At 59.6% G+C, this 41,074-nt stretch carries 36 protein-coding genes and 1 tRNA gene; 14 read left to right on the top strand and 23 right to left on the bottom strand.

Features of this window, described 5'->3' with window-relative positions; all coding sequences use genetic code 11:
* Positions 1–534: 534 nt before the first annotated feature.
* The 7 genes from NW849_RS04570 to NW849_RS04600 all read right to left on the bottom strand — a co-directional run bounded on the left by NW849_RS04570 (position 535) and on the right by NW849_RS04600 (position 9,249).
* Positions 535–1,311: a gamma-glutamyl-gamma-aminobutyrate hydrolase family protein gene (locus tag NW849_RS04570; protein WP_414356167.1), complete on the bottom strand. Its 777-nt coding sequence runs from the start codon at positions 1,309–1,311 to the stop codon at positions 535–537.
* A gap of 167 nt (positions 1,312–1,478) precedes the next feature.
* Positions 1,479–2,543 carry an ABC transporter permease gene (locus NW849_RS04575; protein WP_011431976.1) on the bottom strand — a complete coding sequence of 355 codons (1,065 nt, stop codon included), beginning with the start codon at positions 2,541–2,543 and terminating at the stop codon, positions 1,479–1,481.
* Positions 2,544–2,586: 43 nt separating this feature from the next.
* Positions 2,587–4,362 carry an ArnT family glycosyltransferase gene (locus tag NW849_RS04580; protein WP_414356169.1) on the bottom strand — a complete coding sequence of 592 codons (1,776 nt, stop codon included), beginning with the start codon at positions 4,360–4,362 and terminating at the stop codon, positions 2,587–2,589.
* A 75-nt stretch (positions 4,363–4,437) separates the two neighbouring features.
* Entirely contained in the window at positions 4,438–6,249 is a 1,812-nt protein-coding gene (locus tag NW849_RS04585; RefSeq protein ID WP_414356171.1) for a DUF2254 family protein, read from the bottom strand.
* A 27-nt stretch (positions 6,250–6,276) separates the two neighbouring features.
* Complete coding sequence (gene ftsY / locus NW849_RS04590) at positions 6,277–7,773, bottom strand: signal recognition particle-docking protein FtsY (protein ID WP_414356173.1); 1,497 nt, start codon at positions 7,771–7,773, stop codon at positions 6,277–6,279.
* 112 nt (positions 7,774–7,885) lie between these two features.
* Complete coding sequence (locus tag NW849_RS04595; RefSeq protein ID WP_414356175.1) at positions 7,886–8,713, bottom strand: DUF2993 domain-containing protein; 828 nt, start codon at positions 8,711–8,713, stop codon at positions 7,886–7,888.
* 68 nt (positions 8,714–8,781) lie between these two features.
* On the bottom strand, positions 8,782–9,249 hold the full coding sequence (locus NW849_RS04600) for a hypothetical protein (RefSeq protein ID WP_414356176.1): 468 nt from the start codon (positions 9,247–9,249) through the stop codon (positions 8,782–8,784).
* Between the two features lie 236 nt (positions 9,250–9,485).
* On the opposite strand from NW849_RS04600, the gene NW849_RS04605 reads away from it, so the two are divergent.
* Positions 9,486–9,851 (top strand): hypothetical protein, encoded by a 366-nt coding sequence (locus NW849_RS04605; RefSeq protein WP_414329642.1) that lies wholly within the window; start codon positions 9,486–9,488, stop codon positions 9,849–9,851.
* A gap of 119 nt (positions 9,852–9,970) precedes the next feature.
* Here the strand turns inward: NW849_RS04605 and NW849_RS04610 are convergent, their stop codons facing one another.
* Positions 9,971–10,924: a M48 family metallopeptidase gene (locus tag NW849_RS04610; protein ID WP_011431982.1), complete on the bottom strand. Its 954-nt coding sequence runs from the start codon at positions 10,922–10,924 to the stop codon at positions 9,971–9,973.
* Between the two features lie 172 nt (positions 10,925–11,096).
* On the opposite strand from NW849_RS04610, the gene minC reads away from it, so the two are divergent.
* The 4 genes from minC to NW849_RS04630 all read left to right on the top strand — a co-directional run bounded on the left by minC (position 11,097) and on the right by NW849_RS04630 (position 15,690).
* Positions 11,097–11,831 carry a septum site-determining protein MinC gene (gene minC, locus NW849_RS04615; protein WP_414356177.1) on the top strand — a complete coding sequence of 245 codons (735 nt, stop codon included), beginning with the start codon at positions 11,097–11,099 and terminating at the stop codon, positions 11,829–11,831.
* Positions 11,828–12,634 carry a septum site-determining protein MinD gene (minD, locus tag NW849_RS04620; protein ID WP_414356180.1) on the top strand — a complete coding sequence of 269 codons (807 nt, stop codon included), beginning with the start codon at positions 11,828–11,830 and terminating at the stop codon, positions 12,632–12,634. The genes minC and minD overlap by 4 nt, the downstream gene beginning before the upstream one ends.
* Before the next feature lie 98 nt (positions 12,635–12,732).
* Positions 12,733–13,035, top strand: coding sequence for a cell division topological specificity factor MinE (gene minE, locus NW849_RS04625; RefSeq protein WP_414356181.1), 303 nt, complete (start codon positions 12,733–12,735; stop codon positions 13,033–13,035).
* Positions 13,036–13,410: 375 nt separating this feature from the next.
* Positions 13,411–15,690, top strand: a complete 2,280-nt coding sequence (locus NW849_RS04630) for a cation:proton antiporter (RefSeq protein WP_414356182.1) — start codon at positions 13,411–13,413, stop codon at positions 15,688–15,690.
* Here NW849_RS04630 and NW849_RS04635 read toward each other — a convergent pair.
* The 5 genes from NW849_RS04635 to NW849_RS04655 form a co-directional block, all read right to left on the bottom strand.
* Positions 15,668–16,036, bottom strand: a complete 369-nt coding sequence (locus NW849_RS04635; protein ID WP_011431987.1) for a gamma-glutamylcyclotransferase — start codon at positions 16,034–16,036, stop codon at positions 15,668–15,670. The genes NW849_RS04630 and NW849_RS04635 overlap by 23 nt on opposite strands.
* A gap of 42 nt (positions 16,037–16,078) precedes the next feature.
* Positions 16,079–16,690 carry a glycerol-3-phosphate 1-O-acyltransferase PlsY gene (gene plsY, locus NW849_RS04640; RefSeq protein WP_414356184.1) on the bottom strand — a complete coding sequence of 204 codons (612 nt, stop codon included), beginning with the start codon at positions 16,688–16,690 and terminating at the stop codon, positions 16,079–16,081.
* 219 nt (positions 16,691–16,909) lie between these two features.
* The gene (gyrB, locus tag NW849_RS04645) at positions 16,910–18,838 is read right to left on the bottom strand and encodes a DNA topoisomerase (ATP-hydrolyzing) subunit B (RefSeq protein WP_414356185.1); all 1,929 of its coding nucleotides are present in this window, start codon (positions 18,836–18,838) and stop codon (positions 16,910–16,912) included.
* Positions 18,839–19,039: 201 nt separating this feature from the next.
* Positions 19,040–19,579 (bottom strand): ribosome maturation factor RimM, encoded by a 540-nt coding sequence (gene rimM, locus NW849_RS04650; RefSeq protein WP_414356187.1) that lies wholly within the window; start codon positions 19,577–19,579, stop codon positions 19,040–19,042.
* A gap of 11 nt (positions 19,580–19,590) precedes the next feature.
* Complete coding sequence (locus tag NW849_RS04655) at positions 19,591–20,556, bottom strand: SPFH domain-containing protein (RefSeq protein ID WP_414356189.1); 966 nt, start codon at positions 20,554–20,556, stop codon at positions 19,591–19,593.
* Positions 20,557–20,773: 217 nt separating this feature from the next.
* Here NW849_RS04655 and NW849_RS04660 point away from each other — a divergent pair, with 217 nt between their 5' ends.
* The 3 genes from NW849_RS04660 to leuC all read left to right on the top strand — a co-directional run bounded on the left by NW849_RS04660 (position 20,774) and on the right by leuC (position 24,562).
* Positions 20,774–21,805 (top strand): NAD(P)/FAD-dependent oxidoreductase, encoded by a 1,032-nt coding sequence (locus tag NW849_RS04660; protein WP_414356191.1) that lies wholly within the window; start codon positions 20,774–20,776, stop codon positions 21,803–21,805.
* A 63-nt stretch (positions 21,806–21,868) separates the two neighbouring features.
* Entirely contained in the window at positions 21,869–22,969 is a 1,101-nt protein-coding gene (locus NW849_RS04665) for a polysaccharide deacetylase family protein (protein ID WP_414356193.1), read from the top strand.
* 189 nt (positions 22,970–23,158) lie between these two features.
* Complete coding sequence (gene leuC, locus NW849_RS04670; protein WP_414356195.1) at positions 23,159–24,562, top strand: 3-isopropylmalate dehydratase large subunit; 1,404 nt, start codon at positions 23,159–23,161, stop codon at positions 24,560–24,562.
* An 18-nt stretch (positions 24,563–24,580) separates the two neighbouring features.
* On the opposite strand, the gene NW849_RS04675 is transcribed toward leuC, so the two are convergent.
* The 3 genes from NW849_RS04675 to NW849_RS04685 all read right to left on the bottom strand — a co-directional run bounded on the left by NW849_RS04675 (position 24,581) and on the right by NW849_RS04685 (position 26,930).
* Positions 24,581–24,654, bottom strand: a tRNA-Met gene (locus tag NW849_RS04675).
* Between the two features lie 13 nt (positions 24,655–24,667).
* Positions 24,668–25,723, bottom strand: coding sequence for an XdhC family protein (locus NW849_RS04680; RefSeq protein WP_414356197.1), 1,056 nt, complete (start codon positions 25,721–25,723; stop codon positions 24,668–24,670).
* Between the two features lie 55 nt (positions 25,724–25,778).
* Positions 25,779–26,930 carry a serine hydrolase domain-containing protein gene (locus NW849_RS04685; RefSeq protein ID WP_414356199.1) on the bottom strand — a complete coding sequence of 384 codons (1,152 nt, stop codon included), beginning with the start codon at positions 26,928–26,930 and terminating at the stop codon, positions 25,779–25,781.
* A gap of 124 nt (positions 26,931–27,054) precedes the next feature.
* Here NW849_RS04685 and NW849_RS04690 point away from each other — a divergent pair, with 124 nt between their 5' ends.
* Together NW849_RS04690 and NW849_RS04695 are read left to right on the top strand one after the other, a co-directional pair.
* Positions 27,055–28,020 (top strand): LysR family transcriptional regulator, encoded by a 966-nt coding sequence (locus tag NW849_RS04690; RefSeq protein WP_414356201.1) that lies wholly within the window; start codon positions 27,055–27,057, stop codon positions 28,018–28,020.
* A gap of 113 nt (positions 28,021–28,133) precedes the next feature.
* Positions 28,134–29,165: an anthranilate phosphoribosyltransferase family protein gene (locus NW849_RS04695; protein WP_414356203.1), complete on the top strand. Its 1,032-nt coding sequence runs from the start codon at positions 28,134–28,136 to the stop codon at positions 29,163–29,165.
* A gap of 102 nt (positions 29,166–29,267) precedes the next feature.
* Here NW849_RS04695 and NW849_RS04700 read toward each other — a convergent pair whose 3' ends face one another.
* Positions 29,268–30,551 (bottom strand): DUF4912 domain-containing protein, encoded by a 1,284-nt coding sequence (locus NW849_RS04700; protein WP_414356205.1) that lies wholly within the window; start codon positions 30,549–30,551, stop codon positions 29,268–29,270.
* A gap of 458 nt (positions 30,552–31,009) precedes the next feature.
* Here NW849_RS04700 and NW849_RS04705 point away from each other — a divergent pair, with 458 nt between their 5' ends.
* From NW849_RS04705 to NW849_RS04715, 3 genes are all read left to right on the top strand, one after another.
* The gene (locus NW849_RS04705) at positions 31,010–31,816 is read left to right on the top strand and encodes a hypothetical protein (protein WP_414356207.1); all 807 of its coding nucleotides are present in this window, start codon (positions 31,010–31,012) and stop codon (positions 31,814–31,816) included.
* 127 nt (positions 31,817–31,943) lie between these two features.
* Positions 31,944–33,065, top strand: coding sequence for a glycosyltransferase family 9 protein (locus NW849_RS04710; RefSeq protein WP_414356209.1), 1,122 nt, complete (start codon positions 31,944–31,946; stop codon positions 33,063–33,065).
* A 248-nt stretch (positions 33,066–33,313) separates the two neighbouring features.
* Complete coding sequence (locus tag NW849_RS04715; RefSeq protein WP_238376852.1) at positions 33,314–34,255, top strand: DMT family transporter; 942 nt, start codon at positions 33,314–33,316, stop codon at positions 34,253–34,255.
* A 24-nt stretch (positions 34,256–34,279) separates the two neighbouring features.
* On the opposite strand, the gene NW849_RS04720 is transcribed toward NW849_RS04715, so the two are convergent.
* On the bottom strand, positions 34,280–35,407 hold the full coding sequence (locus tag NW849_RS04720; RefSeq protein ID WP_414356212.1) for an iron-containing alcohol dehydrogenase family protein: 1,128 nt from the start codon (positions 35,405–35,407) through the stop codon (positions 34,280–34,282).
* A gap of 249 nt (positions 35,408–35,656) precedes the next feature.
* Between NW849_RS04720 and NW849_RS04725 the strand changes: the two genes are divergently transcribed.
* Positions 35,657–36,076, top strand: coding sequence for a TerB family tellurite resistance protein (locus tag NW849_RS04725; protein WP_414356214.1), 420 nt, complete (start codon positions 35,657–35,659; stop codon positions 36,074–36,076).
* Between the two features lie 23 nt (positions 36,077–36,099).
* Here NW849_RS04725 and NW849_RS04730 read toward each other — a convergent pair whose 3' ends face one another.
* The 5 genes from NW849_RS04730 to NW849_RS04750 all read right to left on the bottom strand — a co-directional run bounded on the left by NW849_RS04730 (position 36,100) and on the right by NW849_RS04750 (position 40,582).
* Positions 36,100–37,389: a PLP-dependent aminotransferase family protein gene (locus tag NW849_RS04730; protein ID WP_414356217.1), complete on the bottom strand. Its 1,290-nt coding sequence runs from the start codon at positions 37,387–37,389 to the stop codon at positions 36,100–36,102.
* A gap of 22 nt (positions 37,390–37,411) precedes the next feature.
* On the bottom strand, positions 37,412–38,533 hold the full coding sequence (locus NW849_RS04735; protein WP_414356219.1) for a hypothetical protein: 1,122 nt from the start codon (positions 38,531–38,533) through the stop codon (positions 37,412–37,414).
* A 200-nt stretch (positions 38,534–38,733) separates the two neighbouring features.
* Complete coding sequence (locus NW849_RS04740) at positions 38,734–39,318, bottom strand: hypothetical protein (protein ID WP_414329542.1); 585 nt, start codon at positions 39,316–39,318, stop codon at positions 38,734–38,736.
* 131 nt (positions 39,319–39,449) lie between these two features.
* On the bottom strand, positions 39,450–40,157 hold the full coding sequence (gene pyrF, locus NW849_RS04745; RefSeq protein WP_414356221.1) for an orotidine-5'-phosphate decarboxylase: 708 nt from the start codon (positions 40,155–40,157) through the stop codon (positions 39,450–39,452).
* Positions 40,154–40,582: a DUF6464 family protein gene (locus NW849_RS04750; RefSeq protein ID WP_369791761.1), complete on the bottom strand. Its 429-nt coding sequence runs from the start codon at positions 40,580–40,582 to the stop codon at positions 40,154–40,156. The genes pyrF and NW849_RS04750 overlap by 4 nt, the downstream gene beginning before the upstream one ends.
* Positions 40,583–41,074: the final 492 nt, after the last annotated feature.

A 41,074-nucleotide genomic window follows, 5' to 3' on the forward strand; every position in this document is an offset into this window, starting at 1 on the left:
CATCTAAAAAAACCAACTTCATCCTCTTTCCTCTATAAATTACTCTCTCTATCCTAACATAAGATCAACACGACCTAAGACAGACTATAGCGCTCTGCGCCGCCGCAGGCGTCCGCGAAAGCGTCACGTAGCGATGAAGTAAAAGCCGCCCTTAAGGGCAGGGCTTGCAACCCAGTTTTCTTGGTCAGGGGTTCTAAACTGGTGGCTCCAGAGTTCATTGCCGATGGCATCGTAAAGGCGCACAAAGGCATCGCTAGGCAACTGACCCGGTCTGCTCGGGAAGAGTTCCACTCGCCGCAGGCACCCAAAAGAGCCGAGCTGGCAAAAGCCAGCCCTAGAGAGACAACCCTCTCCAGCGGTCGCTTCCTGTTCATATGCGTACGGCACCCTGACGGGAAAGGACTCCGTCCCGCTACCGCGATCGGCGCTTCTTGACAAGGGGGCACCGCCTAGAAGTTAGCACGGGATAACTGACGGGATAACTGTTGGATGATTCTCCAACGGCAGGACTGTCCTCTGGCTGGGAACCTTCCTTTAGGCGACTTGGGGTACGGGCTCAGGGTTGGGCAGCAGGCCAGCTAGGCGCGGGGAAAAACGCAGTGCTGCCTGCACAAAGGCTTGAAACAGACGGAAGTGCTCGGCTTCTTCAAAGGTGAACTCGGGGTGCCACTGCACGGCAACAGCCCAGGGGTGGGTTTCGTGTTCAATGGCCTCGATCAGCTCATCTCGAGAACGGGCAGCCAAACGCCAACCTGAGGGCACATCGCGGATGGCCTGATGGTGCCAAGAGACCACAGAGATTTCTTCTGCGCCGACGATTTGGTGTAGCCGTGTGGAGCGGATCAGGCTGACATTGTGGCGAATGGGCTTGCGATCAGCGGGGTTGAAGTGATCCAGCTCGTCGTACACATCAGGCACATGGGGGATCAGCTTGCCGCCACTGACCACATTTAACAATTGCATCCCCCGGCAAATGCCTAAAACAGGGATCCCCTGGGCCAGCACGGCCTGAGCCAAGGCCACCTCAAATCGATCCCGCTCCGCGTTCACATAGCGCACCTGGGGATGTTGCGGATCTTCTCCGTAGGTGCTGGGGCAGAGGTCGCCGCCACCGGTCAACACCAGGCCATCCACCCAAGACAGCAAATCCTGAGGCTCACTTTCGCCTGGGGGAAAAAGAACGGGGATCCCTCCGGCAGCGCGAATGGCGTCCACATAGCGTCCCGGCGCTACGAAGTCTCCTTCGTCATTGCGGTTGCGAGTGGTAACGCCGATGAGCGGTCGATTTGAAAAAGGGGATGTCCGATTCATCCTTCTACGATAGCCTCATTTCCCAATGTTGATGGTGCTATGCCTACGGCAGAGGAACCGCACCACTGTCCTGAGCAGAAAAATCCAAAGTTTTCCCCCGCGATAGGAGTTGAATCTCGCTGTTGCGCAACGCTAACGCAAAGGGATCCCAGAAATCGCCGAAGCCATTAACCTTTCCCAAGGAAGTAGCGGCGGCTGATCCCTTGGGCCAGCAAGACGAACAACACCAGGGATCCCTGAATCACACCGGCCAAAGAAGACTCCAATTGCAAAGAGAGAGGCAGTTGCAAGCTGCCGATGTTAAGACTGCTGAAGAAAAAGGCAATCGGCAAAATCAGCAGGGGGTTAAAGCCTGCCAGCATCACCACCAACAAGGCCAGAAAGCCCAAATTGCTGGAGATATTGGGGATGAGGCGATGGAACAGAGCCAACACCTGCAAGGCGCCCGCCAGCCCTGCTAAGCCCCCACAGCAGGCAAATGCCATGAGCAACCTGCGGGTAGCCGGGATCCCCAACCGGAAAGCAGCTACAGGGTTTTTCCCCACCGCCCGCAACTGCAGGCCGAAGCGAGTGTTGCCCACCACCAGCACCGTCAGGGCCAAAGCCAACAGGGCCAGCAGCAACGCCACCGGACTGGCCTCTGACCGCCCCCAGGTGGGCAACCACAGACGGGGATCCAACACTTCCGTCCCGCTCATGGAAGCCACCCCCGGCCTTTTCCAAGGGCCGAAGATCAGGTAGAGCACCCAACCTTGGGCAACAAAATTCAGCCCCAGCCCAGCGAAGATCTCGTTGACCCGCCCCCACACATTCAGGATCCCAGCCAACAGGCCCCAGCCCGCCCCCCCCAGGATCCCGGCCAAAAGCGCCAAGGTAATGGCCAGTGGCGGCGGCAACCATCCCGCTTCCAGACGCACCAGAAACGTGGCCGCAATTGCCCCGACCACCATTTGCCCTTCGATGCCCAAGTTGTAGAGACCGGCAACAAACGTAAACACCAGCCCACAGCAGCAGAGGACAAGGGGAGCCAGCGTTGCCAAAACCCGGCCAAACTGAGCTTCAGTGCCGAAGGCCCCCTGCCACATGCTGGCCGCTACCTGGAGAGGGGAAGCCCCCGCCAGCAGGATCACCCCCGCCACAAATAGCAGCGCTGCCAGCCAAGCCAATCCCTGGATTACCCAGGTACGCTCTAGAGACACCCACGACCGGCCCGATTCCGCTATTCCCGCCATGCTTTAACACTTCCTAGGATTCTTAAACTTAAGATTTTTAAACTCAAAGAGGCTCCCCGCTGCCCTGCTCCAAGAGGGGATCCAAACGGCGCACCAGTTGCCAGCCCTCCACCTCCGCCAGAGGTTGTAACCCCAAATCCCGGATCTCCACCTGTTCTGCCTGCACCGGAGATACCCAAAGGTAGTCTCCATGCTCCCCTCGTCGCAGAGCCTGATCATCCACCCATCTCCCCGGATTAGGGGTATAAAAAGCGATGGCCTGGGCCTGACAGACATCCGGCAAGCCGCTGCGGCCAATATCCACCACCGTCTCCCCAGCCTCTGTCGAGGACTCCGTCCCGCTAACGCGAACGGACGGGGGCAGCATCTGGCTCCAATCCATGCGGGCAAAAGCAGGGCTGAAGTTGCCGAAATCAGGCCGCAAGACGATGGTGATCATAGCGAGGATCCCGGCCAACAAGAGGGTTCCCACCCACAGACTGCCGGCACAGCGCAACACCCGCCACCAACTGCAGATCCCCGGCAGCAAGAGGTACAAAAGACCCATCGCCACCAGCGGCCAAGCGTGGGATTGCAGAAGCTCCAGACCGTCTACGCCCAGCCGGACGGCCACCCCCAAACCCAACAGCAGCAGCCCCACCGCTGCCAGGCCCCAAGAGATCACCTGAGCCAGACGGGGCTTTAAGTGCTCCGCACCGCTGACGCGACCCCGCATAGCCAACGCTTGATCCAAGGCTACCCCGGCCAAGAGAGCCAGCCAGGGGTAAAGCTGCACGGTGTAGTAGGGGGTTTTGGTGGGATAAAGCTGCAACAACAACAACAGCAGCAGGGGGAAAGACCAGATCAGCAGCGTGGATCCCGGCTGTTGGCGCACCAGGAGAAAGCCTCCCACCGGGGCCAAAACCGTCCACGGGAAGCCATGAACGGGAATGTGCCAAAAGTAGTACCAGCCGGTGGCATCGGCATGGAAGGGCTCCTGCCCCAGATCCCACACCTTCCCCACCAGGGTGGTCAGCACCTGTGGGCCATACACCTGCATGGCCAGACCCAGCCAGAGGCCGAACATCCCCAAGCCCAGCCCAAGCGCCAGCCAGAATTGAGCCGATCCCAGCCACTGTCGCCGGTGCTGTGCCAGGTAGGGGATCAAAGCCGCCCCCGGCAGCAGGATCATGGCGCTTTTCATCAACAGGCCCAGCCCAAAGGCTACCCCGGTCAGCCAAAACCAAACCTTGTGGCCGTGGATGCCGTTAATCAGCCCCAGGATCCCCAGCAGCTCCAGAAAGGTGAGAGGTACATCCTGCCCCACCAGCCGCCCCTGCTGCACCCAGAGGTAGCACAAGGGCAAAATTGCCATCCCCAAAAGGACCGCCCGCATTGGCAAAAAAGGTCGCCCAATCCAGCCCACCAGGGGAATGGAGAGCAGAGCAGCGAGGATCCCCGGCAGCCGCGCCGCCCACTCATTCACCCCGTATAGGGCAAAACTGAAGGCCACGCTCCAGGTGAGCAGAGGGGGTTTCTCGAAAAAGGGCTCTCCCAAAAAAGTGGGCCCCAGCCAATCCCCTCTCCGCAGCAGCTCGCGGGCCATCTGGGCGTAAAAGCTCTCGTCGCAGCCGGCCAAACTGGGATCCGCCCCCGAGAGCACAAACAGGGGCACCGCCAAGCCCATCATCAGCAGGCTGAGGCCCCAAAAGGGCAGCAGATGAGGATTGCGGCGAAACCGGACAAAGGAGCTGGATCCCAGAGATCCCCTGGGGGGAGAAAAGCCTGGGCTGTTGTGACTACGCAACGCTGACGCGAAGAGGTGACTCAAAGGACGCATGGGACAAGGGAACGACAACAAGCAGCAGCCCTGCCCCAGCTTAAACTCTGCCGTGAGGGATCCGGTCTCCTCTCTTCAAGGAAGTTCCACGGATCCCTGTTCCTCCTGCACGGCGGCTAGCCCCTGAAACCACCCAAAAAATTGGTCGGCATAGGGTTGCAGAGCCGGTTCGAGAAAGTAGAAGTTCTCCCCTCGATCGGTGAACTCCCAGAACGAGGACTCCGTCCGAGTAGCGATAACAGCCGTGGTGGACTGTAGCTCTTGCCGGATGCTCTGTAGGCGCGCCAGGGGCTCGTGCTGCATATCCCAATAGATCAGCTTGGCCAAATCCTCCCGCCCACACCTGAGGAAATAGGCTGCCACCCGCACCTGGGTTTTGCGGATCCCACGCAGGGTAGTTTCCTGTTGCTCGCTTAAGGACTCCGTCCCGCTGACGCGAACGGGGTCTTGATCCAGGCGTAACAAGGCTTGCACAATGGCTTCCGTTGTTTCAGAGCCCAGAGCACAGCTCGACTGGGCCAACATTCCCAAATCGAAGCCAAAGGTTTCGGACAAGAAAAAGAGGCCCGCTCTGTAGGCAATCAGGCTGTAATAGCGAAAGTAGCCAACAATCTGCAAGACCAGAGCCGAATGGCGCTGTTGCAGGGCTGCCTCGGCCAACAAACGGTATTGCTTGAGCAGGTTGTAGCCGCTGCGGATGTCTCGCGCGTTGATGACGGCCCGCAGATAGGTATTGAAAAACTTGATCACCCACCCCGCTACCGTGAGTTGTTGGGTTTCCAGGGCGCGGATCCCCAGTTCCCGGCTGTGAATGGCCACCAGGGTGCTTGCCTGGCGCATGCCGTTTAGCCCCTCGGCAAACAAGGCTTGATACTGCCGCAGTATCTTCAGCTCCAGCCAGGATCCCTCTGCCTCAATCTGGCTCAAGAGTCCCTTATCCACCGAAGCAAAGTCTGGATCCCGCCGCAGAGCCGGGGTAAAGAGAAACCAGGCAGGGGGCAGTTGTGCTTTGTGAGCAGCATAGAAGACCCACAGAGACTTCAAGCTGTCCAAGGCTTCCAGGAGAATGCTCCCCTCCTGCTGACGGAGAGCACTGGTGGCGATGCTTTTGATTTCATCCAGAGCCGAGAGGCAGCGCTGATGAGCTGGCGAGCATTCGCCCATTGGAGAGTGCTGCTCTGTTGCTATGCCTACGGCACCCTGTATTCCTGCGCATCGCTGTTGCTGCACAACGTTGTCGTGACGAGGCCGCAGTTGCAGTGAACAACGGGAGAAATAGCCCCTCTTGGATCCGGAGTCCGATCCTGATCTCCTGGAAGCAAGGGATCCCAGGATGGCCTGCCGCACTTGCTGCTCAATGCGATGGATAATCGAAGCCGGCTGCAAAAAGTGAAACACGAAGCGAAAGTAGGGGATCAGCATCAAAAACGAAGCTGTGCCCAGCAGCAGATTCAGCCCGACGAGCAACCCTGGAGGGTGTTGCTCCGCAACGCCAACACGAACGTAAAAGCCCAGGGCTGCCGAACTCCACAAACTGACCACATTGGCCAGAATCAGGAAAAAGAAGAGGTAGAAATTGACTTTCTCGCGCAAAAACAGCTCCGTGACCTTGGGGGTGAAGCGATCCGCGCTCAACTGCACCACAATGGCCACCACCGAGAGGGTAAAGCCCAGCACCCCCGACAACACCTGAGCCAAGGTGGTTACAAATTCCTGCAAAGCTTCTGTATCCTGCGTGGATCCCGCCCGAACCAGGTTCAACCCGCTCTGGATCCAGCGGTGCCCACCCCAAGCCCAAAGCAAACCTGCCCCCACCACTGCAGCACTCCAGGGCAGAAAGCGGGGGCGACGCCCAACAAAGCCTGGATCTGTGTGTCTCTCTTTCACAATGGCCCTTCTCAGAGAGGGGGTGCCTCAATACTCGCTTAGAAGAGCTTCCACAAACTCGTAGCTGGAAAAAGGCCGCAGATCTTCTAGCCCCTCTCCGGCGCCGATAAAGCGGATGGGTAGGTTCATCTGCTGCGTAATGGCCAGGGCAATCCCCCCCTTGGCGGTGCTATCCAGCTTGGTCAGGATCACGCCGCTCAACTTGGCAGCCTCGGCAAATACCTCGGCTTGGCGCAACCCGTTTTGCCCTTGGGTGGCATCCAGCACCAGAAGGCTTTCTACCTTGGCTTCGGGAGCTTTTTTATCGACGATGCGGCGGATCTTGGCCAGCTCGTCCATCAGGTTTTTCTTGTTTTGCAGACGGCCTGCCGTGTCCACCAACAGCAGCTCTGTGCCCCTGGCCTTGGCGGCTGTGATGGCGTCAAAGACCACTGCTGCCGGATCGGCATTGGGAGAGGGATTGGCGATCACCTCTACCCCTGCTCGCTCTGCCCAAACCTTGAGCTGCTCCACAGCAGCAGCCCGAAACGTATCAGCAGCAGCAATCAGACAGCGGTACCCAGACTCGCGGGCAACATGGGCAATTTTGCCAATGGTGGTGGTCTTGCCCGCCCCATTCACCCCGACAATCAACCAAATGTTGAGCGTGTCCCGTTGCGGCGCAAAGGTGGGATCCCCCACCGTCAACATCTGCCGCATCTGCTGCTTGAGGTATTTGACGGCCTCCTCTGGGGGCACCACCTCCTCTCGCATACGCTTTTGTAGGGCTTGGATGATCCGCTCGGTGGCGTCGATCCCCACATCGGCCTGCAGCAACAGGGCCTCAATTTCTTCCACAGCCTTCTGATCCAGGGGGCCGCGGCCTACCAGCGCTTTCAACTGGTTGATCAGGTTAAGGCGAGTTTTGCCCAAGCCTCGCCGCAGCTTTTGCAGCCAGGAGATTTCCTCAACGGAGATCTCTTCCGGTTTGCGCCCTTGGGCCGCCAGGATCTCGGCTGACCAGCGGAAGCCCTCATCGAAGACCAGCTCTTCCGGCCCAGTCTCTGGAGAAGGAGCAACCGCTGCAGTCGCCGCCTCGGGTTTGGGCTCGTCCACAGCGCTGGCTTGCAGGGCTTGGAGACGCTCAGCAGCGCGGGGAGCCAGATCGAAAAATGAGAGAGCTGCCGCCGACTGCCCAGAGGGCGATTCTGGAGAAATGGGTTCTTCTGTTGAAATGGGGGGCTGGGCAGGTTCGCGGGGTTCTGCTTGCGCAAGCGGGACGGATTCCTCAGTCGAGGCCGGTGGCTGTGGCTGGACGGATTCTGCAGGGATCCCTTCCGCTGGCGCAGGTGGGACAGAGTCCTGGGTTGCCGGTGGGGCTTGGGCAGCAGCACGGGCCTTCAGGTTGGCATAGGCGGCTTTGGCGAAGGCCAAATAGTCTTCCGGGGAGATCTCCGCCGGTTCCGGGGCCGGTGGCGAAGGCTCTGCTTCACCAGAAGAGTCGGTAGAGTCGGTATAGCGGCGGCGAAACCAATCGAAGGCCATAATCCCATCTCCAGCCTGGCTGCTCTTTATCCAGTTTGACAGAGCAGCCCCTTTTCTAGAGCGCAGCCTCAAGAAGCTCATCCACGCTCAACAGGGATCCCCGACCTTCGCGTTAGCGGGACAAAGTCCTTTCCAGCGTCTCCACCCGCACAAACCCAATCACCTGCAATTGGTCAGGCTCTATCTCCAGGCTGAGCACCCGCACCAGAATCCCGCTCTCTTCCAGCTCTTGCAGGTCAAACACCTCATTGAGCCCGCCCAAAAACGCTGCTGAGATCTCATCAGGAACCCGTACAGAACCGATCACAAACTCCGGATTCTCCAGCTTTAGGCTGCGCCCTTCCTCCATGCGGATCCCAGCGTTGAACACCACCTCCACTGCTCGCGTTGGCTGGACGGAGTCCTTCTGCTCGGTACCGCCGTCTTCCTCCACCAAAAGGGCAGAGAGCTGAATGCGGTTGGGATCCAAAAACTCGACGCGGGGCTGACGCAGATCGAAACGGCGAGCTTCCCTTCCCGCTCCCCCAAAAGGCAGATCGGCCCGGAGATCCTGAAACTGGCGGAGCACCTCTGGCATGTTGAGGGCAGCATTCAAGTCCTCTTCTCGCACCACCACCCGCACCGCAGCTTGCAGAGGTCGCGTCAGGCGCAAGGGAGCCCCCTGGAAAAAAGAGGGGTCAATTGCCACCGGATCGGTTTCCAGCTCCAGAAGCTCGATGCGGGGAAAGGGCGCTCGATAGAGCCCGCGACCGGCGATCAGCAGGCGATCCGCTTGGCCATTCAGCAGCCGGTAATTGGGCTGGCTTTGGATGCGCACCTCCAAAACCTCTGCCCGATCCAACTGATCCAACAGAAGCTGCCGCGCCGTCTGATCCGCCAGATAGCCCGCTCCTCCTCCCAAGCCCGCCAACAGCCCCAAGAGAACTGCCAGGATCTCCATGATCACTAACCGGATGTGCCCCAACCCAGGTTAGCAAGGGGATCCCTGGCCCACCTTGGGGATCCGGGCTAGCGCATCACCTTGAGGGGGCTGGCCTCAATGGGGCGATTGCCCATAAAGGTTTTGGCAATTTTCAGGCCATCAGCCATTATCGGGCGATTGAGCGTGGGATCATGGATGAATTTGGCCCCAGAGGCAACCGTTGGGCGTCCCTCGCCCCAGGTGTCCACGACTTTGAGAGTTGCAGCAGTAACTGGACGTCCGTCGGCATAGTAATCCACCACTTTCAGGGTCGAAGCCCCGACCGGACGATGATCAATCCCAATTTCGCTGAACTTGACAGGGCTGGGAAACACCGGTGGGCCGGATTTCTCCTCCAGCAGTACCGGCATCTGAGCAGCCCCAGAGGCTCCATCAGCAGGCAGGGGAGCCAGGTTTAGAGCATTACCCGTTTGCGTTGGCGGAAGAGCGTCCTTTCCCACAGAAGAAGCTTCTTGCTCTGGAAGCGTGCTGGAACGACCATTTGGAACGGCCATAAGAATCTCCTGAGTTGATAGAGGTGATGAACAAAACAGGACGGGAAAGGGCAGCAAGCTAGATCCAGTGGAGCGCTGCGGAAGAGGCATACCGTTGGCAAGGCTAAAGGTCGGCCTCCCCCAGTTCAAATGGGCCCAAATCTAAAGATATTCTAAACCAACTCTTCACTTCAGCCACTCCCTGGCAAAACCCAAAACGGACGGTACACTAAAGCTGGAGTGAGCTAGCAAGGTCTATGGCAGGGATCCCCTATTCCTATTGGCGCTGGGCAAGGTGGCCGGCACCGGCTCTGTGGGCGTTGCTGCTTTGGTTTGCTCCTGCAGCTCGAGCTTCTACCCTGGACGCGCCCCCATTTGACCTGAATGTTGTCCGCTCCCGTTCTCTGCCGTGGAGACATCCTCTTCTTGTTCCCGAGCAGAAGGATCCCATCCCATCCGCTCGCGTTGGCGAGACGGAGTCCTGGGCTGAAGTCGAGGTGACAGAGCCTCCTTTCCTAGAGTTCACCCTTGAAGAAAGCAACGCAGCTGTTGCCCTATTCGGCTGTGATTGCCCGGCCCACCTCAACCAGTTGCGGAGACTACGCGGTCTGCCTTTGCTGTGAAGCACAGCTCCACCAGTAGCCATCCCCGACCAAGAAACACAGGAAGTCATCAAGGCCAAAGATTGGGAGCGAGAGCCATTTCAGCCGGCCTTGGGCAGAAGGGATCCCTCTGTGCCGAGTTAGGGCAGGACAGGGAGTAGCGGCAGGATCTCAATCTCGGTGCGTTGGGTTTGTTCGGGGGATCCGGAGGGCCAAATGGAGCCGCCGGAGCCGTGGAGTGGAACGGTCTGACCGGCTGGGCTGACCATGCCGTGCTGAATGATGAGCTGGTTGAGGCGGGCAATGCGCTCCGAGACGGGGGGATGGGTGCGCAGGAACTCTGGCACAGATCCGCGGGATTGCAACTTGGCCAAAAATTGCGGCATGCCCTGCGGGTCAAACCCGGCGCGATAGGCTGCCCCCAGACCTTTTTCATCGGCGATAAACTCGTTTTCACGGCTCTGCGGGCGCCGTACTCCCAATTCCAGGGCCAGAGCGGCCAGGGTACTGTCGTTGAGCCCCAACAATTGAGCCCCAAACTGGGCAGTGGCAGCCTGCTGCAGTTGTTGCAGGCCGTGGCGTTCGCCGATGTGGGCCACCTCGTGGGCCAGCACGGCGGCAATCTGGTCGTCGTTGTCGGCGGCTGCGAGGGCACCAGTGGTGATGTAGACAAAGCCTCCCAGTGTGGCAAAGGCGTTGATGTCGGGATCTTCCACCACTTGAAAGGTGTAGGGCAGATGGGGCCGTTCGCTGTGGGCGGCCACCCGTTGGCCAATGCGGTTCACCCGCTCGACCCAGTAGGGATCCGAACTGAGGCGAAGTTGTCCCCGCGCTTTCAGTTGTCGATCGATCTGGCGGCCTAAGCTCACCTCTTGGGCATCGTTCAACTGGCTCACCTGCAGCCACTGAAGGCCATGAATCAGCAAACGGCCCAGATCTTGGGCATGGGCAGGGGATCCCATCCCAGATGCCGCAAGAATGCTGAGTAGGGCAATGGCGACCGGTCTCACCGCGCGAGAACTCCACCCCTTGGAGAGGAGAGGATCCTGTCCTGCTGGCGCGAGCAGCCTGAGGGTGTGGCGAGGTTTCAACATCAGGAATTGGCTCCATCAAGTACCCTCAAGTTAGCGATCCCGAAGCAAGATTGTCCTGCCACCCAAGCGAAACCGCTTTGCTATCAAGGGCAACCGCCGAGAGAGTTTCCCCTGGCTTGGGGGAATGGAATAGGATAGGGCTCTATATTCAGGCAGACGTTTAAGGGCGGTCATGACGGGATCCCCTACATGGAACCCTGAAATCTCCCCATCTCCAGACTCCTGGGCCACGGGCAGCGTTTACTTTCGGTCGGATGCACAAGGGATTCATCTGCACTTGCCCAGCACCTTACCTTGGGAAGAGCTTTGGGAAAACCTGGTTTGGCAGTTGCGCAGCCGCAAACCCTACTGGGCCGGGGTCGCTCCCCTCACCCTCTGGAGCCAGCAGCGAGAGCTGGACATGCCCACCCTACAACTTCTTGCTGCCCTATTGTCTCAGCATGGACTGCAACTGTGGCGCGTTCAAACTCGATCCCGCTCGACAGCGATTGCAGCAGCGACGTTGGGGTATTCTGTGGAGCAATCTTCCCTTTTGGAGGCAGTTCACCCTGCTCCCCCAGACACCACACCTCTGTACCTACGTTCGACAGTGCGCTCTGGCATGTCCGTGCGTCACAGAGGATCCGTATTCCTGTTGGGGGATCTCAACCCCGGCGGCGAGATCGTTGCCGGAGGAGATGTTTGGGTTTGGGGACGCTTGCGCGGCTTGGTTCACGCGGGGGCCAACGGCGACAAGGGGGCTGTAATCTTGGCATTGCAGTTGGAGCCCACTCAGTTGCGCATTGCCAATCAGGTGGCCCGTCCGCCAGAAGGCGGATCCCTGCCCAACACCCCTGAAGTGGTTTACCTACAGGAAGATGTCATCTGCATCGCCAGCCTTCAAGATTTTCTGCGGAGAGGAGTATGAGCCGAGTCATCGTCATGACCTCTGGTAAAGGTGGAGTCGGCAAAACCACCGTGACGGCCAACCTGGGCACTGCCTTGGCGCGCTTGGGTCGCTCGGTGGTGGTGGTGGATGCAGACTTTGGCCTGCGCAACCTGGACTTGCTGCTGGGGCTGGAGAATCGGGTGGTGTACACGGCCCTAGAGGTGATTGCCGGGGAGTGCCGCCTCGAGCAGGCTTTGGTGAAAGACAAGCGCACCCCCCATCTCTCGCTGTTGCCGGCAGCCCAAACCCGCAACAAAACGGCGGTGAATCCGGATCAGATGCGCCAGTTGATCGAGAAGCTGGCCAGCAGCCATGACTACGTGCTGATCGATTGTCCGGCAGGGATCGAACAAGGGTTTCGCAATGCCATTGCCGGGGCCAACGAGGCCATCATCATCACCACCCCAGAAGTGGCAGCGGTGCGGGATGCAGATCGCGTGGTGGGCTTGTTGGAAGCCGCCCAGATTTCATCGACTCAGCTCATTGTCAACCGCCTGCGCCCGGACATGGTGGCAGCCGGCCAGATGATGTCGGTGGAAGATGTGGTGGAGGTGCTGGCCATCCCGTTGGTGGGTATTATTCCAGAAGACCGCGAGGTGATCGTCTCCACCAACAAAGGGGAGCCCCTGGTTCTCTCCGCCAATCCAACTCTGGCTGCTCAGGCCATCCAGCGCATTGCCCGACGGCTAGAAGGGGAAGCGGTGGAGTTTCCCAAGCTGGCCAGCTTGAGCGAGTCTTTTTGGGAGCGGGCCAAACGGTTTTTAAACCAAAAGGTGCTCTGACAACTGTTTTGTCGTTTTTCCCCACTTTATCCAGATTGGAATGGCAATTTTGACCTGTTCACAACTTTCACAACTGAGTAACAAGGCCGGCAAAACCTATGCTCCTCGATTTTTTGGATCAGCTTTTTTCTCGGCACTCCGGCAACAGCCGCCATCAAGCCAAGCAACGGTTAAAGCTGATCTTGGCCCATGACCGCGCTGATCTCACCCCAGCGGCACTGGAATCGATGCGCCTAGAAATTTTGGGGGTGGTGTCGCGCTATGTGGAGCTAGATTCAGAGGGGATGCAGTTTCATTTGGCTACGGAAGGGGGAACGACTGCTCTCATTGCCAATCTGCCCATCCGTCGCGTTAAGCCCTTAGAGACGGGTCTCAGCCACCCGGAAGGCGAGAAAGCCTAGAAGGGGAGATTTTTGGCAGCATGTCGATTTGCTTTCAATTCCCAACAGAGCTGCCCAACGCCAGAGTGGTCGTCAAGCCCGCTCTGTGATACGTTGAGGTAAGTCGTGTGTACTGTAGCGAGAAGCAGGCTGAGTGTAGCTTTTGCAACTTCATGGGGCCGACACACATGAGTTAGCTCTGCGTGTTTGGGCTCATGAACTGCTGACGTGATGGGTAGAGCCCCCTTGACGATTGGAGACTTTTCAGCAGTTTGTATTGGCGTTAGCGTTGCGGAGCAACAACGACGTTAACGATGGCAGCGACGAGATTGTTAGCGTTCAGTAGCTGGAAAGGTAAGGGCTCCGTCCCGCTATTGCGTTCGGTTAAGCCTCAATATGCAAGATTCATTTGAGCTGACGATCCTGTTTACGCTAGCCCTGGTGGCCGGGATCGCTGCTCAGGTGCTGGCTAATGTTGTCAGAGTGCCCAGCATTGTTTTCCTGCTGCTGTTTGGCCTGTTGCTGGGGCCAGATGGTTTGGGCTGGGTTCACCCCCAAGTCATGGGATCCGGGCTGGAGGCGCTGGTGTCGTTGGCGGTGGCCCTGATCTTGTTTGAGGGGGGGCTGAACCTGCGGCTGCAACGCCTCAATCCGGTATCGGATAGCCTGCGCAACTTGGTTTTGTTGGGATCCCTGCTGACCCTAGTGGGGGGAGCGGCAGCAGCTCACTATCTGGGAGAGTTTCCCTGGCGGCTGGCCTTTTTATTTGGATCCCTGGTGGTGGTAACAGGGCCGACGGTGATCAACCCCATCTTGAAGCGGGTACGGGTCGATCCGGCAGTCAGCACGCTCCTGGAGGGAGAAGGGGTGCTGATCGATCCCATCGGGGCCATTCTGGCAGTGGTGGTGCTGCAGGTGGTGCTCTCCGGCCATCCCAGTTTTCTCATGGCCTTGGAACAGTTGTCCAGCCGTCTGGCCATCGGGTCGGCGGTGGGAGCGCTGGGGGGCTGGCTGATGGGATCCTTCCTGCTCTGGTCGCGGCAGTTTTTAACCGAGGAGTTGCGCAACTCGGTGGTGCTGGCAGGGGCGCTGGGGGTGTTTGCCTTGGCCCAGTCGCTGCGATCGGAGGCGGGGCTGATGGCAGTGGTGATGGCGGGCCTGGTGGTGCGGCAGAAGGCGGCCATTGCCGAGCGGGGTGTGCGGCAGTTTCACGGCCAGTTGGTGGTGTTGGCCATCTCGGTGATCTTTATTTTGCTTACCGCCACGCTCTCCCTCAAGGCGGTGTTTGCCCTGGGCTGGGGATCCCTGGCCACAGTGCTGTGCTTGATGCTGGTCATCCGCCCCTTGAGCGTGTGGCTGTGTACCTGGCGCAGCGACCTGAATTGGCGGCAGAAGCTGTTTGTGGCTTGGCTGGCTCCTCGGGGCATTGTGGCGGCTTCGGTGGCGTCCTTGTTTGCCATTTTGCTGACAGAACGCGGCATTACCGGGGGAGATGCCCTCAAGGCGCTGGTGTTTTTGACGATCTCGGTGACGGTGACGGTACAGGGGTTGACGGCAGCCTGGGTGGCCCGCTGGCTGGGTCTGGATCAGGGCAGTTCCACCGTAATCATCGGCGATCATCCCCTCACCAACCAATTGGCCCAGTTGATGCGCTCGCTGAACCAGACAGTCGAGGTGATCCCACTGCTTTCTGGGGCTTCCAAAAATGGGTATGGCAGCTACGAAGCTTCCCATTCAGCGGACGCCAAAGACTCCGTTTCGCAGAAGCGTCGTGCCGCCATCGCGTCAGGGATGCGGAGCAACAGTGGTGCAGAGCAACATGGCAATGGCACCCACAAACCTGACCCGAAGCCAGAGGCTGCCCCCGGATCCCTGCAGGAGGCCGTGCTGAACGAGTCTGCTCTGTTGAAGGCTGATATCGACCATGCGGAAACCCTGTTGATCCTCACTCTGGATCCGCAGGTGAACTGGGCCATTGCCGAGTTGATGGTTAAGCTCTCGGTTTCTGCCACCATCTGGACGGTGTTGCTGCCGGATATGCCTATCTCAGAAGGGATCCGCACCTTGCAGCCTTCCTTCTCCCAACTGCAGCGCTGGGCCGGCTATCTGGAGGCCAATCGGGCCGAGCTGCGCTCGATCACCCTACCCACGTTGGCGGACTTGGGCCTACCCCTCCCCTTCTCGGCTTCGGCCCTGCCAGAGGCAAGCAACAAGGCTGTTCGCGACAGCAGGACGGAGTCCTTTGTCTTAGCAGCTCAAGAGTCGCTCCCGACAGCGCTGCCCAATCCCTTCCTGGCCCAGATGGGACTGGAGGATCCCACCCTTGAACGGCTGCGGGATCAGTTTGCCTATCGAATCAAAGCCGATCTATGCCTGCCCTTGTTGTTGGTGCGCCCGCAGCGGCTGAGGAGCGGCTCATCTCGACCGGGTCGGCTCTTCTACCTGCCTGAGCCAGACATTTGGCGACGCGGGGATCGCATCTACTACCTGGAGCGCGTTTCCAGCCCTGTGGATGCTGGTGTTCTCTCCGCCAAAGAGCCTGATTCCCAAGAATGGGATCCGTCCGCAGCCGTTCACACTCGCGTTCGCGACAGTGGTGCGGAGCACAACAGTGGGATAGAGTCTTTGTTGCCGCCCCAGTATGTTGAGGGCGTCAAGCTCCACTTTGATCTCTAACCAGCCAGCGGCCACTGGGGATGAGCGAGCACCCTTGCACCTGCTCAGGCCGACCCAGATAAACCCAAGCAAAGGTGCCGCTATCCAGTTGCACCCACTGCCGTTCGTACACCCGCGGGTGGTCTTCCAGTTCGTCCAATCGGGGCAATAGACTCAAGGGGATGCGGTAGCACTCGCCGTAGAGCCGGTTTCGGCCACGAACTGCCATCGGGTAGGGGCCGAGACTGTAAAGATCAATGTGGTTGAGGCTGTCTGTCCCCAAAAATTCTGCCCCCTGCAGCAAGCTGTGGTATTGGCCGCCCCGCAGCAGGGATCCGTAGACAAAAACCACTGTGGTCGGTTGCATAGCGTTGCGGAGTAATACAGCTGCTTCACAGTGCCTTGAAAATTAGGGAGATTGCGTCCATTTTTGGCCAATGCGCGGCTCCGACCCGGCCAGTAGGCGCTCGATGTTGCGCCGATGAGCACCGATCACATACACCCCGCCCGCCAACGCAAACAACAAATAGGGCAAAGGTTGAGCTGTTGCCCACATCACCACCGGAGCCGCCACTGCCGCCAGCAGGGAGCTGAAGGAAACGATGCGGGTGAGGGCGAGCCCCAGCAGCCAGACGCCGAAAGTTGTCAGGGCTACTGGCCAAGCCATAGCCAACAAGATCCCCAGGCTGGTGGCCACCGATTTGCCCCCCCTGAAGCCCAGCCAGCAGGAACGGCTATGGCCGATCACTGCGAACAATGCCGCCAAAACCACCCACCACGCGGATCCCAAGGCCGATCCCAGGGCAACTGCTGCTGCCCCCTTGGCAGCATCCACCAGCAACACCAGCAGGGCGGGCCCCTTGCCCAACGTCCGCAACACATTGGTTGCTCCGGTAGAGCCGGATCCCTGTTGGCGAATATCGATGCCTCCCCACCAACGACCTACCCAGTAGCCGGTCGGGATGGATCCCAGGAGATAGCCCCCCAGCGCAGCGAGAAGAGCGGTAAGGAATGCAGGCATGGCAGGATCTTGAGCGCTCCTCCCTCACTTTGCCACAGGGTCTGGGCTGCAACTGGGATCTTGCCCCGTCCGGGAGCTTTTGGCTGCTCGCGGCCTCGTCTGCAACACCGTTACGTTCGCGCCAGCGGTGCGGAGCACTTTCCCCCTGCCGTGGGCCCCGAAGAGGCGGGACAGAGTTCTCTCCACCCAATATCGAGAGTCGCTAAATATCGAGAGTCGCTAAATATCGAGAGCCGCCAGATCCAAATGGGCACTGTGGGCCTCAATAAACTCCCGTCGGGGGCCAACGGCATCTCCCATCAAGATGGTGAAAATGCGATCCGCCTCCACCGCATCTTCGATGGTGATTTGTTTGAGGGTGCGCGTTGCCGGGTTCATGGTGGTCTCCCAAAGTTGTTCAGGCATCATTTCCCCCAGACCCTTGAACCGTTGGATGGTGTACTTGGCGTTGGCAGGCAGCCCCCGCAGGATTTGGTCTTTCTCGGCGTCGCTGTAGCAGTAGCGAACATTGTTGCGACCCCACTCGATTTTGTAGAGCGGCGGACAGGCGATATAGACATAGCCCTGTTCCAGAAGCGCCTTTTGATAGCGGTAGAAAAAGGTCAGCAACAGGGTGCGAATGTGGCTGCCGTCCACGTCAGCATCGGTCATGAGGATGATGCGGTGGTAGCGCAGTTGGCTAGGATCAAATTCATCCCCTTTCACCCCCAAACCCAGCGCTGTGATCATGGCCTGAATTTCGGCGTTTTTGTAGATCTTGGCGGGATCTGCCTTTTCAATGTTGAGAATCTTGCCGCGCAGGGGCAACACCGCCTGAAACTGCCGATCCCGACCCTGTTTGGCGCTGCCGCCTGCAGAGTCGCCTTCCACCAAATACACCTCAGATTCCGCCGGGTCGCGGCAACTGCAATCGGCCAACTTCCCCGGCAGCGTGGAAGATTCCAGGGCAGATTTGCGCCGCACCAATTCCCTGGCCCGCCGGGCTGCCTCGGCAGCATTGAAGGACTGGATGGCCTTATCGACGATCCCCCTGGCCACGTTGGGGTTGAATTCCAAGTACTCCGTGAGCGCCTCGGAGACGAGGGTTTGCACAATGCCCCGCACCTCGGTGTTGCCCAACTTGGTTTTGGTTTGCCCCTCAAACTCGGGGTTGGGCACCTTGACCGAGACGATGGCCGTCAACCCCTCGCGCACATTTTCTCCGGCCAGGTTGCTGTCGGAGTCTTTCAGCTTGTTGAGCTTGCGGGCTTGACTGTTGATGGTGAGGGTAAGAGAGGTTTTCAAGCCCTCCAGGTGGGTACCCCCTTCGTTGGTGCGGATGTTGTTGGCAAAGCCGATCAAATTGTCGGTGTACACATCCGAGCACCACTGCAGCGCCACTTCCACCTCCACACCATCCCGCTCCCCTTGGATGTAGATGATGTCGGAGTGGATGGGCGTTTTTTCGTGGTTGATAAAGGCTACATATTCCCTGATGCCGCCTGCATATTGATAGGTTTCGCAGTGGGGCGGATCCCGCCGCAGATCGCTAAAGGTAATTTTCAAGCCGGCATTGAGGTAGGCCAATTCGCGAAAGCGGGCCGCCAGCAGGGCATAGTCGAACTCTCGCTCGGGAAAGATCAGCCCATCCGGCTTGAAGCGCACCTCTGTACCCCGTCGATTGGATCCCTTGGGCTGGGGTTCGGATTTCAGGGATCCCACCACCGCCCCGCGCTCGAACCGTTGAAAGTAAACCTTGCCCTCTCGCCAAACCGTCACCTCCACCCATTCGGAGAGGGCATTCACCACCGATACGCCCACGCCGTGCAGCCCGCCGGAGACCTTGTAGCCGCCACCGCCAAACTTGCCCCCCGCATGCAACACCGTCAGCACCGTAACCAGGGCCGACTGACCGGTTTTGGGGTGGATGTCCACCGGAATGCCACGGCCATTGTCCAAGACGGCTACCGAGCCGTCGGGATGCAGGCTGATCTGAATATCGTCGCAATAGCCGGCCAGGGCCTCATCAACGGAGTTGTCCACCACCTCGTACACCAAATGGTGCAACCCCTTCGGCCCGGTGGAGCCAATATACATGCCAGGCCGCTTGCGCACAGCCTCCAAGCCTTCCAAAACTTGGATCTGCTCTGCACCGTAGTTTTCCGTCATTCCCAACTCCAATTCCGAAGAAGGCTCCCGGCCAAGATCAACAGAAACCCAGAAAAATTGACCTTAAAGGCCTAGGATGAGCTTAGCATCAAAAAACTGCCCCTATAATAGCACAAAAGGCTAGAACGGCCACACAGGCGCTTCTGAGGGCCAAGTTCAGGATGGGATGCAGGTACGGAAGTCAGGCCGTCTTGTCGAACTCTAACCCAGAAAGCTCTCCACCAGCCCAGGCGGCGGCTGCACGTGCAGTGCGCCTTTTTCCAAATCCACGACGGGCACCAGGGCTTTCACAAAGGGGATCAACACCTGCCGGTGATCAGGGGTTGTTATCTCCAGCACATCCTGGCCGGCTGCCAAAATCCCCGAAACATGTCCCAGCAGCTCCCCCTGGCGATAGACGGTCAAGCCGATGAGATCGCGGTAGTGGTACTCTTCCGGCTGCAGGGGCAAGCGGTGGGAAGCCGGCACCAGCAGCCTAGCTCCTACCCAAGTCTCAGCCGCCGTTCGATCGGGGATCCCTTCCAGTCGCACCAAATAAAGACCCTTAGCCGGGAAAAACTGCCCCTCGATCAAGGGGTGCAGCAGGGGCTCGGGATCCGTATCCCGCTGCAGCCAGCGCGGTCCGGGCTCTGTGAGGCGTTCTGGGAAATCCGACCAGCACCTAACCCGCAGCCAGCCCCGCAAGCCGTGGGCCGCCACCACCTGTCCCACCAGCAGCCAAGCCGGATCCTGGGCCATCATGGTCAGTCAACTCAGTCGAGCCGGGGAAAGTCCACTTCGGTTGGGAAAGCGGTCGGGGTGCGCAGCTTCTGAGAGGTCACTGTGCGAGAACCTTCCCCACCCTTAGCCACGTCCACCATGGAGAGCAGCCCTTGCAGGGTGCCAGGGATCGAATTGGGATCCATGAAGATCACCTTCGCGCTGGGACTGCTGCCCACCTTGAGGCCCATGTCAATATAATTTTGCGCCATCAGGTATTGCAGCGCATTGGCTGCCTCTGGGTTCTCCTGCAGCGTGGCGGCAATGGTTTTGATGGCTTCAGCCGTGCCTTCAGCCAGCAGCAGCCGCTCTCGCTTCTCCGCTTCTGCTCGCAATAGCTGTGCCTTGGCGGCCCCCGCAGCCTGGTTGATGCTGGCCTGCTGCTCCCCTTCTGATTTCAGAATAGCGGCCCGCTTTTCCCGCTCGGCAGCCATTTGTTTTTCCATCGAGTCTTGCACGGTTTTGGAGGGTTGAATGTCCCTGACTTCCACGCGGGTGATCTTGATCCCCCAGGGATCTGTGGCCTCGTCCAGCTCTGTCAAAAGGCGAGCGTTGATCTCGGCGCGGGAGGAAAAGGTTTGATCCAAATCCATACGGCCAATTTCTGCCCGCAGAGCCGTCAGCACCAGGTTAATCAAAGCCCGCTGCACGTCCTCGACCGCATAGCGGGCCTTGATCATGTCGGTGATGCGCCAGTAGACCACCGCATCGGCCATCAAAGAGACGTTGTCGCTGGTGATGCACTGCTGAGGAGGCACATCCAACACCTTCTCGCGGATGGTTTCCCGGAACACAATCCTATCGATGGGGGGAAGAATAAAGTGCAATCCTGGGGTCAACTTGCGGTGAAACCTGCCTAAACGCTCTACCAGTGCCTCATATCCCTGGCTGATGATTTTGACCGAGTTGAACAGGTAGCCGATAAAGATCAGGGCAATGGCCGCTAAGATACCTGGCATAGGGCTTTCCTCCTGATGGGGAGTTCAGTCCCCATTCTAGACGGTTGCTAGACGGTTGTTGGGACTGCTCCCTTCACTTGGATCACGCCTCAACAGAAATGTGGTGGACTCAGCAGGATAAGCAGTCCTCGGAACATATAGAGTTTCTTAAGATTTTTCAGGCCGCAGCCAACGACCTGAGATCACCCGGCAAAAAGCTCGTGAGGGGATCCCGTCCATGAAACTGAGCAGCAGGAATCTAGAAGTTGCTTTGAACAAAATCTATGACGTGATCGTGGCCGGAGGAGGAGCAGGGGGACTATCGGCGGCAATCTATCTGGCCCGTTACGGACTGAGTTGCCTGGTGGTGGAGAAGGGCAGAGGCCGATCTTTTTGGATGCAGGATTTGCGCAATTATCTGGGCTTGCCCCCGACCACTCCAGGGCGAGAGCTGTTGCGCCAGGGAACAGAGCATGCCCTCAGCTTGGGGGTAGATTACCTGCGCGGTTTTGTGGAAGATGCCACCGATGAGGGAGACCTTTTTGCAGTCAAGGTCAAGGTGGGAAAAATGAACAGCCTCTACCCCGTTTTTCGGAGCAAATATTTGATCGCGGCAACCGGCATTATGGATTACTTGCCCCAGTTGTCGGATATGCAGAATGTTTACGACTACGCGGGCTATTCACTGCATGTCTGTATGATCTGCGATGGCTACGAAATGCGGGATCAGAAGGCGGTGTTGATCGTCAATTCAGAAGATCGGATCAATACAGCTTTTGTCCTCAACTGGTTTACACCCTATATCTCGGTGTTGACCCACGGCCTCTGCTCGGTCGGCCCCGACATGCGCAAAAAACTAGCGGATCATGGCTACCCACTCTACGAAACTCCCATTCGTCGTTTTTGGGGAGAAAACCATCAATTGCAGGGTGTGGAGCTGGAAGATGGCACCTACATCGAAGCGACCACCGGCTTGGTGGCGATGGGAGCCAAATACCACAATGCTTATTTGAAAGGGATCCCCGGCTTGAAATGGCAAGGGGAAAACCTGCTAACCGACGAGTGGTGTCGCACTGCTCATCCGCGGCTGTTTGCACTGGGCGATTTGAAGCAGGGCCTGAACCAAGTGTCGATTGCGGTTGCCGATGGCACCCTAGCTGCCACAGCCATTTGGCGGGACATCCGACGGGCCTCACCTGCACGTAAATGGGAAGAGCGCCTGCTCTCGCCACCTGGGATCCCAGGGCCTTCCGGATCCTCACTAAATTGATGGGCTCTATCGAGCTTGGGTGGCTTCTGTCCTATGATTGGTTGCGAAGGATTAAGCCATTCCATGCACTCTCTGAAAGCGTTGAAAGCGTTGATATTTTGCCTAGCCTTCCTACTGGTTGGACTGATCTACTACTGCACGGTAGAGGCCCAGCCTCTTTTTGAGCTGAACCTGACGGCCACCTCGGAATACAACCTCATTCTCCCCATTGAAAGCATTCGGGTGGTGCGCGGCGCCAATCCCCAAGATTTGCTCATTTATCTATCAGCTCCTTCGGCAGCCTGGATCCATCAAGAAGAGGTGAACGGGCATTATGTGATCGACATCCCCTACGGAGTCATTACCCATACAACAACCGTCGAGGTCGCTTCGGATCTGCCCTATCGGCTGAGCTGGGGCAACCAAAATGAGCAGACGGGGCGTTTACTGATTACCCCTGCTCCCGCTCATGTGCAGGTGTTTCTGCAGCATGGCTGGATCCCGGATCCCGACTTTCTCGATCCGGCAGAAAATACTCAACCTTTGCAACTGCCTTTAGAAGAAGTGCTGGGGCCTTTACTGGAAGTGCCACCTCGTTCTGCCTTTCTGACCATTGATGATGGCCCCTGGCCTCAGTCTACCCCCCGACTTTTACAGGTTTTGGATGATCTTCAGATCCCGGCCACTTTCTTTGTTATTGGCACCCACGTTTCCCGATTTCCAGAATTGGCTCAATCGATTCAGGCCCATCACCACACCCTAGCCAATCATACTTTTACCCACGATTATCAACGTCTCTACGGAAGCAATGAGCTGTTTTATGCTGAGGTGGATCAGACAACCCAACTGCTCAAAGCGTTGAACTTGGATCCCCAACTGGTTGTTCGCCCACCGGGAGGTTTTCGCCTAGATTCTGCTTTGCGTCGCTCTCTGGAGCAGGCAGGATATCGAGTTCTTTACTGGAACATGAGCCCGGAAGATGCTTACGCGGGCCAAAGCGCAGCCCAACTTTTGGAGCGTGTTCGAGCTCAGTTGCCGGCGATCCAGGCTTCCGATCAGCCCCTGGTTTTGCTGCTCCACGATCGCTGGCCCCACACCGCAGAGGCCCTGCCGGATATCGTCGCTGCCATTCAAGAGGCGGGCTATCGCTTTTTGCCTTGGCCGGCCTTCAGGGATCCCGTTTGAAGGGCTGGCAACAGGTTTTCTGGCTTGAGGACTCCGACCCGCCTTTGCCGGCTGGGGATGTTCAAAGAAGGGCTGCATCTCGCTCAGCTCAGCAGCGTTGCCCAGAGATAACGGAGGCCTGTGCCTTGACAAGCTTTTCCCCAAGTAGCACATTGAAAGTTTACAGGACTTGGCTGCGGGCCGAGGAAGATGAGCGAGAGGACATTATTCGATAAGGTGTGGGATGCCCATACGGTGCGGATTTTGCCCTCTGGGCAGACGCAGTTGTTCATCGGCCTGCACCTAATTCACGAGGTGACCAGTCCGCAGGCTTTTGCCATGCTGCGGGAGCGTCATCTGCCGGTTCTGTTTCCCGAGCGGACGGTGGCCACCGTGGATCACATCATTCCCACCGACAACCGGGCACGGCCTTTTGCGGATCCCTTGGCAGAGGAGATGATCCAGGAATTGGAGCGCAATTGCCGGCAATACGGCATCCGCTTCTACAACAGCGGCTCCGGTCGGCAGGGGATCGTGCATGTGATTGCCCCGGAGCAAGGGTTAACTCTGCCGGGGATGACCATCGCCTGTGGGGACAGCCACACCTCTACCCACGGGGCCTTTGGGGCCATTGCTTTTGGGATCGGCACCAGCCAGGTGCGAGACGTATTGGCCACCCAAACTTTGGCTTTGTCCAAGCTCAAGGTGCGCCGCATTGAGATCCAGGGCAAGCTGGGGCCGGGAGTTTACGCTAAGGATGTAATTCTGCACATCATCCGCAAGCTGGGGGTCAAAGGCGGGGTGGGCTACGCCTACGAGTATGGGGGCAGCGCCATTGAAGCCATGAGCATGGAAGAGCGCATGACCCTCTGCAACATGTCCATCGAGGGAGGGGCCCGCTGCGGCTACGTCAACCCCGATGGGGTGACCTTTGAGTATTTGCGGGGGCGAGAGTTTGCCCCCCAGGGATCGGATTGGGAAGAGGCGGTAGCCTGGTGGAGAAGCCTGGCCAGCGATGGCGATGCCCGCTACGACGATGTGGTGGTCTTCCAGGCCGCAGATATTGCGCCGACGGTTACTTGGGGGATCACCCCCGGCCAAGGGATTGGGGTGGATGAGCGGATCCCTGCCCCCGAGGATCTGCCGGAAAGCGAGCGGGAACTGGCCAAAGAGGCCTACGCCTACATGGACTTGCAGCCGGGGGATCCCATTGTAGGGACACCGGTGGATGTCTGCTTCATCGGCAGTTGCACCAATGGCCGCTTGAGCGACCTGCGGGAGGCAGCCAAGATTGCCAAGGGGCGGCGGGTGGCCCCAGGGGTGAAGGCGTTTGTGGTGCCCGGCTCAGAACGGGTAAAGCAGGAAGCAGAACAGGAGGGCTTGCGGGAGATCTTCGAGGCGGCGGGGTTTGAGTGGCGGGATCCCGGTTGCTCCATGTGTTTGGCGATGAACCCGGATCGGTTGGTGGGGCGCCAGATCAGCGCCTCTTCTTCCAACCGCAACTTCAAGGGCCGCCAGGGATCCCCCAGCGGGCGTACTCTGCTCATGAGCCCGGCTATGGTGGCCGCAGCGGCAGTCAGCGGCAAGGTGGTGGATGTGCGGACGCTGCTCTAAGCAACTGTCCCCTAGGTATAGCGGGGACTGGATTTGAACCAGTGACCTTCGGGTTATGAGCCCGACGAGCTACCAGGCTGCTCTACCCCGCGGCGCTTTTCTAGCCTAGCTTGTCCTCCGGCTAACCGGCAAGCCTACACCTTGGGTTTCGCCGGGCATTCTCTTCGGGGATCCCCGTCGCACCTGGATGAGCTGGGCGGTGATGCTGATGGCAATCTCGGCGGGGGTTTCGGCGTGGATCTCCAGGCCAATGGGGGCAAAGAGCCGACTGAAGGCGGTCTCCGGGATCCCTTCCTGGGCCAGGGTTCGCAGTACGGTTTGTACCCGCTTGCGGCTGCCGATCATCCCCAGGTAGTGGGGGGTCAGGCCGGAGTGGTAGATGGCCCGCAGGATTTGGCAATCGAGGCTGTAGCTGCGGGTCACAAGAGCGATGTAGAGCTGCGGGATCCTGTGCAGATGGGGGATAAGTTGGGCAAAGGGTTCTGAGCACAGCCGCTCGGCAACGGGAAAGCGCTGAGGGGTTACCCAGTCTGGGCGATCGTCCTGAACCCAAATGCGAAAGCCGGCCAAATGGGCGATCTGGGCCAGGGACAGGCCGCAGTGGCCCGCTCCGACGATCAGCAGGGTGGGGGAAGGGAGGAGGGGCTCGACCCAGGATCCCGCGAGGAGCTGTGGGCGGGATGGCAGGGGGGCAAAGTGCTCCGCACCGCTGTCGCTAAGGCTGAGGTAGGGGAACCCCTGAGGATGGAGGGGAGTGATCAGCCAAGCCCTTGGCCCTTGGGTCAGAGCCTGGAGGATCTGGGCCGCCAATGTTTGGGCAGGGGATCCCTGCCATCGCTGTAGCCAAATGTGCATCCGTCCCCCGCAAACGCCCAAGGGAGGGCTGTTGAGGTCAAGGGAAACTTGCATCCCAGCCGGCCAGGACTCCCCATCGCCATCGCCAACGGGAACGGCAGCCTGCAAAAGGGTTTGCGCTCGGGCAATGACTTCCGCTTCGGCAGCCCCACCGCCAACAGTGCCCAACAGGGTGCCATCGGATCCCACGGCCAGTTTTGCCCCCGCCTGGCGAGGCACAGATCCCTGGGTGCGGATCACGGTGGCCACCACCAGCGGCCCGCGGGAGAGCATATCTGCCAACTGTCGGTAAAAGGTCTCGTCCACCTCAGCCTCGGTTATGCCTACGGCACCCTAGCGGGAACGGTCAGGGACTCAATGATCAAGAAAGCCCCTCTAGGATGGCCTGATGGAAGGCAACCCGGAAAGCCTGGAACCCGTTCTCCCGCCGACCGTGGTAGACGGCGTTGGTGAGCAGCGCCACCACCAGTTCCCGCTCTGGATCGATCCACAGGGAGGTTCCGGTGAAGCCGGTGTGGCCGAAGGCGCTGGGGCTGAACGGGGAGCTGCTGGCCAAGGGATCCGGAGAGCGCAAGGCAAACCCCAAACCCCGGCGCTCGTGACAGCGGTGGGCATCCCCTTGCTGAGGCAACTGCTCGCGGGTCATTTCCCTCACCGTTTGGGGCTGCAGCAGGGATCCCGTCAAAAAACTCTCTCCGAAAGCGGCTACTTCCTCTGCCGTGGCGAATAGTCCGGCATGGCCGGCGATCCCGCCCAGGCGGGCGGCATTTTCGTCGTGAACCTGCCCCTGTAGGCGGCGCTTTCGCCAAGGACACAGCTCGGTGGGGGCACAAGAGACAGAGACAGGGGGTGGGTCGAAAGGATCCCCCGGATAAAACTGAGTTTGGCTCAGGCCCAGAGGCCGCAAGATCCGGGCATGCAAGATCTGATCCAGAGGGGTTCCGCTCAGACGTTCCAAAGCCAGCCCCAGCAGGATCAATCCAAGATCGCTGTAGACTCTGCGGGATCCCGGCCTGTAGGCCAAAAAGGTGTGCAGGGCCATGTGCCGGGCCGATTCGGCATCGGGCTGTCGAAACAGGGGCCGCCAGGCGGGCAAACCGGCGGTGTGGGCCAGCAACTGTCGCACCGTCACCTGTTCTGTTGCAACAAGCTGGCCTAAGGATTCCGGTTCCACAGCAATCCATTTCCCCGGCTGCAGAGGATCTTCATAGGGGGCAATGGGGCGGGATCCCTGAAACTCCGGCAACAGGAGACTGACCGGTTGATCCAACAGCAACGCTCCGGCTTCCACCAGGGCCATGCAGGCGGTGGCGGTGTAGAGCTTGGTCAGCGAGGCCAGGTCAAAACGGGTGGCCGAGGTTGTTGGTTGGCGCCGGGTCTCAGGGTCGAGATAACCTGCCGCCCTTGAGTAAATACACCTTCCCTTGTGGCGGATGGCCACTTGGGCAGCGGGGAAAAGGTGCGGAATGGCAGAGTTGAGCAGCCCCTCCAGCAAGGCTGGATCCCAACCCATCTGCTTCTCCTCCTGGCTTGGGGATCCCCAGTCCAACAAACAACTTGTAACGGTGTTTACAAAAGCCTACCGCTTCCCCAGCTAGGATGCCACCACGGCAGGCTACATCATCAAGGGATCCCAGGTGCGGCTGGAGTTGTTGCAAGCTTTTTTGAACGTGGTGGAAACAGGCAGCTTTTTGGCCGCTGCTCGCCTCAGCGGTCTGACCCAATCGGCTATTAGCCGCCAGATCCAGGCCCTGGAAGAAGCAGTGGGCGCTCCGCTGTTGCATCGCAAAAGCCCGGTGGCCCTAACTGTGGCCGGGGAACGGCTTTTGCCCCATGCCCGTCGCATCTGTCAGGAATGGCAGCGGGCTCAGGAAAGCATTCGAGAATGGCTGCAGGGCCAGCAAACTGAGCTCTGCATTGCCGGGATCCATTCCCTGATCGCCCATCAACTGCCGCCGGTGCTGCAACAGTTTTGCTGGGAGTACCCAGAGGTGCAGTTGCGGGTTACCGCTCTGGGCAGCGACCGCGCCTTAAAGGTGCTCAGGGATGGGCTGGTGGATGTGGCCCTGGTGATGGAGAACCCCCTGATGACGCGGGGGGCAGAGCTGGTGGTGGAGCCACTGTACTCGGAGCCAATTCAAGTATTGATGCCCGCCACCCATCCCCTCAGCCGCTACGAGCGGATCCCCTGGAAGGTGCTGGCGGAGTATCCCCAGGCTGTGTTCAAAGATGGCTATGCCATGCGCTCCTTGGTGGGATCCCATCTGGCCCGGCAGGGGCTTCCCCTCAAAGCAGCCCTGGAACTGAACACCTTGGATGCCTTTCGGGGGGTGGTGCGACAGGGGCAGTTGATTGCCCTCCTGCCGGAGTCGGCCCTGGTGGACTGCTGCGCCGATCCGGATTTGCAGGTGCGACCCACCGAGCCCCCCCTATTGAGGCGACAGGTGGTTATGGTCACCACCAGCGATCGCTATCGGATCCCTCCCATTCGCCGGTTTTTGCAGTTGGCCGCCCAGCTTATCAGGCAGTCTGAGGTTGAGCCTGCTTCCGGTACAGATCCCCATTTCCCTCAGCCCTCTGCCGGGCTGTTGTCAGTTCTGTAGGGATTTTTTGTAGAAATTTCTGTAAGTTGTCAAATACCTGTATCGGTAGTTGCAAGTGTTCCGCCGTTATCTCCCCCTACTTGGGTAGCCCAGCGCTCCCGACCGCCGATGCCATGAGCCAAGAGTTTCGCGAGCTGTTGAAAAAAATCGGCAGCGGCACCCACACCCACCAGGATCTCAGCCGGGCAGAGGCCGCCAGCGCTGCTCGGATGCTCCTGCGGGGGGAAGCCACTCCCGCCCAGATCGGGGCTTTTTTAATTGCCCACCGCATCAAGCGCCCCACTGCCGAAGAGCTGGCCGGTATGTTGGATGCCTACGCAGAAGACGGCCCTCTTCTGCCCCAACGGGATTTGCCCCATCCCTTGATCATCTTTGGCCATCCCTACGATGGCCGCTCGCGGACTGCGCCGCTGGGGGTGCTGGTGGCTTTGCTGCTGGCGGCGGCAGGGTCAGCCGTTTTGCTGCATGGCTCTGGCTTCTGTCCCACCAAGTATGGGCTGCCTTTGGAAACGGTGTGGCGGAGCTTGGGGGTAGATTGGCGGGGGCTATCCCTGGAGCGGGTGGGGCAACTGCTGGAACAAACCGGGCTGGGATTTTTGTATTTGCCCACCTGTTTTCCCCAGGCTCAGGCCCTGATGGACTACCGGGATCAAATCGGCAAGCGCCCCCCCTTGGCCACCTTGGAGCTGGTCTGGACACCCTACCAAGGCCCCTTTCACCTGGTGGCCGGGTACGTGCATCCGCCCACCGAGGCCACGATGCTGGAGCTGTTTGCCCTGCGGGAGATCCGGCAATTTACCACCGTCAAAGGTTTGGAAGGCAGTTGCGACCTGCCGCGGGAACGGGCGGCCATTCTCAACCAGGGCGGGAAACGGCTGCTCTTGAAGGCTCGCGATTGTCACTTGGCAGGCCCGGAGATTCCCCTCTCCGGCGAGAAAGAGCTGCTCCAACAGATGCAGCAGGTGCTCAGCGGGGATCCCTGTGAACTCACCCCAGCCGCTCTCTGGAATGGGGGTAGCTATCTGTGGCTCCTCGGCCACGCCCCATCCTTGCCAGAAGGGATCCAACAGGCGGAAGACCTGCTTCGCTCTGGACGGGTGATGGAGAAGCTGAAACAACTGATCCGGGTGATCGACCTCTCCTAGGGCTGGGATCCCCTGTTTCGATGACTAGAGTCAAGCTCTCCAGCCCAGGGAAAAAAGCCCCCCGGCCAGCTCCAGGGGGCGAGAAGCCGAAGGTTGGATCCTTTAGGGCAACAGCTCCTCGATGGCCTCCTCCTTGGTGTTGGTGCGGCGGGAGAGGGTGCGGCGGTCGAAAGTCATGTGGATCTCCCGGTTTTGCTCGCCATCGGCAGCCACGGCGAAGATGGGGAAGTCGATGTTGCCGTCTGGGAAGGCCATGTGGAAGCGGAAGGTGCCATCGGGGTTGAGCTGGATCTTCCGCCCGCCAATGGTGACGGTGGCATCCGGCTCTGTGGCCCCATAGACAATCAGCTCGGCATCGGCCACCAGCCAGAACTTGCGAGAGCGCTGCGGCAGCACTTCGGAAGCCCCCGAGAACAGGCCCAAGCCGGATCCCGAAGCCATCCAAGGAGCAGCAGGCACTTCGGCCATGGCCATCCCCATCATGCCCACACCCGAGGGGATGATAAACGAGCTGATGGCCTGCTCCGGCACCAATTGGCGGCTGCCCATCTGGTGGCTGCCAAACAGGGATCCCGCCACCCGCATTGACTCAAAGCCGCCCACCATTTCTAGGAAGGGATCGACCATGGCCCCTTGCTGCGGCTCATCGCCCTTGTAGGCCACCACACCCATGCCGGTGGCACTGCGCTTGTAAGGCTCGCTGAGCTGGTAGAGGGTGCGGCCCTGCAGGGCCATATCGAAGGGCACCGTCAGGAAATGCTCTTCAAACCAGTCGGAAGGATAGACCGGCGGCACCATCACTGCAGCCGAGCGGGCCAACATCAGCCAGCGGCCATCTGCCGTCCGGTAGCCGATCTCCACAATGTAGGAACGATCGCTCACCGGAATCGGCAGGTACCACTCCCGCGCCAACTCGTCACAGGGGTACTCCTGCATGCTGTGGGCCGGCTGGTAGCTGAAATCGATATCCGTCACATCGTAGAGGCGCAGCGCCAATTGCTGACCCCCCTCGCGGCGCTTGCTCTCCTTGGCCTCGTTGGGCACATCCCAATAGGCGTAGGCCCACTGGGGATCCCGCGGCAGCAAAACAATGCGGCTTTCCCCGTAACCGCCCGGCAAATCGCCCAGCCCTTTGTCCACATCGGCCAGATCCGGCTTACCGCCAACCTCTTGGCCCACAAACTTCGTTTGGGTAACCGACTCTTGGCCGCTCGGCTCTGGCATCGTGTCAGCGGGACGACCGCTGCGAGCAGCTTGGGCTTCCCGAATGGCCTGGACAAGTTGCTCCTTGGTCATGCGGCTGTACTTGGGGATCTGATAGCGGGCAGCTTCTTCCCGCAACTGCCGGATGGTCATTTCTTCCAACGGGATCCGCTCTTGTGGCATGGTCGGGGTCTCCTGTCTTCTCTTCGACAAATCGGGCTTTGTGCAATGCTCCAGCTTCTAACCCAAAGGCCGATCCCAGCTTGCGGCTCAGTACAGCCTCGAACCCGCTGGCGTGCCGGCCTGCCTTGCGCTCTCCAGCCGCTGACAACCATCAGGTGGGGATCAACGGGGATCATCAAGAATGATGAACCCATGTTTGCGTATTTTTGCCTGTCGGTCAAGACCCTGGGGATCGCTGGGGATCAATCTCTTGTTCTCCGACCCACCTTTAGGGAGAGGCCAGGAGCCCCAGCTGCTCTCAAGCCAAGGGGAAGACTGCGCGGGATCCCCTGCCGAACCGGCCCTGCCTGGGTAGCATGGGGGAGGATGAGCGGTTGCCGAGCGGGCCGCAGGTTTTGAGGCCAAGAGGTGTGGGCATGAGGTGGTGGAAGTATAGGATTCAAGGCATACGGATCCAAGTGAGCTGGGCAGCACTGGGGATCCTGCTGGCGGGGCCGGTCTTGCCGGTGGAAGCTGTGGATGCCCAAACGCTGTTTCCTCCCCTTTACCGCTTGCAAGGGGGATCCCCTACCCTGCCCGCTTCTGAAGCAACGCCCTGGCGTCCAGTAACCCAGGATTCTGTTCCGCTCCCACAAACAGATCAAGCCGATCCAAAAGTCCAGCCGGCCCAACCTGGCCATGGAGAAGTGGCAGAAGGCCCGGTCTTCGATCTGGATCTGTTGCGGCAGTTCGGCACCAGCCCTGGCGGCAGTGGCTCTGGATCCCGGCAGGGGGAAGTGATCGGGCCGGGCAGCGGCCAGAGTGGGGTGCGCGGAGCCAGTCCTGGCTCAGGGGTGGGCACAGGCCAAGGGCCAGGGGGTGGAGCGGGTCTGGAGGCGGGATCCCAGCGGCGGGAACCGCAAGTGACAGGGTTGATTGTGGATGCACGAGGCTTGGATTTCTTGCCTAGCCAGTCAATGCGCTTGTTTGATCCCGATGGCAATCAAGTCTATACCCCCGTTACTCTTGGCCAAGACCTCAACGCGGCCTTTGTGGGCAGCGAGGGCACAGCTGCCTATGCCACCTCGGAAGAGCAGGCCCGCTCACTGGTGAACCGCATCGGGGAACGGCCTCACCGCATTCGTGCCATCCGCACCCTGGGCTACGACCTGGTGATTTCCGCCGAAGATGCTTTTAGTCTGCGCCAGATGAATGCGGCAGATGGCTTTCTGGATCGCTTTGCTGTGGTGGTCATCTGGGATGGCAGCCAAGCCAGTCTCCCCTGAGGCCCAGGGATCCCAGCATGGCCATCAAAGCACAGGACAGAGGAATGCTAGCCTAGCAAAAGTGCTCTGTCTGCACCACCCGCACCACCTCCAGCGGGGTTGATATCTTCCTGGGGATCCCAGCCTTATGCAACGGTTTGCCAACCAACCTCTGCGGGAACATCCCCACCTGGCGGTGTTTTCCTCCAGCAAGGTGGGCAATTTTGTGGTTACCATCCCGCTGTTGCGGGGCCTCAAGGAAAAATACCCCGGCTGTGTGCTGGATTTTTTTGGCAGCGAGATTACCCGCGACTTTGAGCTCCACTGCCCCTACATCGACTTCAGCTTTCCTCTCTACAGCCGTCGCCCCGATTACCTCGAGGCCCTGACCGCTGCTGTGCGAGAACGGGTGGCTCAGGCCGGGCCCTACGATCTGGCCATCAATTGCGACGAGTTTAGCGAGCTCAACCTGGTGGCGGTAACGGCCCTGCGCCCCCAGTACATTGCCGGGGCCGGCTTGACTCTGGATTTTCGCCGCAAGTTGGATCCCGGCTCCGACCCGGTACAGCGCATGCTCCAGGATGACGACTGGAACGGCCTGGAGTTTCTGCAGCGCTACAAAGGGATCCTCACCAGCAACTACATCGCCGAAATCTTCTGTCGCCTGGCGTACGTGGAGACGGATTTTTTCCGCCTGGAGCTGCCCAGCCGGGATCCCGGTTTTCCGGTGCCAGAGGTCTTGGTGCACATCACCACTACCCGCCGCGCCAAGATGTGGCCTCTGGAGTACTGGCGGCAGGTGATCCAGTGGTGCCAAGGCCAGGGCCTGCAGGTGGGGCTAATCGGCAGCGCGCCGGAGCTGCAGCGATCCCTCTACCACGGCGGCAGCAGCGAAGACGAACTGCTGGCGCAAACGGGAATGGTTGACCTGCGGGGCAAAACCAGCCTCATGGAGCTGGCGGGGGCCCTGAAGCGGGCGCGGGTGTGTATCTCCGTGGATGCGGGGCCGATGCACATCGCGGCGGCAGTGGGCTGTCCCACCATTGCCCTGTTTGGCAACGATGCCGATGGGGATGGGGCCAGCCCGGTGCGACTGTGGGCTCCTCGTCTGCCCCACGTCTATCTCACCCAAACCGCCTACAAGTGCCGGGTCTGCGCAGAGAACAAGTTCAAAAACGAAACCTGCCTGGTGGAGGGTCATCCCTGTATGGCCCATCTCAAGCCGGAAACGGTCATCGGCTACTTGAAAGAGATTCTCAAGCAAACCTAGAGGTTCCACGCCCTCACCCCCAGCCCCTCTCCCAAAGAGAGAGGGGAGCTATGGAGCGACGGGGTGAGTTGTTTCATGGCTACTTGAAATGGCCATGTCTTGGGATCCCCATCTTTTTCCCCCTGGGAATCAGGGGGGCCGGTGGGCAGCAAGGAGTGCCCAGGGGCGCAGTTCGGATCCCTGGAAGTCCGTTTAAGCTGAGAGTTCAAGGCTGAAAACTTAGTGCCTAAACCATTTGGGTGTGAGCTGTGACTTTGGAGATGTGGTATCGCCACCAGCTGAGCCGCTTTGCAGAGTGGGGAAAAATAAGGCTCTGGCAAGGAGTTGCCCTGAAGCTGCTGGCCACTGCTTGCTTTGCCTGTTTAGGCGCGATCATCCGGCTCAACACTCCCGCCCTTCACCCCTTTCAGATTGTGTTTTTGCGCAACCTATTCGGGTTTCTCGCCCTGTCGCCGCTGGTGTTGCGGGCTGGGATCCAGTCTCTGCACACCGCCAAGATGGAGTTTTACCTCCTGCGCTCGGCGATCAGCACGGTGGGGATGTTGCTCTCCTTTTGGGCAGCCAGCCTGTTGCCTCTGGCAGAAGCTACGGCGCTGAGCTTTGTTCAACTTTTGTTTGCCGGCACGATGGCGGTATGGGTGTTGGGCGAGCAGATGCGCTCGTCCCGCTGGCTGGGATTGGGCCTGGGGTTTGCCGGGGCTTTGGTGATGTTGAGGCCAGGCTTCCGAGAGTTTTCTCTGGGAACAGGGCTGGCCTTGGGGGCGGCAGCACTCTTTGCCTGGGTGACCATCGTGCTCAAGATCCTCTCCCGCACCGAGTCCAGCCTCACGATTACGGCCTACATGGGCCTGCTGCAGACCCCCCTTTCCTTTCTGGCTGCCGTCTGGGTTTGGACCTGGCCTTCTCCTGAGCAGTGGCTGTGGATGGTGGCCATGGGGCTACTGGGCAGCATTGGCCAGGTGGCCCTCGCCCAGGCCTACAAGCTAGCTGAGGTGACGATGCTGCTGCCTCTGGATTTCTCCCGTCTGCTCTGGGCCAGCCTAATCGGGTTTTGGGTGTTTGCCGAGATCCCGGATGGGTGGACTTGGATGGGCGGAGCCTTGATCTTGGTGGGCGCCACCTCTGGAGCCTACGGCGAAGCCCGCCTGCCCACAATGCCGACCCAGGCCCGTACCGGCGGAGTTGGATAGCAGACAGATATCCTCTGCCAGGACTTACAGCCGAGGGAGAACAGGGCTGGAGCTGGTCAGGTCTGTGGTGGTAAGGGCCACCAACAGGGCTTCTGGACTGACGGGGAAGGGCAGGTGGTGGATGTCGGATCCTGGCTGGCAGGCCACTTGGGCAGCATGCAGCAGGTCGGCGGATCCCAAGTGACCTAGCTTGAGATCCCGCAAGTTGAGGGGCAGCCCCACCTGGCGGTAGAACTCCAGCAACTGGGTACGTGCTGCCAGCGCCAACTGGCTTCCCTGCAGGATCTCTTCTAGGCGGAGCTGGGCCAAAATGCCGAAAGCCACCTTCTCGCCGTGCAGGGTGGCCCGGTGCCCCGACAAGTGGGTTAGCCCGTTGTGGACAGCGTGGGCGGCCACGGTGCGACACTTAGCCCCACCCATGCCGCCGACGATCCCCGCCAGGCAAATGCAAGCATCCACCACCTGCTTCCAAGCGGTTCCGCCCGGCTCCCTCAAGGCCGCCGCCGATTGCTGGAGGAGCAAATCCCGCAGGACGCGGGCCTGCTGCACAGCGCCAATCACCAGGGCATCTTCTGAACTGCCGCTGCTGACGGAAGACTCGTACCACTTAGCCAAGGCATCTCCGATCCCAGCCACTAGGGTGCGCGCTGGAGCTTGCAGAATCAGCTCATAGTCCAGGATCAGGGCAGCAGGGGCGCGATCCAGGCTCACATCCTGCTGAAAAGCGCCGCTGTCGGAGTAGATATTGGATAGGGCGCTCCAGGCGGCACAGGTGGCCGCAGAGGTGGGCACGGTAACCACCGGGATCCGCAGCCGGTGGGCCACTAGCTTGGCCGTATCCAGTGCCTTGCCACCCCCCACTCCTAAGATGCCGGTTACCGATTCCGCCGTGGCCAGCGCCTGCAAACGCGCCAGCTCGGACTCGCTGCAGTCTACCCCGTAGGTAGTCCAGTGAACTTGGAGGGCGGGATCCCGGGCGAAATTGCGCTCCAGGGGGGCCTCAACTACAGCCAAGGAGCGTTCCCCCCCGATCACCAGCACGCGGGATCCCAGCACGGTGAGGGGCACAGCTTCCAGAATGCCGCTGCCGCGGTACAGCCGACCTGGGGCCAGAATGGCAAGATCCAATTGGCAAGGAGAGGCGCTCAGCATTGCAAGAATGGGCGAGAAAAAGGACTCCGTCCCGCTATCGCGAATAGCTCAGTGTTCGTAATACAGATAACGATCCTAGCCGAAAAAAGGGCTCCGCGCTGCTGACGCGAACGCAGATGGCTCACCCAAGGTCTGGCTATAGTTAAGCTGTTCATCCCCTCAACTCTGCAGCCTCTAAGGTCTCTGGCCCCCTGACACGTTCGCAGAAGTGTCGCGTAGCGACAACAGTTCTCAGCAAGGGATCCCACCATGAACCCCACAACTCAACATCAGCTCATGCTCAAAATTGTGGCCGGCTCTGCTTGGGCCGATGGGCATTTGGAACCCCAGGAATTGGCCTACTTGGGATCCCTGCTGCGCCGCTATGGTTTGGAGCACGATACCGAGCTGCGAGAACTGATCCAAGAGCCCATCCCGATGGAGCAAACCGAGCGCTGGATGGCCGATTATCTAGCCCAGGCTAGCGAAACCGAGCGTATGCAACTTTTGGGAGCAATCGGCAACCTGATGATGGCCGACAACACGGTCTCTCCAGAAGAGCACACCCTCTTGGATGACTACTACACCCTCATGGCAGGGATCCCGGCTCGTCCAGAATCTGCACCTAACCTGGTGAAGGGCGTTGGGCAATTTTTCCGGCGCGTGGCCAAGGCTGTGGGGGGCAGGTGAGCGGGAAATCTGCGCTCTGGGCTTCAAGGATCCATGCTTTTGGAGAGCTCCTTCCCTTGCTGCTCCGCACCGCTGGCGCAAGAGTGTATCAGTCTGTACAGTTGTTCCCCAATGGTCTGGATCCCACTGACAATGCGCTCCTCGGGTTGATAGCTGAAGGCCAGGCGCAGAGCATGGTCTCCTTGGCCGTCGGCAAAGCAGTGGGTGCCCGGTAGGAAGGTGACCCCCAGGGCACGGGTAGCCTGCAACAAGGTGCTGGCGCTTAGGAAAGGGGGTAGCTCACACCAAACGAAGAATCCACCCCCAGGGGCCTCCACCTTGACTTCGGGGGGAAAATGTTGAGCGATGGCCTCCAGCATCACCTGGCACTTTTCTCGGTAGCGACGGGTGAGGAGTTGAATGTGGCTCTGCAGACGGCCCTCCCCGCAATAGCGGGCCACCACCCGGCCCAGAAAGGGCCCCAGGGATCCCTCGCTGCGAAACATCTCCAGGCGGCGGATGATCTCAGGGTGACCACAGGCCCAGCCCACCCGTACTCCCGGCACCACAATCTTGGAGAAGGTGCCCACGTGCAGAACCCAGCCTTCCTGATCCAGGGAAGCCAAGCTGGGCAAGGGATCCCCGGCAAAGCGCAGGTCGTAGTAGGCATCGTCCTCCACCACCACCACACCGTACTCAGCCGCCAACTGCACCAATTTCTGCCGCCGTGGCCCAGAGAGGGTGCAGCCTTTGGGGTTCTGGAAGGTGGGGATGGTATAGACAAATCGGGGGCGGATCCCTTGGCGAGCCAGATCGCGCAGCACCTCTTCCAAGCGATCCACCACCATGCCCTCCCCATCCACCGGGATCGAGATCAGACGCGCCCCTGCCGCCGCAAAACGGCTGACAGCCCCCATGAAGGTGGGCCCTTCCACAATGACCACATCCCCCGGCTCCACAAAGACCTGAGGCAGTAGGCCGAGGATCTGCCCAGAGCCATAGCCGATCAGTAGGTTTTCCGGCTGGGCCTCTACCCCTCTATCCCGCATCAACTGCAGCACCACGTCGATCAGCCCGGCAAACGTGCCGCCGTAATTGAGGGCATTGTCCCCATCCTCTGCCAACACCTCCGCCGTGGCCCGCGCCAAGTCGGCCTTGGGAAACAGGCGCGGATCCGCCAGCCCAAAGGTAAAACTGGTAACCACTGGCACCGCCCCTGGGATCTCCGCCCCGAAAGGAGAAGGGATCACAGCCTGAGCCCGTTGGGCAAAAAGGGTTTGCAACAAGGGCCGCGAAGTGCTACGCGGTGCCGATGCGGACGAGGTCTGGGTCATGGCAAGCAAGAGAAAGAATACCTTAGGCCAATGCCTGCCACGATAACAAGAAAGAACTGCCCAGGAGTAGGGATCCCAAAACCCGCCGCCAGCTCCGGTAGGGGATCTCAGCCAAGACGCCGCCGGCGCTCAGGCATAGGAAGGGGAGCACCACCAAACCCCAGCGAGCACTTTGCTGCAGGGTGTTCACTTGGGGATCCCAAAACCATGTCGCCAGCGCCCCCATCCAGAGGACATGGCCCAAACCGGCCAAGCTGAGCAGGGCTTGCTGCCGTTCTGCCCAGGGCCAGCCCAACCGCACCAAGCTCAACCCCAAGGGCAGCATCAAAGTAGCCAAAACGGCCAAGCCACCTTGGGAGCTGAGAGGATGGGGAATCACCTCAGCAGAGGTAGCTGGCAAATTAAACCGTCCCAGCCAGGAAAGCCCCATCACCAGCAGCAGCAAAAGCAGTCCTGATATTCCGAGCCGCTGACGCGAACGCAACGGTTGCCGTGGCCACTGCTGGCTCGTCCACAGCCCCGCCCAGAGCAGAGCCAAGGGCCAAACCTTATAAGACAGGGCACAAGCTAAGGCCAGACCCCACCAGCGCAAGGTGGATCCCGGCCCAACACCACAACTGCAAAGCAAAACCAGGCTGCCCAAAATCTCGCTGCCTGGCTCCAACCCTTGGGTCAACACCCAGGGGCTGAGTCCCCATAGACCGGCACTCCAGAAGTTGCCCCAGCTCCAGCACAACAGCAGAATGGCCAAGCAGGCCATAGCTGAGAAGATGTGCAGGATCCCTTCAGCCGAGATCCCGGTTCCCTGAGCCAGCCAGGGCAGTAGCCTGTCGGCAAAAGCGCTCCGCACCACTGACGCGAACGAGTGGTAGAGAGGCAGTTCCGGTTGGACAAAAGTCAGGGATCCCTCAGAACTGCTCACCGGCAAAACGCGCCACCACTGCAGAGGAGCCGGTTGCCCCCAAGAGCGGAGTCGCTGCCCCAAAAGAAGGCCCATCCCTCCCCATAGCAGCCAGTGGCCCATGAAACCAAAACCAACCAAACGCCGACGGCGATGGTTGTCCCTGTTGGAGGAGCTCAGGCGGGGAAATGAGCCGCGGGGCAGCCGCTTGCCCGGGCGGGGTGTGGCGGGGGGAAACTTCATGGGTAAACCCTAGCCTGTTCGCATGAGCAGTGCAGAACACTATCCCTACACGGGGTGGGCCCTCGACCGGCAGCAGAACATCCAACGCCCTCTACTCTTGGCCAGTTGGGGAGAAAAAGTGCCCCTTCGTTACTTCCAAAAGAGAATCTCCCCGCGTGACATACTCCCGCACTCATGCTGACGCAAAGCGCTCCGCGCCGCTAGAGAGAAGGTCTAGTCAACTCTAGATCGCCCGTCAAGGGGCAACCCGACTGTTGCCAGCGGCGGATGGCCTGGGCAGTGAGTCCATTCGTTACATCGCGAATGGGGATCCCCGATCCGGTTACCTGCAGACGCACCAACCGCCAGGGATCCCCAGGAGCAGCCCGCAGAACATAAGCCTCGTAGGCCAGTTGCAGGGTTTCGCTGCGCCGACCGGCCAAGGAGTTGCCCTCCTTTTGGGGGTGTTGGGGCAAGACCAAGCGGCGCTCCAGCGTGGTGAAATACAGCCGAAAAGCTTCTGGCGAAACAGCAGTTGCGGTGTCCGGCAAAACCGGAGCCAGCTCCTGTTGGCGTAAGCGGGCCAGAGACCTTGGAGAGAGCATTTCAACCTCCGGCTTCCCCACCAGCACAACCTGAAACTCAGAGCGGGAGCGGCTCAAGGCCAGATTGAGAAACAAAGGCAACTGCTCCGTTAGAGCCTCAGCCCAAACCTGAGGAGCAGCCAGGCAAGTTTCCCCTCTTGCCGGAACGAAATGCTCCGCACCCCTAACGCGCCCAGGAGTGCTGACCAGGCCCAAAACCACCGACAAACCGACTCCTAGCCAACATCTCCTGCCGGATCCAGCCGGCCTTTTTTCAGGGATCCACTGCACAAGCCTACGGCGTCGTTGCATTACAGAACTACCCCAATAACATCGGGCATCTCCCCACACCCTCACCCGGCAGCATCCCATGAGGCTTGGAAGCGCCGCAAGGCGGCCACAGGATCGGGAGCAGCGGTAATGGGGCGGCCCACCACCAAATAATCGGCTCCCGCCCGCAGAGCTTCGTCGGGCGTGCAGATGCGCTGTTGATCATCCTCACCATCCCCCCCACTGGCCTGGCTCAGACGGATCCCGGGAGTAACCAGCAAAATCTCCGAACCCAAAGCTTGGCGCAGCCGCGAGACCTCCTGAGGAGAACAGACCACTCCGGTCAAGCCTTGGGCTTGAGCCAGCCGGGCCAAATGCAACACATAGTCGGCGGGATCCATCTCGATGCCCAGTTCCTGTCGCACCTGCGAGGGGCTAATGCTGGTTAAGAGGGTAACCGCCAACAACCGACAAGAACTGCCCTGGGCAGCTGCTACGGCTGCCCGCAACATGGCACTACCACCGGCGGCATGGACGGTGAGCAGATCCACCCCATAGCTGACAGCCACCTCCGTAGCCCTCCCCACCGTGTGGGGAATGTCGTGCAGCTTCAAATCCAGAAAAATGCGCTTGCCCCTTTCCTTGAGAGCCTGCAAGATGGGGGAACCCGCAGCAGTGAACAGCTCCAGACCCACCTTCCACCACAGCACCTGCGGCAAAGAGTCCACCCACCCCAAAGCCTGCTCTTGGGAAGGGGTGTCCAGCGCGATAATCAGGCGGTCTCCCTTCATCGAGGCTCATTCCGAGGCTCATAGTGGGGACAGCCCTCACAGGGGCCGCAGGGGTTGACGGCGCAGCGCAACTCTGGAGAATGGGCATTGTAGCGGCAGGTGGGATCCCCGATGTATTCTGGCGGCGAAGCCACGTAAGTGTAAACAACCACACCCCCAAATCCTATCGGGCTGACGAAGAAACGACTGGTGGTGAAAGATTCGCCAGAAGGGTTGAGGGTTTCCTCAAAGGGTTCTGGCTCAGGCTCCAGCTCCACTTCCTCCTCCAGATTCCAGAGGGCTTCCCACTGCCTAAGGGTTTCCTGTAAAGGCACAGCCAAGTGCTCTGCCAGCTCCATCAGGGCAGTCTCCAAAGAGGCCAAACTTTCTTCGGCCACTTGGGCAAAGGCTGCAACCCATTCCTCCAAAAGTTTCTCAAAATCCATGCAGCAGCGACCTAGAGGCTCCTTCTTCACCTTACCGCCAGCCTGGGCAACCTTTAACTTCCTCCCCGGCAAACGGCATCCACTAGAGCTTGATTCACCAATGGAAACAGCTCTGCCAACTCTTCTGTGGATAGGTTTCCGGTGCAGACATTGGCGCGAATATGCCACTCTGCCCACATTTGCGCCGAAGGAGCAGCGGGATCCCGGCCCTCCTCAGAACCCGAACCGCCCACAGGTACCCGAGGGAGGCTGCGTCCCGACCCAAGGTTCAGTTGCAGTACGCTGTCACGGTTGATGCCAGTCAGCGAGGTTTGAGCGTTAGCCTCCTCAAGGAAAGCGAGAGAGAAAGCCAAAGCCATCCCAGCTAATCCCCAGAAAACAGCGCGGTAAACCATGGGATCTCCAGTAGTTAGATAGAGCATGACTCTAGTCAATAATAAGCTCAACTATACTGAAAATAATGTATAATATGTTCAGTACGGATTACTACCA

Origin of the sequence: Synechococcus sp. R55.3 (genome assembly GCF_047461975.1) — a bacterium.
Taxonomy (GTDB): Bacteria; Cyanobacteriota; Cyanobacteriia; order Thermostichales; family Thermostichaceae; genus Thermostichus.

Coding starts and splice junctions, on each gene's coding strand:
- leuC (WP_414356195.1), top strand. CDS start 23,159: ATGAGCGAGAGGACATTATTCGATAAGGTGTGGGATGCCCATACGGTG.
- NW849_RS04600 (WP_414356176.1), bottom strand. CDS start 9,249: ATGGCCGTTCCAAATGGTCGTTCCAGCACGCTTCCAGAGCAAGAAGCT.
- NW849_RS04610 (WP_011431982.1), bottom strand. CDS start 10,924: ATGTTGAAACCTCGCCACACCCTCAGGCTGCTCGCGCCAGCAGGACAG.
- pyrF (WP_414356221.1), bottom strand. CDS start 40,157: ATGAAGGGAGACCGCCTGATTATCGCGCTGGACACCCCTTCCCAAGAG.
- minD (WP_414356180.1), top strand. CDS start 11,828: ATGAGCCGAGTCATCGTCATGACCTCTGGTAAAGGTGGAGTCGGCAAA.
- gyrB (WP_414356185.1), bottom strand. CDS start 18,838: ATGACGGAAAACTACGGTGCAGAGCAGATCCAAGTTTTGGAAGGCTTG.
- ftsY (WP_414356173.1), bottom strand. CDS start 7,773: ATGGCCTTCGATTGGTTTCGCCGCCGCTATACCGACTCTACCGACTCT.
- rimM (WP_414356187.1), bottom strand. CDS start 19,579: ATGATGGCCCAGGATCCGGCTTGGCTGCTGGTGGGACAGGTGGTGGCG.
- NW849_RS04750 (WP_369791761.1), bottom strand. CDS start 40,582: ATGGATTTTGAGAAACTTTTGGAGGAATGGGTTGCAGCCTTTGCCCAA.
- NW849_RS04720 (WP_414356212.1), bottom strand. CDS start 35,407: ATGCTGAGCGCCTCTCCTTGCCAATTGGATCTTGCCATTCTGGCCCCA.
- NW849_RS04660 (WP_414356191.1), top strand. CDS start 20,774: ATGAAACTGAGCAGCAGGAATCTAGAAGTTGCTTTGAACAAAATCTAT.
- NW849_RS04570 (WP_414356167.1), bottom strand. CDS start 1,311: ATGAATCGGACATCCCCTTTTTCAAATCGACCGCTCATCGGCGTTACC.
- NW849_RS04575 (WP_011431976.1), bottom strand. CDS start 2,543: ATGGCGGGAATAGCGGAATCGGGCCGGTCGTGGGTGTCTCTAGAGCGT.
- NW849_RS04700 (WP_414356205.1), bottom strand. CDS start 30,551: ATGCCACAAGAGCGGATCCCGTTGGAAGAAATGACCATCCGGCAGTTG.
- NW849_RS04580 (WP_414356169.1), bottom strand. CDS start 4,362: ATGCGTCCTTTGAGTCACCTCTTCGCGTCAGCGTTGCGTAGTCACAAC.
- NW849_RS04725 (WP_414356214.1), top strand. CDS start 35,657: ATGAACCCCACAACTCAACATCAGCTCATGCTCAAAATTGTGGCCGGC.
- NW849_RS04735 (WP_414356219.1), bottom strand. CDS start 38,533: ATGAAGTTTCCCCCCGCCACACCCCGCCCGGGCAAGCGGCTGCCCCGC.
- NW849_RS04635 (WP_011431987.1), bottom strand. CDS start 16,036: ATGCAACCGACCACAGTGGTTTTTGTCTACGGATCCCTGCTGCGGGGC.
- NW849_RS04665 (WP_414356193.1), top strand. CDS start 21,869: ATGCACTCTCTGAAAGCGTTGAAAGCGTTGATATTTTGCCTAGCCTTC.
- NW849_RS04695 (WP_414356203.1), top strand. CDS start 28,134: ATGAGCCAAGAGTTTCGCGAGCTGTTGAAAAAAATCGGCAGCGGCACC.
- NW849_RS04605 (WP_414329642.1), top strand. CDS start 9,486: ATGGCAGGGATCCCCTATTCCTATTGGCGCTGGGCAAGGTGGCCGGCA.
- minC (WP_414356177.1), top strand. CDS start 11,097: ATGACGGGATCCCCTACATGGAACCCTGAAATCTCCCCATCTCCAGAC.
- NW849_RS04630 (WP_414356182.1), top strand. CDS start 13,411: ATGCAAGATTCATTTGAGCTGACGATCCTGTTTACGCTAGCCCTGGTG.
- NW849_RS04595 (WP_414356175.1), bottom strand. CDS start 8,713: ATGGAGATCCTGGCAGTTCTCTTGGGGCTGTTGGCGGGCTTGGGAGGA.
- NW849_RS04655 (WP_414356189.1), bottom strand. CDS start 20,556: ATGCCAGGTATCTTAGCGGCCATTGCCCTGATCTTTATCGGCTACCTG.
- NW849_RS04710 (WP_414356209.1), top strand. CDS start 31,944: ATGCAACGGTTTGCCAACCAACCTCTGCGGGAACATCCCCACCTGGCG.
- plsY (WP_414356184.1), bottom strand. CDS start 16,690: ATGCCTGCATTCCTTACCGCTCTTCTCGCTGCGCTGGGGGGCTATCTC.
- NW849_RS04730 (WP_414356217.1), bottom strand. CDS start 37,389: ATGACCCAGACCTCGTCCGCATCGGCACCGCGTAGCACTTCGCGGCCC.
- NW849_RS04685 (WP_414356199.1), bottom strand. CDS start 26,930: ATGGGTTGGGATCCAGCCTTGCTGGAGGGGCTGCTCAACTCTGCCATT.
- minE (WP_414356181.1), top strand. CDS start 12,733: ATGCTCCTCGATTTTTTGGATCAGCTTTTTTCTCGGCACTCCGGCAAC.